The sequence below is a fragment of the Enterobacter cloacae complex sp. P1B genome, assembly GCF_014982345.1.
Lineage (GTDB): Bacteria > Pseudomonadota > Gammaproteobacteria > Enterobacterales > Enterobacteriaceae > Enterobacter > Enterobacter bugandensis.
Genome location: NZ_JADCLF010000013.1, coordinates 176700 through 232908, shown reverse-complemented (window position 1 = coordinate 232908; position 56209 = coordinate 176700). Strand labels below are relative to the sequence as shown.

Sequence of the window (56209 nt, the reverse complement as noted above, 5' to 3'; positions counted from 1 at the left end):
GGCTGGCGACCGCGGCACCGAGCTTTTCCACCAGCCCGGCATAGATCCCCTTCTGGGCATAGATACGGCAGGCCGCCGTACAGTCCTGCCCGGCATTGTAGAAACCAAACGTCCGCACGCCTTCTACAACCGCATCCAGGTCGGCGTCATCGAACACGATAACCGGCGCTTTACCGCCCAGCTCCATGTGGGTGCGCTTAATGGAGGACGCCGTGTGGCCGATGATATGCTCCCCGGTGGCAATCGAACCGGTCAGCGACACCATGCGCACTTTTTCATGTCCGGTGAGCGGGTTGCCCACCGTTTTCCCGCGGCCAAACAGCACGTTGAGAACGCCAGCCGGGAAGATATCTTTCGCCAGCTCCGCCAGCTTTAACGCCGTTAGCGGCGTGATTTCAGACGGCTTGATGACCACACAGTTACCGGCCGCCAGCGCAGGTGCCAGCTTCCATGCCGCCATCATCAGCGGGTAGTTCCACGGCGCGATAGAGGCAACCACGCCCACCGGGTCGCGGCGGATCATCGACGTGTGGCCGTCAAGATACTCACCCGCGGCCAGCCCGTTCAGGCAGCGGGCCGCCCCGGCGAAGAAACGGAAAACGTCGACCACTGCCGGAATTTCATCGCCCAGCGCACAGTGCAGCGGCTTTCCGCAGTTGAGGGATTCGAGCCGGGCAAACTCTTCGCCATGCGCTTCAATCGCATCCGCGAGCTTCAGCAGGCACTCGGCGCGCGTTTTCGGCGTCGTTTGTCCCCACGCCTCAAAAGCACGGTCGGCGGCCTGAACCGCTGCGTCGACCTGTGCCGCTGACGCTTCAGCAATCTCCAGCAGCACCTCTCCGGTGGCCGGGTTATAGACCGGCTGTTTTTCTCCCTCTCCGGCAACCAGTTCACCCTTTATCAGCAGATGTGTTTGCATAGCATTGTCCTGTTCAAATCAATGTTATTTCCCGCCGCCGGCGATGTTCTCGCCGTCGCGGGTTAGCCACCAGGCTCCCAGAATGGGGATGGTTGTTACCAGCATCACCAGCAGTGCAACGACGTTGGTGACCGGCACGTCGCGCGGACGGCCTAGCTGATTGAGCAACCACAGCGGTAACGTGCGTTCGTGTCCCGCCGTAAAGGTTGTGACGATAATTTCGTCAAACGACAGGGCAAACGCCAGCATTCCCCCGGCCAGCAGCGCGGAGCCCAGGTTGGGCAGCACCACATAGCGGAAGGTTTGCCATCCGTCGGCCCCGAGATCCATCGACGCTTCCACCAGACTCCAGGAGGTGCGTCTGAACCGGGCAATCACGTTATTGAAGACCACCACCACGCAAAACGTGGCGTGCCCAACCACAATGGTGAAAAATCCCGGCTCAAGGTTGATTGTTTTGAACGCTGTCAGCAGCGCCAGGCCGGTGATGATCCCCGGCAACGCAATCGGCAGCAGCAGCAATAGCGAGATCGCGTTCTTGCCAAAAAACTCGCTTCGCCAGAGCGCCGCTGCAGCAAGCGTGCCAAGCACCAGGGCTATCGCGGTGGATAGCGCGGCAACCTGAAGTGACAACGTCACCGATTCGATGATATCGCCGCGCCCCGCCGCCGCCGTAAACCACTTCAGCGTCAGCCCCTGAGGCGGAAAGCTGTAGGCAGCATCTTCGGTATTAAAGGCATAGACTGCGATAATCAGCAGCGGGAAGTGCAGGAAGATGACACCTCCCCACGCTGCCACTTTCAGGAACAGCGGTGCGCGTTCAGAGTGCATCGAATGCTCCCAGACGCTTCACGAACGCCAGATAAAGTGAAATCAGCACGATGGGAACCAGCGTGAACGCGGCGGCCATGGGCATATTGCCGATCGCCCCCTGCTGGGAGTAGACCATGTTACCGATGAAAAACCCCGGCGGCCCAACCAGCTGCGGTACGATGAAATCCCCCAGCGTCAGGGAAAAGGTGAAGATTGAGCCCGCGGCAATGCCCGGGATAGCCAGCGGCAGAACGACATAGCGGAAGGTCTGGCGCGGGCGCGCGCCGAGATCGGCTGAGGCCTGCAGCAGCGAAGCCGGCAGACGTTCCAGCGCCGCCTGAACGGGCAGGATCATAAACGGCAGCCAGATATAGACGAAGACCAGAAACCGCCCCAGACCGGAGGTGGATAAGGTGTTGCCGCCTACCGCTGGTAGCGTAAGGATCGAGGTCAGGAGCGGCTCCAGCCCAAGGTGGTTGAGGAACCATTGTGCCACGCCGTCCTTCGCCAGCAGCAGCGTCCAGGCGTAGGCTTTGACGATGTAGCTCGCCCACATTGGCAGCATCACGGCGATATAGAAAAACGCTTTCCACTTGCCGCGGGTGTATCGCGCCATGTACCAGGCCATCGGGAACGCCAGAATTGCGCTGGCAATCGTCACCGCAATCGCCATCGTTAACGTGCGCAGGATGATGTCGTAGTTTGCCGGGTTGAAGAGCGCCAGTACGTTCGCCAGGGTCAGATCCGGCGTGACCGCCATGGTGAAATCGTCAAAGGTGTAAAACCCCTGCCACAAAAGGGTCAGCAGCGATCCTAAATAGACGATGCCAAACCACATCAGCGGTGCAAGCAGAAGCAGGAACAGTCCGAGCGACGGTTTACGCCAGAACAGTGACGTAATGCGGCTTATGCGGCCGCGCGGGGCGGGAGGGTGCGCGACACTCATAGCCATTTCACCTCTCCTCCTGCAGGCGAATCATCGCCTCGCGCGACCACGACGCCGTGACGGCCTGCCCCGGCGCAATGCCGCTTAGCGGCGAGAAATCGCTGAGATTGGCCTGGCTCACCAGCAGTTTGGCACCGTCGGCGAGCCTGAGCTCAAGGCGCGTGGCAGCCCCCTGATACTGAACGGCCTGGACGACGCCCTGCACCTGAACCTCACCGCCCTCATTCAGGCGGATATGTTCCGGACGCAGGGAATAGCTGCCCTCCATGCCGCAGACTTTATGCGCAAGGCCTGCATCGAAGACGTTCGAGGTGCCGACAAAACCGGCGACAAACGGCGTGCGCGGGCGCATGTAGAGATCGCGCGGGGTATCGACCTGCTCGATGCGCCCATTATTGAACACCGCCACCCGGTCCGACATGGAGAGGGCTTCACCCTGATCGTGGGTGACGAAAATAAAGGTGATGCCGAGTTCCTGCTGAAGTTTCTTCAGCTCGAACTGCATCTGCTCCCGCAGCTTGAGATCGAGCGCGCCTAACGGCTCGTCGAGCAGCAGGACGCGCGGTTCATTCACCAGCGCCCGCGCGATGGCCACACGCTGGCGCTGGCCTCCGGAAAGCTCCGAAGGCTTGCGGGCGACGGCAAAGCTTAAGCCCACTTTTTCCAGCGCGTCGCGAGCCTGCGCGTGGCGTTTTTTCTTGTCGACGCCTTTCACCATCAGCCCGTAGGCGACGTTATCGAGGATCGACATATGCGGGAACAGCGCGTAATCCTGGAATACGGTGTTCACGTCCCGCTCCCATGGCGGCAGCGCGCTCGCCTCTTTGCCAAAGATAGATATCGTGCCGCCTGACAGCTGCTCAAAGCCGGCAATCAGACGCAGGCAGGTGGTTTTGCCGGAGCCCGAAGGCCCCAGCATGGAGAAGAATTCTCCGTCACGAACGGCAATGGTGACCCCATCCACCGCCCGCACGTCGCCGTACAGACGGGAAACGTCATTAAACTCTACCGCGTACGTCATGTTCTGCTCCCGGATGATTAACGACCACCCATGATGGCGATGTAATCCTGCGTCCAGCGGCTGTAAGGCACATATTTTCCGCCTTCTGCGATGGGGGTTTTCCAGAACATGATTTTGTCAAAATAGTTATAGCCGTTGGTTTCACAGCCCTTGTCACCCAGCAGCGTGCTGGCCTTACACCCTTCAGGCACGACGGGCAGCGAGCCAAACCATGCCGCCAGATCGCCCTGCACTTTCGGCGTGAGCGACCAGTTCATCCACTTGTAGGCGCACATCGGGTGTTTTGCCTGCGCATGCAGCATGGTGGTATCCGCCCAGCCGGTCACCCCCTCTTTCGGGAAGACGGTGGCAACGGGCTGGTTCTCGCCCTTCAGGGCATTAGCCTGATACGGCCAGGCGCTGGAGGCCACGACGCCTTCATTTTTGAAGTCGCTCATCTGGACGGTGGTGTCATGCCAGTAGCGGTGGATCAGGACATGCTGGTCGCGAAGTACTTTGAGCACGGCGGCATACTGTTCTTCAGTGAGCTGATACGGGTCGCTAATACCCAGTTGCGGCTGAGTGGCTTTGACGAACAGCGCCGCATCGGCGATATAAATCGGACCGTCGTACGCCTGCACGCGTCCCTGATTGGTTTTGCCGTCCGGCAGATCCTGCTTCGTAAAGACCACGCTCCAGCTGTCCGGCGGCGTCGGGAAGGTTTTGGTGTTGTACATCAACAGATTGGGCCCCCACTGATACGGCGTGCCGTAGACCTTGCCGCCCACGTTAAACCACTCGCCCTTCACGATGCGCGGGTCAAGGGTTTTCCAGTTGGGGATCAGTTCCGGGTTAATCGGCTGAACGCGTTTTCCCATAATCAGGCGGAGCGAGGCATCACCTGACGCGGTGACAAGGTCGTAACCTCCCTTCGCCATCAGGCTGACCATTTCATCGGACGTGGCCGCCGTTTTAACGTTGACCGCGCAGCCGGTCTCTTTTTCAAACTGGGTAACCCAGTCATAATTTTTATCCGTCTGTCCGCGTTCGATGTACCCCGGCCAGGCGATAATATCCAGTCGGCCTTCCCCGTCGCCAATGGCCTTTGGTGGTTCTGCGGCTTGCGCGGTCATGATAGTCATGCCGAGCGCGCACAGGCTGCTGCGGGCAAATTTTTTGCTCATAAGAGTTACTCCTGTCGCAATGAAATTTAGCGGCAGCCGTGCCGTAAAAATATCTCCCTTATTAAACGTAGACCGCGCAAATGCGCCGCACAGTTCGGCTTAAGGAATTTTCATCAAGGTGTGACCGAGGACGCATTCCCCGTTAACTGGATTATAGACAAGGAGTTAGCCGCGAAAGCCGGTATGCAGATTTCATATGATACGGCACCGCAAAATATTTGCCGTGCCGTCGTCAGGATAAGAAATGATTATTTAAATAAAGGGGAAAAGTTATTCCATCATTGTGCTAATTAATTTACCTAACTGAATGACCGCCTGCTCTTCCCGCTCGCCCCACGCCCAGGACGTATTAAACCGGAAGAACGGCGTCCACGCGTCAGAGGTGGAAAACATCTTTCCGGGCGCAATGCTGATATGGTGCGTTAAGGCCTTTTCGCTCAGCAGCCCCGCGTCCAGCTGCGCAGGTAGTTCCAGCCATAAAAAATAGCCGCTGTCGTTGTGGTGGATTTTGACACCGGCGGGCATATGGCGCAGAAGCGACTGCCACGCCTGTTGTTTTCGCTCGGCGAGGGTTCGTCGCAGGCGACGCAGATGGGCGTCGTAGCGTTTTGTCGCCAGGTAGTCCACCAGCGCCAGCTGCATGGGGGAACTGGTTGAAAGCGTGCTCATCAGCTGCAGCTGCTGAATGCGGCGCGCGTGTTTTCCTGCCGCCACCCAGCCGATGCGAAACCCCGCCACCAGGCATTTTGAAAAGGAAGAGCAGTGAAGCGTCATATCTACCCGGTCCCAGGCTTTGGCCGGAAGCGGTTTTTCGCGACCAAAATAGAGCTCGCTGTAGACATCGTCCTCGATCAAAGTGACGTTGTGTTCCGTCAGGAGCGCGACCAGACGCGCTTTTTTTTCCGCACTCAGCGTAAAGCCAAGCGGGTTTTGGCCGTTGGTCATGAGCCAGCAGGCTTTTACGGGGTAGTCGTTCAGCGCCTGCTCCAGCGCATTCAGATCGATTCCCTCCCGGACGTCTGTGGCGACCGACAGCGCTTTTAGCTTCAGACGCTCCAGCGCCTGCAGCGCGCCGTAAAAACACGGGTTTTCAACAATCACCCAGTCTCCTGGCTCCGTCACCGCCTGCAAACTCAGGTTGAGGGCCTCAAGGGCGCCTGCGGTAATGACGATCTCGTCCGGCGAGATGTTCATCCCCTGCTGCGCATAACGGCGCGCAATGGCGTGACGGAGTTCAGCGTTACCGGGCGGCAGGTTCTCAATCACACTCATTGCGGTAGCGGTTTTACTGACGTTTGCCAGCGAGCGGTTGAGCTGCTGAAGCGGGAAAAGCCGGGGGTCGGGAAACGCGGAGGCGAAAGGAACAACGGACGGATCGCGGCTGGCCTGCAAGACCTCGAAGATATAGGTGTTGATATCTACCGCTTCATCACGCATTACCTGGGCAGGCGGCGCAGGCTGTTGTGCGGTCGGGCGCGAGGCAACGTAATAGCCCGACTGCGGCCTGGCGACAATGCGCCCCTGACTTTCCAGCATCTGATACGCGTGGCCAACGGTCATAAAGCTCATGCCGCTGCTTGCCACCTGCTCTCGGAGGGAAGGCAGCTTATCGCCCGGCAGCCAAACGCCAAGCTCAATCTGCGAGATAATTTGTTGCGCCAGACGCTGGTATTTTTTCATCAGATTCTCCTTATTGCCGACAGTGTATATCAGCAGGAGAAAAAGAGAAGATTTTGCTAACTGTTATAGTTTAAGTAAAAATTACTTACGGTACTCGGTAACGTGGCTTTGCGCCTGACGCGCAGCGGCCAGGTGATCGAGCGTAATCATTGACGATTTGCAAAAGATGCATTTCGCACCGAGCGGGTTTTTTTCAGATACATCAAAGACTGAGGTACGGTACTGCGAGCCATGACAGCATGGGCAGCGGAAATGGATATAAGAAGTCATAGGATTCTCCTGTGAACGTAAAAACGTAAATTACTCATGAGCCGATCAGGCAATAATGGTTTTAAACAAAACTAATCGGAATGTAGATAAAGACCCAAGAGAGGCTGCGGAGAGGCACAACGTGATGAGAACTGCTTTATGAAACTACGTCAGATATTTTTTTGGACTCAAAACCAGAAGACCATTAACGCACGGCGATGACGACAAAGCAAGCGGTTTAATGCGGAAAATTCATAAAAAGAATGTTTTTATTCCTCGTTGGCGAGGTATATCTGATAGCTAAAGCATGCGTTTTATGCCAACTGTTATGGTTAAAAATCACTTTTCTGCGTCTGAAAGTCCGAACGTTGCCCCTATAGCATAACAGTACACCGTTTGACATTGAGGCTGTGCATGTTTGGTTTAGATGCTTTTCACCTTGCGCGGATACAGTTTGCCTTTACCGTATCCTTTCACATTATTTTCCCGGCCATCACCATCGGCCTGGCCAGCTATCTTGCCGTGCTCGAAGGGCTGTGGCTGAAAACAAAAAATCCGGTCTGGCGCTCGCTGTACCATTTCTGGTCGAAGATTTTCGCCGTCAATTTTGGCATGGGCGTGGTCTCCGGGCTGGTGATGGCCTACCAGTTTGGCACCAACTGGAGCGGCTTTTCGCAGTTTGCAGGCAGCATTACCGGCCCGCTGCTGACCTATGAAGTGCTTACCGCCTTCTTCCTCGAAGCCGGGTTCCTCGGCGTGATGCTGTTCGGCTGGAATAAAGTGGGGCCAGGGCTGCACTTCTTCTCTACCTGCATGGTGGCGCTGGGCACCATTATCTCAACCTTCTGGATCCTCTCCTCGAACAGCTGGATGCAGACCCCGCAAGGCTACGAGATCGTCAACGGACAGGTGGTACCGGTGGACTGGTTCGCCGTGGTATTTAACCCCTCCTTCCCCTACCGCCTGCTGCATATGTCGATTGCGGCATTCCTGAGTAGCGCCCTGTTTGTCGGTGCATCCGCGGCATGGCATCTGCTGCACGGGAATAATACCCCTGCCATTCGGGCGATGTTTTCGATGGCGCTGTGGATGACGCTGATTGTTGCACCCATCCAGGCCCTGGTTGGCGATATGCACGGGTTGAACACCTTAAAGCATCAGCCCGCCAAGATTGCCGCTATTGAAGGCCATTGGGAAAACCCGCCGGGCGAGCCTACCCCACTGCTGCTGTTTGGCTGGCCTGACATGGAGCAGGAACGCACCCGCTTTGGAGTGGCGATTCCGGCGCTGGGTAGCCTCATCCTGACGCACAGCCTGAATAAACAGGTCCCTGCGCTAAAAGAGTTTCCAAAAGAAGACCGTCCTAATTCCACCATCGTCTTCTGGTCGTTCCGCATTATGGCGGGCTTAGGGATGCTGATGCTGCTGCTTGGAGTAGTGGCGCTTTGGCTGCGTTATAAAAAGCGGGTTTATTCTTCGCGTCCGTTCCTGTGGTTTGCGCTGCTGATGGGACCATCCGGGCTGATTGCCATTCTGGCCGGATGGGTCACCACCGAAGTCGGCCGCCAGCCGTGGGTGGTCTACGGACTCCAGCGAACAAAGGATGCGGTTTCAGCCCATGGTGACCTTCATATGAGCGTGAGCCTGCTGGCCTTCTTCGTCGTCTATACCTCGGTATTCGGCGTGGGCTACAGCTATATGGTGCGCCTCATCCGAAAAGGCCCGCAGCCGCATGAATCGTTCGCCACCGAGTCCGATGGACGCCCGGCGCGCCCGCTTTCTGCCGTCACAGCTGAACATAAGGAGCAGCCATAATGGGTATCGATCTTTCCATTATCTGGTTTGTCATCATCGTCTTTGCCACGCTGATGTATATCGTCATGGACGGGTTTGATCTGGGAATCGGTATTCTGTTCCCGGCAACACAAAACGCCGACGATCGCGACGTGATGGTCAACAGCGTCGCACCGGTCTGGGACGGCAATGAGACCTGGTTGGTGCTGGGTGGTGCCGCCCTGTTCGGTGCATTCCCACTGGCCTATGCGGTGATTATTGATGCTCTGACCATTCCGCTGACGTTAATGCTGATCGGACTTATATTCCGCGGCGTGGCGTTTGAATTTCGCTTTAAAGCCACCCCGGCCCACCGTCCTTTCTGGGATAAGGCGTTTATTGGCGGTTCCGTTCTGGCGACCTTTACCCAGGGCGTGACGGTAGGCGCCGTCATTAACGGCTTTAGCGTCACTGGCAGAACGTATACCGGTGGACCGTTTGACTGGTTTACCGCGTTTAACCTGTTCTGCGGCGCGGGTCTGGTGGTGGCCTACGCGCTGTTAGGCTCAACCTGGCTGGTGATGAAAAGCGAAAATGCGCTGCAGCAGCGGATGCGTGAGGTGTCGAAAACGCTGTTAATCGTGCTGCTGGCGTTTATCGCAGCGATCAGCCTCTGGACGCCGCTGGCGCACCCGGCCATCGCGGCGCGCTGGTTTACGCTGCCGAATCTGTTTTATCTGCTGCCAGTCCCTGCCCTGGTCGTCATGTTTAGCTTCTACCAGTGGCGCTGCCTGAGTAATCCTGACAGCCATGCTCGGCCGTTTATTCTGACGCTGGGGCTAATATTTCTCGGCTTTAGCGGGCTTGGGATCAGCATCTGGCCGCATATCATACCGCCGTCGATCACCCTGTGGCAGGCCGCCGCGCCGACGCAAAGCCAGGGCTTTATGCTGGTGGGCGCGCTGTTGATCATTCCCGTTATTCTGGTCTACACCTTCTGGAGCTACTACGTATTTCGCGGCAAAGTTCAGCCTGGGGAGGGTTATCACTGATGCAACAACCTGTCTGGAAAAGATTGCTGTGGCTGGCCATTATCTGGGGCGGCAGCGTACTTGCGCTGACAGCAGTCAGCATGCTCTTTCGCATGCTGATGACGGCTGCCGGGTTTAAATCGCATTAAACTTCATTCCGGGCAGCCCTGCGCTGCCCGGCACCACCCCGCACTTTCAGATAAACCCCATTAACGCACCGCAGAGTATCGTTACACTGGTAAAAGATTCACAGAATTTATTATTTGAGAAGAAAAATGAAAAAGCTCATCGCGTTAAGTGTTATCAGCCTTGTCCTCAGCGGCTGCGTTAATCCGGGCAAAGCATCCGTTCAGCCGAATCAGCTGAAGAGCCACCGTTTTGTTCTGGAAAACGTGGACGGCAAATCCGTGAAGGGCATGACAACGCAGCCTGAGATCGCTTTTAACGCGCTTCCCGACATTAGCCTCATTGATAACATTAGCGTTTCGGGCCAGATGTGTAACCGCTTCAACGGGCAGGGGAAGCTGTCCGAAGGTGAGCTGAAAGTGAAAACGCTGGCGATGACCCGCAAACTTTGTACCGAACCACAGCTTAACGAGCTGGATCAGGCCATCGGCGACATGCTGCGCAAAGGGGCGCAGGTCGACCTGACTGAAGACCAGCTGACGCTGGCGACGGCCGATAAGACGCTGATGTTTAAGCGAGCAGAATAATCAGTAGCTACCGCAGCTTCCAACGGCAAGCGACTGTTCACTGCAGCGTTTGCCGTTTGGCAAGGCGCACATCCCAATAGCCGAACCATCAAGCTGGCGGGCAACAGACAGCGAGCCGCCAATCATGGCGCAGTTGGCCTGGCCTGAACTGGACATTGCCGCTTTCATTCCCGGCGCCACGTGGGCCGCCGTGGCCTGCTGCACAGGTTCACTGCTACATGCCGACAACAACAACGCGGCACACCCTACCCAAAATGCTGAACGCATGCTCTCTTCCCCGTAATTAGTGCGAAACCTAAGCATAATAGGCATCACATCCCGTGTCGTCGAGAGCGGAAGTGCGTATTTATGCGCCGCTGAAACAATTTCTCGCAATTTTTTCGCCCTAAGTTTGATCTAACCATTGATGGTGGGAATACCGAGGACACAAAAGCGAAAATCGTAAAACCCCCTGTTTGCTAGACTACACAGATAATATTCAGGGTTTGTCGCCTTATGACAGCCCCCTATTTTTTGCGCAATGTAAGGGTGTCGTCCTATGCAAACTATTGACGGTAATGGTGCAGTTGCCTCAGTCGCGTTTCGCACCAGTGAAGTTATCGCCATCTATCCGATCACGCCAAGTTCAACTATGGCCGAGCAGGCGGATGCCTGGGCGGGAAACGGGTTAAAAAACGTCTGGGGCGATGTCCCGAGAGTGGTTGAAATGCAGTCTGAAGCGGGTGCGATTGCTACGGTCCACGGTGCGCTGCAGACTGGCGCGCTTTCCACCTCGTTCACCTCCTCTCAGGGATTGCTGTTGATGATCCCAACGCTGTACAAACTCGCGGGTCAACTGACCCCCTTCGTCCTGCACGTCGCGGCGCGTACGGTGGCCACCCACGCACTCTCAATTTTTGGCGATCACTCGGACGTGATGGCCGTGCGCCAGACCGGGTGCGCGATGCTGTGCGCCAGCAGCGTTCAGGAAGCGCAGGACTTTGCCTTAATTTCGCATATCGCCACGCTTAAAAGTCGCGTGCCGTTTATTCACTTCTTTGATGGTTTCCGTACCTCTCACGAAATCAACAAAATCGTCCCGCTGGCGGACGAGACTATCCTTGAGCTTCTGCCGCAGGCGGAAATCGACGCGCATCGCGCCCGCGCCCTTAACCCGGAACATCCGGTAATTCGCGGGACATCGGCAAACCCGGATACTTATTTCCAGTCACGAGAGGCCACAAACCCGTGGTACAACGCGGTTTATGACCACGTCGAGCAGGCAATGAATGACTTTGCCGCCGCAACCGGACGCGAGTACAAGCCGTTCGAATACTACGGCCATCCGCAGGCCGAGCGCGTGATTGTGCTGATGGGATCTGCTATCGGCACCTGTGAAGAAGTCGTTGACGAGCTGCTGACCCGCGGCGAAAAGGTCGGCGTGCTTAAAGTGCGTCTTTACCGCCCGTTCTCGGCTAAACATCTGCTCTCTGCCCTGCCGGAAAGCGCGCGTACCGTGGCGGTGCTCGATCGAACCAAAGAGCCTGGCGCACACGCGGAACCGCTTTATCTTGACGTGATGACCGCCCTCGCTGAAGCCTTTAATAACGGCGAACGTGAAACGCTACCGCGCGTTATCGGCGGTCGCTATGGCCTGTCTTCCAAAGAGTTTGGCCCGGACTGCGTGCTGGCCGTGTTTAACGAGCTAAGGGAAGCGAAACCCAAGCCACGTTTCACGGTCGGCATTTATGATGACGTAACGAATCTTTCCCTGCCTTTACCGGAAAATACCCTGCCTGCAACAGCCAAACTTGAAGCGCTATTCTACGGCCTGGGCAGCGACGGCAGCGTCTCGGCCACCAAAAACAACATCAAGATCATTGGCAATTCAACCCCGTGGTACGCGCAGGGTTACTTCGTCTACGACTCCAAAAAAGCTGGCGGTCTGACCGTTTCTCACCTGCGCGTCAGCGAGCAGCCCATCCGCTCGGCCTACCTTATTTCTCAGGCCGACTTTGTTGGCTGCCATCAGCTGCAGTTTATCGACAAGTACCAGATGGCTGAGCGCCTGAAGCCCGGCGGTATTTTCCTCCTCAATACGCCATACAATGCGGATGAGGTCTGGGCACGCCTGCCGCAGGAAGTACAGACGGTGCTGAATCAGAAAAAAGCCCGATTCTATGTGGTTAACGCGGCGAAAATTGCCCGCGAATGTGGCCTGGCCGCGCGTATTAATACCGTCATGCAAATGGCCTTCTTCCATCTGACCAATATACTGCCGGGCGACAGCGCGCTGGTGGAACTTCAGGGCGCCATCGCCAAAAGCTACAGCAGCAAGGGGCAGGAGCTGGTAGAGCGAAACTGGCAGGCGCTGGCGCTGGCGCGCGAGTCCCTGTTCGAGGTGCCGCTGCAGCCGGTCAATGACGCCAGCCCGAATCGCCCTCCGGTGGTCTCGGATGCCGCACCTGATTTCGTGAAGACCGTCACGGCCGCCATGCTGGCCGGGCTGGGTGACGCCCTGCCCGTCTCTGCGCTGCCGCCGGACGGAACCTGGCCGATGGGCACCACCCGCTGGGAAAAACGCAACATCGCCGAAGCGATCCCCATCTGGAAAGAAGAACTCTGTACCCAGTGTAACCACTGCGTCGCGGCCTGCCCGCACTCGGCCATTCGCGCCAAAGTGGTGTCACCGGAAGCAATGGAAGATGCCCCGGCCAGCCTGCACTCTCTGGATGTAAAATCCCGCGACATGCGCGGCCAGAAATACGTTCTGCAGGTCGCACCGGAAGACTGCACCGGGTGTAACCTGTGCGTTGAGGTCTGCCCGGCAAAAGATCGCCAGAACCCGGACATCAAAGCCATCAATATGATGTCGCGCCTTGAACACGTTGAAGAAGAAAAAGTGAATTATGACTTCTTCCTGAACCTGCCGGAAATCGATCGCAGCAAGCTGGAACGCATTGATATTCGTACCTCGCAGCTGATCACGCCGCTGTTCGAGTACTCGGGTGCCTGCTCCGGCTGCGGTGAAACGCCGTACATCAAACTGCTTACCCAGTTGTACGGCGACCGGATGCTGATTGCTAACGCCACCGGCTGCTCGTCTATCTATGGCGGTAACCTGCCCTCCACGCCGTACACCACCGATGCCAATGGGCGCGGTCCGGCATGGGCAAACTCCCTGTTCGAGGATAATGCCGAGTTTGGCCTGGGCTTCCGACTCACCGTTGACCAGCACCGCGCGCGTGTGATGCGCCTGCTTGAACAATTTGCCGATAAGATCCCGGCTGAACTTAACGCGGCGCTACACGCAGAAGCCACGCAAGAGGTTCGTCGCGAGCAGGTAGCTGCACTTCGCAGCGCACTCAAGGGAATTGACGGCGCTGAACAGCTTCTGACCGACGCTGACGCCCTGGTCGAAAAATCGATCTGGCTGATTGGCGGTGACGGCTGGGCTTACGACATCGGCTTTGGCGGGCTGGATCATGTGTTAAGCCTGACCGAAAACGTCAACATTCTGGTTCTGGATACGCAGTGTTATTCCAATACCGGTGGGCAGGCATCGAAAGCCACGCCGCTGGGCGCCGTCACGAAATTTGGTGAACACGGTAAACGCAAGGCACGTAAGGATCTCGGCGTGAGCATGATGATGTACGGCCACGTTTACGTCGCGCAAATCTCGCTGGGGGCGCAGCTTAACCAGACGGTGAAAGCCATTCAGGAGGCTGAAGCGTATCCGGGGCCGTCGCTGATCATTGCCTACAGCCCGTGCGAAGAGCATGGCTACGACCTGGCCCTCAGCCACGATCAGATGCGTCAACTGACGGCCACCGGCTTCTGGCCGCTCTACCGGTTCGATCCGCGCCGTGCGGACGAGGGCAAATTACCGCTGGCGCTGGATTCACGTCCGCCGTCAGATGCCCTGGCAGAGACGCTGATGCAGGAACAGCGCTTCCGCCGTCTGAATGCGCAACAGCCTGAGGTGGCAGAACAGCTCTGGAAAGACGCCGCCGAAGATCTGCAAAAACGGTATGACTTCCTGGCACAAATGGCGGGTAAAGCCGAAAAATCAACCAGCGACTAACTCCACTGCCCGGCTTGTCCGGGCATTTTTTTTCCATAAAAAAAGCCCGATGTCTTCACATCGGGCTAATCCAGATAATTAATGAATCTCTCTTTAGTTTCCCAAATGACATTCACGATAATTATGGATAAATAATCTTAAAGGCATATAACGCCGCAGAGATTACCTGATTCAACCGCTGATTAATAATTTTTATTTAATATGAATCATTTTCAATCATTCACCACAACAATGATCATTTCCGCGGATTTATTCATTTGAGATTTTACTCAATTAGTAACAATTATATTTTATTACTCTTTCGCAGGAGTGATTTAGCATGGGACAACTTTCGGTTTCAGAAAGTTCAACAGGTAATCAAATAAAAACAACTGCAAAGGAATATCACGATGCAAAGAAAAGTACTGGCTCTGATGATTCCAGCTCTGTTAATGGCTGGCGCCGCGCATGCGGCAGAAATTTATAATAAAGACGGCAACAAATTAGATCTGTACGGAAAAGTAGATGGTCTGCACTATTTCTCCGACGATGCCTCAAAAGACGGCGATCAAACCTACATGCGTCTGGGTTTCAAAGGTGAAACGCAGATTAACGACATGATGACCGGCTACGCGCAGTGGGAATATAACATTCAGTCGAATAACACCGAAGGGTCTGATAATCAGTCCTGGACGCGTCTGGCCTTCGCGGGTGTTAAAGTGGGTGACTACGGTTCCTTCGATTATGGTCGTAACTATGGCGTGCTGTACGACGTGGAAGGCTGGACCGATATGCTGCCTGAGTTCGGCGGCGACTCTTACACCTATGCGGATAACTTTATGACCGGCCGCGCCAACGGCGTGGCAACCTACCGCAACACTGACTTCTATGGTCTGGTGCAGGGTCTGAACTTCGCGTTGCAGTATCAGGGCAACAATGAAGATGCCAGCAACAATCAGGAAGGCACCAACAACGGCCGCGACATGCGTTATGAGAATGGCGACGGCTTCGGTATTTCAACCACCTATGATTTCGGCATGGGGTTCAGTGCCGGTGCCGCCTACGCCTCATCTGACCGTACAAATGACCAGGTAAGCGCAGGTACTGGCGCTGCGTCTCAATATGCGGGTGGTGATAAAGCAGATGCCTGGACTGCAGGCCTCAAATATGACGCAAATAATATCTACCTGGCGGCGATGTATTCTGAAACCCGTAATATGACGCCGTACGGTTCAGGTGATAGCAAATCAGGCGGCGGTATTGCCAACAAAACTCAGAACTTCGAAGTGACCGCACAGTACCAGTTCGATTTCGGTCTGCGTCCGGCCATTTCTTACCTGCAGTCTAAAGGGAAAGACCTTGGCAACGGTCAGGGCGATCAGGACCTGGTTAAATATGCGGACGTAGGCGCGACCTACTATTTCAACAAGAACATGTCCACCTACGTTGATTATAAAATCAACCTGCTGGATGAAGATGACAGCTTCTACAAAAACAACGGTATCAGCACCGACGATGTCGTTGCATTAGGCCTGGTTTACCAGTTCTGATGGTCAGAGCCCGCAGCGTTATGCGGGCTCACCTTTTTTGTCGGTCGTCTCACAAGAATACTTTATTGTGCTGCCGTTGAGGAAAAGTTGAAAAGAAGCGGGTTAAACTGCGCAGATATCCCCTGTTTAATAAGGATAGCAGCGTTGTTTAGTCGTATATCCCTTACCATACTGACTCTTTTAGCGTGCTTATGGATGGCGTTAATCTTTGATTTTCGTGATATTGTTGGGCATCTCGGCGCGCTGTTAAACCATCTGGATCGCCATTAACTCTTACTTCCTGGAAACAAAAAGCCACCAGCAGTGCCGGTGGCGGTCATACGCATTTCGAGCGTTATTTTTTCACGGGTTGAGGTTTTTTATCCCCTGATTCCGGGGCCTCACGCGGATCGTCTTTTTCTACACAGAGCATAATTTCTCCTGTTTTAGAAACCCACTTCCCACTATAGCCAGGCTGATAAAAAAAAGGCCAGGCGGTAATTAATCTTGATTGGTCTCTTTTTTGCGAAACGAGAGATAGCCAAAAACACCGCTTTCGCCGTCGCTCGGATGGTTTACGCCATCCATCACCGTCACTTCTGGGAAATCAAACGGCGACACATTTTTAAAACAGGCCACATTGACGCCGTATTCATTTGGGTTAGAGCGACGCTGATGGAATGTGTAAATCCCGCAGACCGAGCAGAAGAAATGCCGCGCCGTCCCCGTGTTGAACCGGTACTCCGTCAGCTTATCCTCACCTCTGGTCACGGTGATACCCGACAGCGGTGCAGAGACCACAACCGCGCCCCGCATACGGCAAAAAGAGCAGCTGCAGCGCCGCGCGGTATTCAAGCCGTCAGTCAGTTCGACGGTAAAAGCCACCGCACCACAGTGGCACTGTGCATGACGAATGTCAGCCATTGGCTATACCCCTTTTCTTACCAGTTCGGCAGCTTTGAGAAAAACCTCATCTTCTACACCATCGCCTTTCTGCCTGCCCAGCCTGACAAGTTCGTTGACAATGCTGTCACGATCGATCGTTTTTTGCGATGAAACCAGCCCTATAACGGCGGCCCCAATCGCCAGCCCCACTAATCCTGTTTGTTCGTCTTTTTTCTTCATACTCATGCTCCTGATACAACAAACAAGCGTAGCAGGATTTTTCAGACCGTTTTCAGGCGTTTTACTATTTCGCCTGGATCGCTGTTATTCCGACACGCTGGCCGTATGAGAGCTCTAAGGTATTACCGTCAGGATCGGCAAAAAATACATAATAGCCGACGGGGTCACCCAGATCTTCCGGCGCTTTCCTCAACACCCCTTCTTTAGCGGCCATCGCAGTTTTTCTGTCAATTTCTTCGCGCGTGGCGCAGGCAATCCCAAGGTGGCCAAAATGCCCCAGCGGCGTATCGGTCACGGTGTCCGCCTGCACCAGAACCAGCGCAAAAGGACGCGTATGGTCAGTTAGCCACGCCACTTTACGGGCAGTTGGAAGATCGGGCTCACGCGAATGGATGACGTCCATCCCGGCATATCGGCGATAGAAAGCAAGGCTCTCCTCCAGATCCCTGACCATAAACGCAACATGAGTGAATCCTACATCAATGTCTTTCATTTTAAGATGTTACTCCTGTATCAACATGTCGCAGACATCTTAAAAGCTCAAGTTAACTTGAGGTCAACGGTGAATTTGTGCGGTCCTGATGATGTTCAAAAAAGAATAAAGGGACAGAAATGATAAAGCGCCGCCGTGGCTGAAATATTCACGACGATGCTCAGCAAAAACCAGGTTTTGAAGGGTTGCTTCTGCGTTTTATGGCGAAAGAGCTGTTGGCCCAATATGGCGCCTGGCCACCCTCCCACAGTACCAAACGTCAGTAAAGTGACTTCCGGTATCCTGCGCATCGCTTTTCGTGCCGCCGTTTTGTCGACACCATAAATCGCTATCGTCAGCATATTAATCAGCAGAAACCACATGGCAAAAGGATACAAGGAAAAAAAGCTGCCGATCGCAGCGAAGATCAGCAGAACAAAACAAAAGCGATTCAATGTCATAGGGTCAGTCACGGAATATGTAAGCGTATGTCGGGAAAGCATTATACGCTATCTTACGCATGTATCCGGTCAGGTTCTATCAGCCCGCTTTTGCATGCGGGCCTCAAAATGAATGACCTCTTCGACGCACCGAATTGCATTTTGTGAAGCTTCGCATACGCGCCATCATGAGCAAGCAGTACCTTATGGCTTCCGCGTTCAACGATAACGCCAGTTTGTTTTGGTCCCCCCCGCCCGGATGGCGAACATAAAGCCGACTACGCTTTATTAGCTATTGCGCAGAGTGTAAAACGTGCTGGCATTCGCCGCCGGAATCCGTACCATACGCGGCATACTTTTGCCTGCTGGCTATTATCTGCCGGCGCTAACCCGTCTTTCGCCGCTACTGGCTCCGAAGGTAGTAATAAATGCAAGAAAATCAACAAAATACAAAGAAAGAGCAATACAACCTGAATAAGCTACGCTGATTTTGTCAACTCATTGATATCATTTGCTTTATCAATTAATTCAAGTAGTTATTGCATAGCGATTTCACCCTAAAGCTACCCAAGACTACATTTTCAATGCCCTTTTTTTGCCCCTATTCCACAGTTTTGCCCCTAAATTTGCCCCTAATTTTACCCAGTGCGCACCTCTTTTTCTCCCTACCCTATACTTCAATCTGACTGACTGGAGGTTTCTATGTGTGGACGTTTTGCACAAGCCCAAACCCGTGAAGAGTATCTGGCTTACCTGGCCGATGAAGCCGATCGTGACATTGCCTATGACCCGGAACCTATTGGCCGGTACAACGTCGCGCCTGGAACCAAGGTTCTGCTGTTGAGCGAACGCGACGAACAACTGCACCTCGATCCGGTGCTCTGGGGTTACGCGCCCGGGTGGTGGGATAAGTCGCCACTGATTAACGCGCGCGTCGAAACCGCGGCCACCAGCCGAATGTTCAAACCTCTTTGGCAGCATGGCCGGGCGATCTGTTTTGCTGATGGCTGGTTCGAATGGAAAAAGGAAGGAGACAAGAAACAGCCCTACTTCATTCACCGCGCCGACGGCCAACCCATTTTCATGGCAGCGATCGGCAGCACGCCGTTCGAGCGTGGCGACGAAGCTGAGGGTTTTCTAATAGTGACGTCTGCTGCTGATAAAGGTCTAGTCGACATTCACGACCGTCGGCCATTGGTGCTGTCACCAGAAGCGGCTCGGGAATGGTTGCGACAGGATGTTGGCGGGAAAGAAGCGGAAGAGATTGCTGCCGACGGTGCGGTACCAGCCGACAAATTTATCTGGCACGCCGTGACGCGCGCCGTGGGCAATGTAAAAAACCAGGGTCCGGAGCTAACTGAGGCATCACAATAGTAAGGACAAAAGAGACCTGTCACGTCCGAAATGAGCGAAAAGCGGACATCTTAATTGTTTTTTTTTGCTACTACCTCTATATAGACATGTTATATGGCTACATTTATACAGAAGTAAGGATTAGTCTTTTCCCGGACCATAATTAAATTTTGTACCTTTGCCAATGGCATAAAACTGTCCACCAGCTACGTAATGGACAGTACGTAATTCATCAGGCGCATCATCAAAAATCCAGTGCCCATTTCTGAAAACGCGGTCATCACTCCATGCTCCGACAATTTCCCCCAAGAACAAGTTGTGCTGCTTTTCATTTTCTTCATTGGGTATGACCTTACATACTAACCAGCCAGCGCAACCTTCAACTAAAGGCAGATCAAACTCTTTCTGATAAAATAGTGGGATTTTACTATTTTTATCTGGTGTGTCGGAATAACTGTGGCCTCCAGCATATAAAACCATTTCCATCTGATTTACTACTGGGATCTGGACAGCGTAATATCCGCTTTTTTCTACAAGCCCGCGAGTAAATGCCTGTGGACCTATAAAAGCCATCACTTTGTTATTGCCTACTAATCCCACCCAGGCCGCTGCCATGACATTTTCAATGCCATCATTTTTAGCCGATATCATCGTGGTTGGCCCGACCTGTAATAAACGATAGGCTTTGTTTAACTCTACTGGTTGAATTGACATAATTTACTCTTTTGAGTTCTGATAAAAAGTAAGACAGGTTACTTATTTGATTGTTCGATTATATGGCTGGAATAGTTGCAAATTAATTGCTATTATCAAAATACATTATTGCAAATTTCACAATAATCATGAACAAACTTGATGCACTAAAATTTTTCATCATCGCCTCTGAGACCTTGAACTTCCGCGAAGCAGCCATCAAACTGTCGGTTTCACCATCAGTAGTAACCCGAACAGTCGCTGAGTTGGAGAAACAACTTGGTGAACCTTTATTCAAACGCAATACTCGTTCGATCTTTCTCACCAGTTTCGGCGAACTATTTTTACCCCAAGCGAAGCGACTGCTGGAAGATTCTGAAAAATTATTTCAGATGGCGAAAGATGATAATGAAATGAAAGGTATTGTTCGCATCACATTACTTCGATTTCCAAATCATGAACAAATCTTGTATGAACTCTTGACTGCACTACGCCCCTATCCTGATTTATTTATTGACTGGCGTTTAGATATGATGAAACTTGATACTATTGAGCATCGTATCGATATAGGTATACGCGTAGGGCGAGAACCAAATCCAAACTTTATCATTAAAAACATCGGACAAGTTGAACATATTTTGGTTGCATCCCCTGAACTTATTGAGCGTCTGGGAGCACCTACTGATTTAGAAGATCTTCGACAGCGTTATCCATTTAGTGGTTTAATTAATCCTGAGACAGGAAAATCATTTGAGTTTATGAGTGACGCAGTGAATACTTTTGTCCCTCGTCATATTGAGTTTTATACTACAGACCCATACGCCGAAATTCAGGCTGCATTGGCCGGAAAAACGGTTGTACAATCCAGCGATTTTATCTGTAGGGAGTACTTAGCAAGCGGCCAACTTGTTCCCCCACTGCCAGAGCTCCGACAGGAGAAATGGCAACTTTATTTATATCGACCTTACCAGCTGATTACTCCCAAAAGGGTGACGGTCGTTTTCTCGCTATTAGAAAAAATATTACGCAAATATTTCACATCAAAATAATATTCTCCTCAACGTCCGCTCCTGGCACGAAGCGGACCGTCGTGTAGGGATTAAGTTCTGCCTTCAGCGAGAAGCGGACAAAGAAATCAGAAAAATTTATCGGATTCTAAGCAGATCTGAAAATCTCGTTGTATATCGAGGCGACAACATTTCTCGCTTCATCTGCCACTGTTGTTGAATGCCCTGACCGGCAAAGTAGAGCGTACCTTTCCCGTCTTTCGCGTTCAGGTGATCGAGCACTTCCATTAACTTTTCGCTACCAGCCCGCGGCGCGTTCTCATCAAAAAGGTTCAACTGCGCCACGCCCTGGCTGAAAAAGTCACCCAGCATAATGCCGGCTTTCTGGTACCGGTGACCATCCTTCCAGATTTTGTCCAGGCACTTTACCGCGGCGTTGATAATGTCGCGTGAGTCCTGAGTAGGGATGAGAAGCTTAATCGATGAACTGTTGCCATAATACGGCTCGTTAAGCGCAAAGGGAGAGGTTTTCACGAAGGCAGAGATAAAGCGGCAATACTGATGCTCGCCGCGTAGCTTTTCAGCGCCTCGGGCCGCATAACTGCAGATAGCCTGGCGCATCTGTTCATACTCTGTAACGCGTTCGCCGAATGACCGGCTGCAGACGATTTCCTGCTTAGCTGGTGCAAACTCCTCCAGATCCAGACATGGTTCGCCGCGCAGCTCCCGGACAGTTCGCTCCAGGACAACATTGAAGTGCTTTCGAATAATCCACGTACTCTGCTCTGAGAGGTCGAGAGCCGTTTTGATGCCCATGGCGTTCAGCTTCTTACTGATGCGCCTGCCGACGCCCCAGACATCCTCCACAGGCACAATAGCCAACAACCGACGCTGGCGATCGATATTGGACAAATCAACAACTCCGCCCGTCTGCCTCTGCCATTTTTTGGCGGCATGGTTTGCGAGCTTCGCCAGTGTCTTTGTCTGGGCAATGCCAACACCGACCGTCAGGTGCGTACGCTTCAGAACTGTAGCGCGGATCTCTTTCCCGAAGTCTGTCAGGTCACGACAATTTCGAACACCAGTCAGGTCACAAAAAGCTTCATCGATACTGTAAATTTCGACGCGGGGGCTCATTTCCTCCAACGTTGTCATCACCCGGTTGGACATGTCAGCATAGAGCTCGTAATTACTGCTGAAGCAAACAACACCAGCGCGCCGGAATAGATCCTTTTGCTTAAAGAAAGGCTCTCCCATGGTAATTCCGGCGGCTTTGGCCTCGGCGCTGCGCGCGATTACGCAGCCGTCATTATTCGAGAGAACAACCACTGGCCGCCCTTTCAAATCGGGCCGAAACACCGTCTCGCATGACGCGTAGAAAGAATTCACATCACAGAGCGCAAACATATTCAGCTCGCAGATTTAACGATGAAAGTCACGACACCGAAAACATCAAGCGTGTCCTCGCTACCGACAATAATCGGCGAGTAAGCGCTGTTCATAGGATTGAGCTGCACGGTCGGGCGTAGCTGCAGGCGTTTAACAGTAAATTCCCCTTCCACCGCGGCGATGACAATGTCACCGTGCTCAGCTGTGCGCGAGCTGTCCACCACCAGCAGATCACCATCGCTGATCCCGGCTTCGATCATTGAATCACCTGCGGCTTTGACGAAATAGGTGGAGCTCGGATGAGCGACAAGTAACTCATTGAGATCGATACGCTGTTCAACGTAATCAGCAGCAGGGCTTGGGAAACCACACTGTACTAAGTCACTGAAAAGCGGAAGAGCGATAATTTCTCGCAGTTCTGTTGGCCTGATGAATTCCATTGCACACACCCCAAATACTGTTTTTATATACAGTAGTTTTATTTGTAAGTGTCCGCAAGATACAGGCCCTACCGTCACTGCTTAAAGCTTCGCCGTTTCGTTTCTAAGTTTCTCTCTCGTTTCGAATTATGACTTTTGTAAATTATTCGCTTCAAACTCCAATTGAGTAGTTTTAATCCAAAGCCCCTACATCCAGTTCTTTGATTAGCCTTTTGATGCAACTAACTTCATCCATTAGAGCAAGGATGGCTTCATGGTGAAGGGCGGCGGCCACACCGAAGGTATCGACTGATTTTACATCCTCTATTACCGGCCTCAGCAAGCACAGCAATCGACATCCCGGCGTTGTAAATCACCCCGTTTATCCTCACGCCTGTTTTGAGGGTGTAGATTGCCGAAGCACCGGAGGCATCGACGACGGCTGTGAGCTTGTCTTCCAGGGAAGCGGTGACGTTATCGATCTGCGCCTGCACCTGTGTCGACATTTCGGCCATTGCCCTGTCCACCTCAGCAATAGTCGTTTTCACAACCAGGATATCGGCGCGTACCTCTCCGTATTGCGCCCATTGATGTTCAACTGTTCCGTGGTTGGCCAGCGCGTTCTGCATTGCAGCTTCAAGATTGGTATCAATATCGCTGGTCAGGCGGTCGCCGTCGGCCGAGGTAAGGAAATCGTCTGCGATTTCACCCAGATAATCATCAGCATTATCGTTAGACATTCCCCTGATCCAGTCGGTATAGCCGGACTCGTTACCCGTTCTGTCAACAAGCTGCGCGCGATACCAGAATTCCTGCCCGGCTTTCAGCCCGAGCTGGGTATATTCAGCAGATGGATAAGGTACGTCCGATAGCAGCAACGGATCGGAAAAGTCGCTGTTGGCCGTGTACTGGATTTCTGTTTTGAGGGTATCGCCGGTGTTTGCCGGGAAGCCCCAGTTAAGACGAATGCCCCAATTAATGCCCGTGGCCGTGAATCCTACTGGCTTAGGTGGGTTTCCTACTTTGCCGATCAGCGTCTTCTCTTCCGAATATCCCCACCCGGAAGAAATTTCCGCTGCGTTGATAGCTCGCACGCGTACCAGGTACCGTCCGGCGTAGATGCCGGAAACGTCAAAGGAAGTGGTGGAGCTGCGAGGCACGTTAACCCAGTTCCCGTCGTTGCGGCGCCACTGCGCCTCATAGGCGATGGCATTTTGTGCCTGGTCCCAGCTCACTCGCATGGTTTCGACGCTGATATTCTGCTGAACCACCGAAAACGAGCTGATCGCGATGTTGGCTGGCGGCGACTGGTTACCTGGAGGAATGACACTCACCGGCCGCTGATCTATAACGGCACCTGTATCGATACGGGCATATTTATCCGGATCGTGATTTGCTCCAGTGATGGTATATGTCCCGTCATTGTTATCAGTGACACTAATTACCCTGTACTGCTGCGCATAGAGTTCATCAGATTCAATAACCCATACAGCCTCAGCCTGCGGAAGTTCACTAAAGGCAGTTGTCACGGTAACGATTTCACCGGACAGGGACTGTATCGTTCGGGATTGGGTGATACCCGACGGCAGGTTTACCATTATCCTGTCACCGGCCTTAGCACTTGGCACCCGGTCAAGTTTGAGTACACGACCATTAACCGCGGATAATCGACCGCCTAAATCTCGACCAGAGAGATTGCGATCAGAAACAGCAATTATGTAGCCCGGCTGAGGAATATTGCCGTCCAGACCAACGTCAAACGTTACAACCCTGTCTTTATTGTTGGTCAGGATCCCCCAGCGCCCTTTCCTGTTTGCCTCAGACTGCCGGGTGCACCCGATGGCGGTGATCTCAAGCTGGTTGAAACCATAGCGCGCCACCAGTGCCTGCTCGAAGACGGGCTCCATTGCGTCAGCATAGCCATTTGCCGGATCAGACCAGGAAACAAGAGCGTTTGTGTAGCGACTTTTGGTTGTGCTGCTGGAATATACGAATTTGCCGTCGACAACGTTAGCATGCGTGTAGGTAAAATCAACATCTCTGGGCATGTCTGCAAGGGCAACAATCTGGTCGTCTCCCCAGTAGGTCATGCCTCGAAAAATGGCGGCGAAGTCACGCAGGACGGTGTAAGCGTCATTCCGATCCTGAATGTATACGTTGCAGGTGTAACGAGGTTCAGTTCCGCTACCCCCCTTACCATCCGGTACCGGTTGATCACAATATTGAGCGACCTGATAAAGAGTCCATTTGTCGATATTGGCTGCCGTTAGCCGATGACCAAGGCCGAAGCGGTCAGTGACCACCAGATCGTAAAATATCCACGCAGGGTTGTCCGTCCATGCCCACTTAAATGCGCCCGTCCAGATGCCGCTGTACGTTCGTGTTTCGGGGTCATAGTTATCGGGCACACGAATAACACGCCCGCGGGGCTCGCAGGAAATTTGCGGAATTGAGCCATTGAACTGGCTCGAGTCAAATTCGATGTACCGGATTGTTGTTTCTGTCGAAGTAAAGCGTGCCGGCATAATCGCACCCATCGCCGGTGCGGTACCTATTCCGGATGCACCATGTGCAAAGGGAATGCAGCTGTCTGGTCGGGATCATCAACCCCTGCAGATCCATCGGGCTGGTAAGAACAAACTCGATACTTTCACCTGGAAGCTCGCTATTTTTACCGTCGATATAGAAAACCCGCTTTCTCACCTGCAAAGGATCTGCTGTGGGATTTCCATCCGGGAAATTGCGCGCATCCAGGTAATGCGCAAAAGTGTCATGAATCGTAACTTTGGCCTGCAGCATATCGTCATAGGCTAGACAGAGCGCAGTGATAGAGCTGTCAATGTTGGCAACGGTGAGCGTCGGCTGGGCGCTACTGCCATCGGTTGAAGCTTCCAGTCCCTCGAGTTTATATGGCCAGGCACCATACTCTTCGCCCTGCCACCAGATACTCTTCGCCTTTAACTTTGATTCGTCGCCACCAGCAGCCGCAATATCTTCTTCAGTATGCGGGAGGTGATAAGCGTGAAAGCGCAGAATGTCGTCCAGGCCAAACGCAGACCCGTCTACCTCAAGAAGACGTATTTTTTCACCAGGTTCGAGGCGTTGATAATCTTCAGTAATCATGGTGCGTATGCCTGTTTGAAGGTTGCTTTTATGGTCATCACTTTGCTGGAAAGCGGCTGGGCTTTAATGGAATCAGCTTCAATACGGTATAAGCCGGTTTCTCCAACAGGAGACGTCCAGATAAAGGATTTGGTGATGTGCTTGCGGCAAAACCTCAGCGCATCGAGCATCTCAGCTTTTTTCCCCGTTAAGGTCATCGGCCATGACTGTTTTTCAGGGTTGATGCCTTCACCGGCGATCTGTTCAAAGCCGTCCCCGAAAGATGCAGAGCGTGCTGCGTAAGTGAACTCCCCTTCCATGCCCGCCTGAATCTGGGTTCGCCAGGTAAATGTATCGATCGTCACTTTTCCTCCGGGCATAAAAAACCCGCCGTAGCGGGTTATGTTTTTTTACATCGGTTAATGATTAAAGATTTATCAATTAGTATTAAAGTTACGAGTTAGTTTAAAAGTAATTGACTGATTATTCGCCTCAAGGATATCTAGAACAGCACCTTTATAGCGTATGGTCTTTGATTCAGAAAGGTCATATTCAACTTCGTTTGAGAAGGCAGCTCTTGCCAACCCACCCTGAAATTCACGATAACCAATATTTATTTTATTTCCAACCTTACCGTTATATATCAAAGTTTGCTGAAAAACCGACTGCTGTTCTGTTTGGAATTTCACTTTAGAATATGGTTTACCTGTATCGCATTTGGTCGCGCCATAGATTGTCACGATACAGATTTCACCATTTTTTTTGAGTTGTATACTTTGAGTCGGATCATTGACCATAAATCGATTCGGTACTATGGCACCTGATGATCTTTCAACATTAGAGAAAAACTCAGATTTGGAATCCTCGCCAATTTTTACGTAATCACCTGCTGGGATGGTATATACCCCTATGGAGCCGATCTCAACCGCCTGATTGAAGTGAATAGCATCAATACTAGCGTCGATACCTTGTCTAACCATATCTTCACCAACATAAGTTGTTGTAGTCGTATTGAGCGGTGGAATGCTTATCTCTTTAGTTTGTGGAACATAGTTTCTAGCTGGCGTAGTACATCCAGATACCAGTAACGCCATAAGTGTCAACCCTAGTAATTTTCTCATTGCAATATCCTTTAGTTACAATCAGAAATATCCTAACATTAACTTTTATTTGGTCAATGACTATCAATTTCAAAAGGTCAGCAACGGAAACCTGATTTTCAGAAGGTTTGTATTAACGCTTTTTTGTCGCATTCCAGATTAGACCACCTGGCTGAAGCTGTTTGGCAATCCCAGCACGAACAGACTGATCGATGGTCTGCTTGTAAGCCCGAGAAATAGCGTCACTGTCACCTGAAGCCTGCTGCTGAGTGTTCTGGTTATGAACGATCACGGACGTTTGAACGGTTACGCCGCCAGTTGCCGAAGATTGCAGCCCATACATCGGGGCGCAGCCAACATAACCGCCGTTTGCATACCCCTGAGCTCCACGCATAAGCGCATAGAGATTGCCGACACCTAATGCACTTGTCGCTTCCTTCGTAAACACAAACTCACCGCCGTGTACCACGCCTTTCGGTTGGTACTTACCCCCATCTCCCGTGTAGCCGCCTCCATCAAAACCGGGGACCAAACCACCACCTGAAAAACCAAAGAACGCACCGATACCGGTTCCACCAAACGCTGACTTCATTCCATTAACCAGAGCCAGTTGCGTCAGCATCTGGGTGATGCCCTTGAGGAAAGTAGAAAGGAAATCTGAGAAGTTAGATTTACCTGTGGTGAAGAAATCAGTCAGGGTGCTGGCCATCCCGGTGAACGCGTTACTAGTAACCGTCTGCACCTGGGAGTACACATTGGTCGCGCTGTCTTCGAAATCAGCCCAGCCCTGTTTCGCACCGGTCAGCCAGTCACCGCGTAGCTGATCCTCTGCATCATAGTAATCATTCGCCGCTTTAAGCTGCTTTTGATAACCCTCATCATCAAGCGAACCTCCAGCATTCTTCCAGCCAGCGGCAAGCTGACTTTTCGCGAGTTCCCGTTGTGCCTGACGGTTACTCATCCCGGCACCGATCACTAATGCAGCCTGCTTCTCTGCCATCTGCGTGACGTATTTTTGAGAGGTATCCATTCGCTTGTTCAGCTGTTCCTGTGCGGTAATCTGATCACCTAACAGGGCTTTCTGCCGTGCCAACTGAAGCACCTGGTCTTTACTCGCCAGCAGGGATTGCTCCTGCTTTGTCAGTGAACGTGAACGCGAGGCCTCCTCCAGCACCTGAAATTTCGCTTCCGTAGTCCAGAGGTTTTTGCGCTGTTGGCTAATAGTATCGTTCAGCCCTTTATGCTGCTGCAGCGCGCGTAACTGTGCCTGAAGCGCCAGTAGCTCGGCCTGGGCAGCATCCGTACTGCGATCGCCAGCCGATAAAGTGCCCTGCTTTCCGGTTTTCGTCTTTTTGCCAAAAGCAGCAACCTCTTCCCGATCCTTCTGAGTGGTTGCAGTACTTATCTTTCTGGTCGTATCGAGGTATTTACCTGCACTGATATCAGCGGCATCCCAGTCTTTTTTCAACTGAGAGACGCTGTCGCCATAAGCGCTGGCCATTTGTTCGTTATAGTCCTGCCATCCCTGCAAAGTATCCGTTTTCGCCCAATCAGGAATGAGATTAATCGCAGCCGCGATAGAGGAAGAAATGATCTGGTTCAGCTTCTGGAAAACGATCGCTACGCTGTAATAAATTGCGTTGAATTCCTTCAGTGTGTTTGATGCCAGTTCAGCTACCCACTGACCGATACTCTGCATGGCCTCAGATGCCCAGCCCTTGATATCCAGCCACAGGCGACCAAACGGCGTCAATGAGTCGTAAGCCTGTTCTCCACGTTGTGCCATCGTATCGCCAAACAGGTCCATGGCCTGTGTAACTGCAGCAGTCTGGTCCTTCTGCTTCACCAGCTCATCAATGTGCTTAAGCTGCGAAACAGTCAGGAAGTTGTATTGTTCGTTTAGGCTCTGAAGGGCTTTGACCGGATCCTTTTCAATATCCTGATATGCCTTGGTGATGTCCTGCGCCGAAACAATACCGGTTTGAACTGCAAGTGCCGTAGAGCCCGCCGCTTTTTCAAGCTGCTGCTGTGTGAGCGATCCCATGCTAATCAGTTCAGTCATCAGACTCTGAACGGTTTCTACAGTAGCGCCAGTAGAGGCAGCAATCGACTGGGAGGAAGCCATTACCTGGAGCGCTGACGTGCCTGCAATGTTGCCAGTCCTGATAATGGCCTTGTTAATTTCTTCGTAGGCTGTGAAGTAGTCCGCTCCCGCTTTTGCAGCAATCAGAACAGCACCGGCCAGGCCACCAATGGCCACTCGGGCAGGAGTCACCATCGACAACATCGCTTTCAGAGCATTGCCTACACCGCCAAACGAATCGCGCAGTTGGCCGCCCTGCTGAATGGCTACCATATAAACCGGCATACCGGACGCCAATGAAGTTACGATGTCGGTCATTTGCATTGGTAGATAACGCATCGCGTTGCGGTATTGCCCCGCGCTGATCGCTCCTGACTTCCACGCTTCCTCCTGCTCTTTCAGTCGGGCGATCATCGGTGCAGCACGATCGGACACGCCAAGTTGGGCTGCTTTTAGCTCTAACAATTCTGCGCGCGTTTTTCCGATTGCTGTGACCTGCTCTTCCAGCGAATCGATAAAGGTTTTGCCCGCCGCAGCTGCACGCTGCGCTGCCTGTGCCTGTTCAATGCGAGCCCGCCCCTCTGCGGTCTCAGACTCCATGACCTGCGCCAGTTTAGCTCGGGTCGTCTCAAGCACGCTGTTGTAGCGAGTAAAGTCCTCGTCTCCCACCAGCCCTTTACCGCGAAACTTCGCTAGGCTCTCCTGGATCGTGTCCAGTTCATCCAGTGCCTTGTTGACCGGGCTAATTTTATTCAGCAGGTTCTGCAGCTCCTGGCGCTGTTGCTTCAGGCTTTCGCTGTTTTTCTTTTGGTTATCGATACCGGTGCGGAACGTACTGTTCAGGTCATCCGCTTTACCTGCCGCGGCGGACGCGGTCTCCTGAAAGCGATCCAGTGCCTGATTACCGCGCTCCAGCTCACTGGTATTTACGCGCAGGGAAATCGTGGCGATATCGTTACTCATTCCGCCCTCTCTTTATGCATAATTTTTAGCGCAGCACTTTCCATCATCCTGTCGTCGCTCAAGGAAAGCGGTCTGCGCCAGGTCGTCATAAATGATCAGGTCACTATTAACAGTGGTAGACATGGGTTAATCCCTTATTTCGGAAGTTTGAGGAAGGCCTGCTGGCCATGCTTGCGGATGTAGTCCGCTTTGTCGCTGGCGCTCATTTCGGAACGTTTCAGGCTGCCACCGCCGTTTGGTTTGTGTCCGCCCGCGCCGGTGCCTTCTGCGCGTGGGAAAAGATGCGGAGCCGTCTCCTTAAGAGACTCCGCCCACTCAAGCGGGCTTAGTGGAGTTTTGCCGTCTTTACCGAATAGAACATCGCCATTTGCATCAACTGCTACGGCCTCGCCTTCGTCGTTGAGCTGGAATGTGCCTTTGGCACGCAGAATCAGATCGTCGGATGCTTCCGGCAGCGCGCCAGCTTTTGAGGCTGCTGCACGGATTGCATCGCCCAGAACTCGATCCCGGAATTTGTTGGAGAACGCTTCGGCTTTGCCAGGGCGTGAAGAAAGTAATGGTTGTTAGTAGTCAGTACCTGATAACTGCTTAAGGCGTTCCAGGGATATCCATTCGCCTTTGTCAGTAAACATATCAGCCAGGTTGATTTCACCGGCTCGAAACAGACGGCCGCGCTCGGCCCCTAACACCTGGTCCTGTCTTTGAGCGGGCTGACGCGCGAGCCATTCCAGATACGTGGTTTTAGCTGGTACCTGTCCATCCATGCTGGCACGAGTGCCCTCGTCCATCTCATCAATATCAATGCCGAGTTCGCGCCAGGACTTGAGAATCAGGGTTTCAGTAGAACGACAGCAGAAGTGAATCTTCCCAGGTCCCTGTAGGTAAGGCACCTTATGCCCGACCGGTTTGTTATCCAGTGTGTAGCGCAGCAGGTCACGAATAATGCAGTCGTGGCTGGTTTTATTGTCCAGCGTAGACAGCCACTGTTTACCTTTCACGATATCGCTGTTGGCACTGGTGAAGCTGTTGCGTGCTGTGGCAGCCAGATGATTCACGGCTGTTTTAGCGATGCTGGCGGCATTTGCCCTGCTCATCTGCAGCGCGCCGTCGCGATAACCTTTATTGGCGTGGCCGCGAACACTGCGCGCGATTGTTTCTACCGTGTCGCCGGCAAGATAACCCTTGCGGACGGCGTTCACGATCCGCGCCAGCCTGTCCGATTCCAGATTCTCCGCCCACTCACTCAGCAGCCTCCCCTGAAAGGGCTGCGCCATCGCCGCGGCATACACCATATCGGCGGTGATGCCCTGCAGCGGATAGTGAGACAGGACCTGTGATGGCAGAAGGGAATCGAACAGGCTCAGCTGATAACTGGCTTCGTTCTTTGCCAGCGCCACCAGCTCACTCTCGAGCCCTGCCTGCATGGTGGCTACGGCCTGATGGTTAAGATCGCGCACGCTGCCCAGTAAACTCTGCAGGCGATTAACTGTGAAGCTCTCCGGCGGCAATCTATCCAGCGCATCCAGTAGACGCGCTGAAAGGTCCGCGTCCGTCTCGTTAAGCAACTTCACCATCCTGTTTGCCACGCCAGTGGCGTAGCGGCTTAACCAGACGGAATGTGCGATCGATTCATCGCGCAGGCTTTCGTTAATGGTGGGCATATCAGCCTCCCGTCAACGTTGGTGCCTGATTGCGAAGCACATCAATAACCTCGTCCGGACTGTCGGCCGGGTCAATGAGATCGAGCTTCTGCAGTGCTCGAATCATATCGCTATCGCGCAGCGCACCCGACTGCCAGGCATTGACGATTGCCGTCACCATGCCCGACTCAGCAACCTTCGCGATGAATTCCTGATTGATGGTATAGCTCGTCGATTCTCCCTTGATGCCGAGGTATTTCGCACACCAGCCAAGAGCAAGTGTGTATGCCTCAGAAACGTTTGAAACACAGATACCGAGCACTGATGTTGAGGATGTTTGCTCACCGCTCGCCTGGGTTGCCGTCTTCGCCGTGGCGTTCTGCTCAATCAGTCGGGCGCCCAGTTGCACCATGTAATCGCGTTTGCTGTCCATGGCTTCTTTAGCCAGCATGTTCGGCTGCGCCTGGGCATAGCCAAACGAGCCTTCCTTAGGAAGTAAAAGCGGTGATCGGGAACCAATTTTCACGCCCTTCTTCTCGAGATGGTCGCGCCAGTTGGTATCGAGCCCGGTCATATACGGCTGCACCTGGCCACAAAACCATACGCTGTCTTCATAGTCAGCGCTGTTTCGGTAATGTCCGTGGTTTATCTCCACCAGCGCGGCCAGGGGGGAATCATCGATAGTGGGATCGTTGTTCTGAGCACCGACAAAGGTGAACGGGATTTCGTCCCAGTAGTCCTTTCCCTTAGGCTTAGGGTGGTACTCACTGTCAACGGTGTAAGTTCCGCTCGCGGCGCCACCAGCCCGGCGCCAAACGCGGCATATGAACCTCCCTTCTTCCAGCGCCAGCTCGCGGTACTGGATTTCATCCTTGTAAGCGTAACCATCCGGTTCTTCTAAACATTCGCGCAGAACCACCAGCACAAGCTGATCGCGCCCGTTAATACGCTTTGTTCTCCAGTTGATGATGTTTTCTGCCGGATAGCGGAGGATGATCGCTTCATCGGAGGCTTCAGCGTAATCGACATAAAGCCCCTCACGCGCAACTTCCAGCACGTTCTCAGCCACCAGCTGTGACTGCTGATAGATGCTGGTTCCGGCCCCGTCAGCATTGTCCAACAGGTACTTCAGCTTCTCCGGACCGTTAAACGTGGGGTCCTTGCGATACGCCATCCCAAGCATGCCGATCTTCGTATTGCCGGCAATGGCATAGAACACCGCACGACTCAGATAGTCTTCGTTGCGTTTGCGGTTACGCGTGGATTTATCGGTTGGGTCGAGATACGGCAGATATTTATTACCCGCCGCTTTTACTGCCTCAGCCCCTTTGCAAAAGTCCCTGTATTTCCGCCAGGCAGCAGAAGCCGCCCGGTGTTCTGGTCGAACCCAGGTGATGTCGTCGTTTGCCATATCAGAAAGTGGTGTCCATGGTGATTGAGTATGCCGGTTTCACGATCGGGTAATCCTTCACGATGAAGTACCCACCAGCATCATTGGGGTGATCGTTATCTGCTGATTTGTCCGGTTCGCCATTTGCCGCCCAGATTTGCTGCTCAAGGCTCTCGGTATAAACCGGGCAGTTCTGGACGTTCACCAGATAGCGGCGCTCACCGTTGGCGTTACAGAACATAGCATTCATCGAGTTGATGCGGTCTTTAACCGGCGGGTTGGCATCATCTACAATGACGCTGAATCCGGCATCGTTGAGCTGAGCAATATCGGTCTTGCTGGCGTTCTGGGATTTGCGTGAGTCCCCTGATGCATCCGGATAGATGTAAATCTCCCGGTTTTTAACGTAGCGACCATCCTCGTAGCGCCAGAACTCTTCCTGAATGCGCTTAATCATCGCCGGCGTGTCATAGACCTTGACCAGCTCACGAACCGCACGCGGCAGGCCATTACGCTTAACGTGAACAATCGCGGCCATTTTTCCCACGTTGAAGTCCATACCAATGAACAGCGGATCCCCATCCTGAATCTCGTCAGAACAGTTATTTAGCTTACGGTTGAAGGTGTGGTAAATGGTCCCGCTGTTAAGGTTGGTGAACTTCCCGCGCAGATAGGCCTGAATCAGTTCGTCAGGGTAAGAGCTCAGCAGCGATGGTATGTAATCAGGCGGTAGATTCTTCGCATTGTCGAACGTGCTGGCCTGAATCAGCCCATACAGGGCCGCCAGTTGGGGCTTTTCACGTACCGCCTTCACGAACTGCTGGTAGACGAACTTGAACCCTTCTGGCGTCGTCGTTACATCGATGCCATTACGCAGCCCATCAACCTTGTAACGCATACGAGCGATGATTTTTCGCCACGCCTGCTGCGCTTTGGCAGCCGCCATGACGTCCAGCTCATCCACCATCGCATTACCGATTTTGAAACCGACTATCGAGCCGGGCTTCTCCATCGAGCGGCAGATGGTTGTCCCGCGGTAGCGCCGCCCCTCGTAGAAGTGAACCTCTTTGTTCCCCTCGTTGATTTTCACGCTCAGCCCCCAGTCAAAGGCCACCTCTTCAATCGTCGGGTAGAAGATGTCACGGATCTGCGGATATGTTGGCGCGAAATAGCCCTGGTTGATTTTAGGGTGCTCCCACATCCCCTTACAGATGCCGCCACAACCTACCCACGTCTTACCGGAGCCGAACCCGGCAACGTAGGCTTTGAATTTGTGCTGCATCGCGAGGAACCGCGCCTGAGGAATGTTAAGTGTCGGGCTGATCCCCATCGTCTGCCCTCGCATCCACTACGTTGATATTGATCTGCACTGGGGTTGGTTCATCCTCCTCACCTTCACCTGCCAGCTCTTTACGGAGTTTCTCGACCTCAAGCTGCCGGCGTTCGATTTCTATCTGCTGCAGGCGCTGGGCGAACTCGCTATCAGCAAGGCCAAGCCGTTTCATCACTGCTTCGAACATGCGCTCACGGCTGATTGCGGTTATCTCGACGCCATTTTTGCCGACCTTCACACCGGAGTAAGCGAGCCGTGAGACTGTCGGGAGTTTGCGTGTGTCAGGGAAATAAGGCTGGCCGATGCCATCGCCATTACAGCGCGGGCATGCAGGGTTTGGTTCTCGGGTATGGTCGTAGCCATAGCCTCCAACATCGACTGGCTCACGCTTATCGTGTTCTGTAGCTTCCAGTCGCTTTTCTTCGAACTCCACCATATCGCGCCACTGGTAGTGATGACCGAAGCCCCAGCAGTAACGACACGCGCCGCGACGATACTGTGAAAGCTGGTTTGCATCGAAGGTGGCGAGCTGCCACATCTGCGCGAGGACTTCATCGGCACTGCCAAGCGTGCGCACAATGCAGGCTTTCTGCTGCCGCGCAATAGCCTGCGCAACGTTAGGATTCGCTATGAGCTGACGACCGTAGTTTGGGTCACTATAGCCAGCACGTGCAGCGGCAGCGGTGGCATTGTTGTCCTTCAGGTACTCCGCGACAAATAAGCGCTGCTGAGCGGTAAGTCCATCATCATCCACCAGCTCTTCTGCGCTTTGTTCTTTGTGCGCAGTGCGCATTTTTTTCTGCGCAGGTTTTTGCGCAGTTTGCGCAGAAGGTTTTTTGATATATCGGCGGGCAGTCGCGTAGTTCAGTCCCTGCGCTTCACACCATTCCTTCGGTGATACGCCAGTTGCGGCATGTTCGGACAGGAACCGTTGCTGAAGCTCGCCCCAGTCCGGTTTTGCCATAAAATCCTCTGGAAAGTTTTGCTATACAAGGGGATAGTAAGCTTTTAAATTGATGGCCCGTTGGCCATAGAACATTTCATGCTTGTAGTGAGTGCCATTTTCTTTTCTGGGAGTCAAATATTAATGAAATCCATGAGCTTAGGTGAAAGGCGTAACAGTTTTGCCTACTACATTGGGATGTACATAATCGTTATGAATGAAATTGATACTATGTTAATCACAGACCACAGAAACATTTTTGGCAAAGGAGAGTTAGCTAGTAAATCCTATATGAAAAAAAGCATGGCCGAGCGCATTCAGTCAGTTTTGCGTTTTGTCAAAGATAAGGACCCTAACCGGCAATATCTAGCGAAAATTCTAGAAGAAGTTCAGGCCATTTTATGGATTAGAAACGCACTAGCTCATGGGTTTATTTGTGGTGGAGGTGAGGCGCCGAGTTATTTAACTCTGGTTGCGTTTGGTCATGAAGAAGATTTCTCTCCCGAATCTTTGAGAAAGCAAGTGGAAAATGCAATGAGGCTATCCAGACTAGTAAATGATGCCCTTGCGAAAATCCTATTTTATGATCTAGATGCCAAAAGAAGAGTAGAAAACAACTCTTAATGACGCATAACCTAACCCACTGATAAGGAACTAATAACTGAAACATATTAGAAAATTATAATTGGAATTAAGTTAGGCACTACAGTAATGGTTTTGATAATGCCTGACATTATCGTCACTCCAAGAAGTTTGGATAAGGTGATAACGTCAGTTGCATGATAGCTTTGGAGAAGGAAATGAAAATAGTAGATATCGAAAAATGGGCACCGCATATTGGTATTTTTATGTTGGAATTTGGAGCTGTTGAGTCATTTACGCGAAGTCTTCTTGAAGAATTAACTCCACCTACAATTTATAAGCACATCAAGGAACTACCATTAGGTAAAAAGATAAAACTTAGCATTGATCTACTTAATAGCTCCAACGAACATTTAGACCTCCAGCAAGAGCTTGTACAAGCTTTCAAGCACATAGAACGGCTAACTAAAGCGAGAAACCTCATCGCTCACAATACAGTTAAGCTTGTTTTTTGGACTGATGCTGGGCCAGGTGAAGCGCCGTTTGATGAGGTCTTACACAGCGATGCTAGTGATAAAACGATTTCATTAGATGAAGTCAAAGCCTATAACATTCAATTGAGCGAACTTGTTGAAACTTTATATCGCATTGCCGCAGCTAAGCGCGGCAGAATAGTTGCACAAAATTTAGAACATTTCAAAATATCGGGGCTAGGCTCCTCAGAGCTTGGCGGTTGAAAAAAGCAGAGTCACTTACCATAGATAATCCTTATTTCAAGCACTGAGCTCTAATATAATGCTGCAGATATCCAACCTGCTTTGTCACTGTGACAATTCGCTCCCTGAGGGTGAAATAATCCCGTTCAGCGGAGTCAGTAAGTCGGGGGCCGGAAGCATCGCCCATGCCGCCGGTGCTGGTCGCTCTGTTCGCGGAACATCTGGCGTTGAGCTGCAGCCGACGCTTGCCAGAAGCAACATCGCGCTCAAGCTGATCAATAGTAGCTTTGGCATCTGCCAGTTCTCCGGTGTATTTGGCATCCAGCGCAGCGACATCTCGCTGCCGGGACTGCATGTCTTTGATGGTGGCGTTCGCCAGGCTGAGCTTCTCGGTGGCTTTATCGCGCTGGTCTTTGTAGGTGATGGCGTTGTCGCGGTAGTGGTTAATCGCCCATGTCATGGAAACCAGCAGGCACATAACGACAGCGCAGATCATTGCTGTTAATCGGCTCATTTCTGGGCCCACTCACAAACTTCCCGCTCAATCTGTCGGCGGGTTACCAGTCCCTTCCACTGCTTTCCACCGGCATACGTCCAGCGCTGCAGTTCTTTGCATGCACCCGGAACGTCGCCGGAATTTAATTTTTTCAGCAGCGTCGATCTGCTAAATGCTCCCGTTCCCACGTTATAGGTGAAGGAGTAAAGCGCGGCCCGAGTGGTATCGGGAACATGGACCTTAATCATCGGGTCGATAGCTACAGCAACCTTGCGCAGGTCGGATTGCAGCAAAGCGTCACATTCTTTATCGGTGTAGCGGTGACCACGGCGAATGTCAGCGCCGGTGTGCCCATCGCAAACAGTCCAGACACCGACGACATCCTGATAAGCGTAATAGCGTCTTCCTTCAAGTCCATCCGCATTGCCCAGCATCACAGCTGCAATAGTGATTGCGCTGGCTCCGCCAACAACGGCGCCCACCAGCTTATTTCGGAGTGTCGGGTTCATCTCGGCTCCTGCTGCGGCGGTTGTCTTCGCGGATTTTGAAATAGAGATTCGTCAGATACGTCAGTACAGCGATGATGATGCCCACCAGCACGCCGATAGCGTTCCACTGCTCGGGACTATAGGCATTCAGCATGCCGTTTAGGATGCTACCGGCTGAAGCGCCGTAAGCAGCACCGGTGGTTAGTTTGTCCATGCGATACATACTCTCACCTCGCGTAGTTAGCGGGTGCTGTGTGTTTGAAAAGGGTCAGTCCGTCGGGACGATTTAACAAGAAGGCGTGTCGATGATGGTTCTTGGAGCCTGAAATTAAAAAGCCAGCGACAGGCTGGCAATGTGAGAGTAAGGCAATGAACAGGATATTATTTAGAACCAAGCGACCTAGAAGCTAGCTAAACAGATGGCATTTGTGTAAAACGATGACATCAATCAGCAGGTGTTCATCGTGAAATACATTCGGTTAATTTTAAGGCTCATAACAGTATCACTTTATGTGTTTCTGGTTGTTTTTGGCTCTGGATTTGTAGGTTCGAGTACAGCCAATGCAATTAATCTTGAAACACTTAACCTAAATTACTCATTAATCGCAAAGGACTCGGCGGTATACGCACTCTGCGCAACTGGTGCGACATTGGTTGTTCCACCAGTCCTATATTTAATCCAGCATTATGTCTGGCCAGTTTTGAAATTTGTCGGTTTGAAGATTCGCTTCTTCTTCCATGGATACTAAAAGGCTCGCAGCTGGCGAAGCATCGCTTATTTTTTCCGTTACAGCGCTAGCTCTTCAATAATTCATAAATCGCCAGACGCAAAAAGCCCCACGGGGTTAACCGCAGGGCTTTAAACGAAGGCAATAACCCATCGTTAGAGCAAAATTACCACAGATTCGGGAAAAGTAAATAGCTCACGATAAAATAACACCCTACTTTGTTATCTGCTTCAACTGTGCATCTGCCCATGCTTCTTCGATATCAAACTTGGTGATTAGCTGATCGTAAAATGGCTTAACAGACTTCTTCCAGGTATCGAGGCTGATTGCATCCGTTATCTGGCACATCGCGGCGTAAGCCTCAGTGGAGGGGATACGCTCATACCCCCGCCCGCTGCAGCGCTTACAGTCAGCCAGAACCGGCACACCCTGCTGTTCAGTAAGAACCTGATTAACGGCTTTCCCGCGTCCATGACAGTCTCTACAGGCGCTACTTACAACCTTCTTACCCTTGCACTGAGGGCAGAGAACGCGCGCTACCTCCATGACCTGCCTACGCACCTCATACTTAGAAGGTCGAATATTCTCGACACCCATGTGCAAAGACATCTTCACGAACTTCTTCTCTTTTGTCGGCGTGTGAGACTTCATGCTGAAAACCTCAGCGTCTATAAACCCTTCCCCATTGCAGCCATCGCACTGCTTCACACTGGCGGCGCTGCGGGAATAATCCTCAAACGCGAAGGTGGCCAACTGGTGCATCACTAATGGCTTAACCCTGGCATCCAGTTTGCGCAGGGCAGCCACCCGATCGCACTTGGTCAGCGCATACTGAGCCAGCAACTCAATTGCCCTCTCCCGGTCATTGTTGCTGATACCCATCTTCCCGAGAAAAGCGCTGTATCCCAGAGCTGCCCGTTCCTGCGTCATGCCCATAGCGGCCATGATATCCGTTCCGGTTAATGAGTTTGACGCCGTTGCAAGCGGAGAATCGCTAATCATTGTCGATTTGGCGAAGTGATATTTGAGGGTGTTTTCAAGATTCATGCGGTCTCCAGCTCGGTAATGGTGAGTTCTAATTTCCCGCCCCTAATGACAGGCATTTTCACAACGCGATAATCGATTACCTGGCTGTCATCCAGCCAGAATCCCGCCTTGGTCAAAGCGTCAAATGCAGCTTTCTGCAGGTTATCCAGATCGCGGCGCCGGCGGTCGGGCATGTGACAATCGATACGGATTTTGAGTGGTGCGGCCGTGCGGATATTAAGCCGGGCGCTTCGAATGACGCTGGCGACTGCATAGCGGTACGCGACACCATCAGCGCTAATGTGCGTGCGCCCGCGGTTGTGCCGGTAATACCGGTTATTGCTCGGCGGCCAGGGCAAAGTGATTTGATATGTCTTCACGCTCACCCCCACATCCGGTTTCGCCAGCGGCTGTCCGGGCGCGCTGGTGTATTTGAGGTCGGCAAGAATGCACTGACAGTCCATGTCACGTAATCCGGGTTAAGGCTACGCTCAACACGGACGCCGCGCGCTTTGTAACGCTTAATCAGTTCGTCGGCCTGTTCGGTGCTGCAATCGGTGTGGTGGAACCAAGAATGTTTCATCCCCATCACCCCGCAAAGCCAAGCAGTTGAGCGGCGACGTTTTCGGCCTCATCACGACTGCGGAATGAACGGGACAGGACCCAGCGCCAGAGGACATCGAGCGCAGCTTTATAGAGCTGCTGAAATTCGAGTTCGTCCATGTTAGCGAATGAGATGCTACGAGGATGCTTTTTGAGTGTTCCGTCTGGCAGCTGAATGGCATCAAAGTGCCCTGCCTCAACGATAACCCAGGAGCGGTAAGCATCGAAGGATTTGCACAGGCTAATGCCATTCGTGACGCGCCGGTAAGCCACCTGCTCAAGATACTGCTCAGCAGCATCGATCAGCGCCCCCTCATTCCCGCCATAAGAAGCCAGGAACTTTGCGTAGCCGGTAATCAACTTCCGCTCGTTACTCGAGATAGCCCCGCCGGTTGGTTCCCAGTATTCAAAACCGAGATTGAGAAGCGCGAAAAAGCGTCGGTGAAATGCCGGGTTTCGTGCCCGCCTGAACTCGGCAACAAGAACATCGCCGAGTCGGGTTTTGGATTGCAGGATATCGCTGGTCTCGGGCGTAGCCGGGATCAGTATTCCTGAGTGGTGTTTGATAAGTTGTAATTCTAGCGCCATGGTTCTCTCCGTGGCGCATCAGGTATAGGGTGTTCAGGCCTATGAAAGAATAATATCAGACGGTGGTGTAACTCGGTACCCCAGTCGTTTTGCAAATTGCATAAACCCGTTGAGAGTGAAGATTTCTTCGTCTTCGAGTAACGGTCGTAATGAAACTATTCCATTTACTCGATAAACCAGATATCTCCCTTCCGCCGGGAAGCTATAGATAACTGCTTTATCGGCCCTTCTGACCACGTCGTACCATTGATCATCTGCATTAAAGGCATCTGTACTACACACTATTTCCCCCAGAGCGACTTATCGACGCGATAAACAGTAATCGGGAACAGCCAGGGGAACGCAAACAGCGATACTCTTTGAAACTGCTCCAGTGAAATTCACGCGATTAATAAAACCACTCGTCCGCGCTTTCCCAGGTCTCCTGCAGGATATGTTCGACCTCTTTCTTGTCACCTCCGAAAACAGTCAAACCATCATTACTGGCACGTTTAATCGTTAGCTGGCAATCATCGAATTGCTTGCTAAGTCTTTTGAGCAGTTCTGACTCGAGAGCAGGTAAAGCTCCATCAGGAAGTTTCTTCATACGATCAATGGTTAACTCAATTTTCATTATTCCCTCCGCAACGAACAACTGTATGTATATACAGTATATTTATAAACTTATGTTACGGATTTTGCAACGTTTTAAGAGCATACGATGGATATCATTGAGGTTGTGTGGCCCATACACGAACCAAAGGCCACATCTATTTTAATGGCATATAGGGGGTTAGGTTTGAGGGCGAAGGCAATAATATGTTTGTTTTTTTGCATGACACACAAGCACCACATCCTGACCAGAGAGCCATTAGTTCACCTTAAGGCAGAGGATGAGATGTCAGTTTTGTTCCAACAGCAGATATTGGCTGAATAGAATCAGTCGTGACAGCCGTCTAAAAGGCACCCGGAGGTTATCTGCCATTGGAAACGCGCTTGTAGGTATATTTTTCATTGGATTCGCAGCACGACTCGCAAACACATCTTCCTTAGCGGGCAACAAAACCGCCGTGAGGCGGTTTTTTTCGTTCTTTCGATGAATGGCGCGTCGGCTTTTGCTAATAGCAGACCTTCATCCTAGCCATCATGACCGCTTCGTGCCATATGTGCACGTAGCTAACAACAATCTGAGTTACTAATCGGCGGACAAGGTCATCATGTATTTTCAGGACAAAGATGCCGGCAGAACCAGTCAACAACCACATTGATGACCTCGGGTTGATACCAGTGATAATCACCATGTTCGGCGCCTTCGATAAGTACGTAGTCCGCTTTATTTCCTTCGTCCAAAAGGCCTTCGTAAAGCGTTGCGCTCTGCTTTGGTGATACTAATGTATCTTTAGTGCCATGCATTATCAGGAATGGAGGTTTGCGCCCTCTAATATGTCCTATGGGGCTTGCATTTATCGCTTTCTCAGGTGTAGAAGCGATGGATGCGCCTGGAAAGTTCCTGAAAGCAACACCATTAATTAGCAGTGATTCCGTGACCGCAGGAGACTGATGCACTTTTTGACGGTGATCAGGAAAACCATCACCTATGTTACGCAGGTCTGATATTCCGTAAAGCGTGGCCACAGCCTGCACATCAGCGGACTGGCTGAGAAAATCGCCGTGTTCGAATGATTTATCGCCATTTGTGGTACCCAGCATCTGAGCCAGCCATCCTCCAGCAGAATCGCCAAATACACCAATTCGTGAGGGGTCAATACCATAATCGGGGGCATGTTGACGAAGGTATCTTACTGCTGCTTTAGCATCTACTATTGGTGCAGGGAAGGTATCCGGGATTGTCCTATATTCTGCCGCAGCAACAACAAAGCCAGCCTCCGCCAGGGCCATACGCATTTCCATAAATTTGTTGTGCTCAGCCGTCATAAATCCTCCTCCAGGAAAATAGATGATGGCTGGTTTCAAAAAACTGGTACGAGGCACCAGAAAAGACATGTGTAAATGCCTGACCGAGCGAGTGCTTTTAACTGTCTCATAAACAACATCGCTGATGTTATCTATCGGGTTACGCGTCATAGCGACCTGAATAATTTCTGCTCCATGAACATAACCGGGAAGATTGTAATGATCAGAAGATACTGCGCCAGTTTGTTTAGAAATCATAAAAAGCTTCCATTGAAAACAGATCTCCGAAGAATCGAATCCTCTATAACTATATCATCCCGTACGAGTCTAGTGAGATCGGTTCTTTCCCTGTATAACTAATATAAATATTCATTCTCAAGACTTATCCATGCAAGTACAGTATTTGTGACAAATCCTGGGAAGTGATGTTTTTTCATTCAGAAACAGTTACGTCATTGGATTGCTGTTATTTTTGTTATATTTTAACCTGTCTTCACGAAATCGATCCGCATTTTCGACGATCCAGGTCCATAGCGGAATCATACGAACAAGCAGTTCCATACCAGTATCAGACAGCTCGTATTCGACTCGTGGTGGAACTTCATTGAAATCATGGCGGATAACAAGGCCGTCCCGCTCAAGTTGTCGTAATGTGCGCGTCAGCATGCGCTGAGTCACTCCGTGCATACGCCTACCAATCTCAGCATGGCGTAGTCTTCCATACACGCCAAGAGTGTTGATAACACCCAATGACCAGCGACTTCCTGCATGGGTCAGCACTTCCCGCCGCAAGCCATCATCATCGTCTCTCAGCCCCTTACAAACAGCCTGCGAATACTGAAGAATCTCGTCCCGATCCATTTCACTGACTCCCGGTATCATACATGTACCTTCTTTTTTAGCCTGTTGTGAATTGCTAGAGTGGCGCAACAATTCATGTAAGGCCAGATTATGAACAAAATTGATCTTAACACTACGTCTGAAAATATCCTCGTGCTCGGTGCCGGTGAGCTGGGCCTCCCCGTTCTGCGAAATCTTGCCCTTCGGGCAAAAGATTTGAAGGGAACAAAAATCAGCGTGCTGTTGCGCGAAAGTACCTTAACTTCAGATGAACATGGAAAAAAATTAGTTCTCAAGGAAATCAGAAACCTCGGTATTAATATTGTCACAGGTGATCTCGTCATGAGTTCTGTCGACGATTTGGCCAGCCTCTTTGCGCAATTTGACACAGTCGTTGGCTGCACGGGGTACGCGGCTGGAATAAATACACCGATGAAACTGGCGCAGGCGGCTCTGCAGGCGCGGATTCCACGATATTTTCCATGGCAGTTTGGTGCCGATTTTGATGCCATCGGACGCGGCAGTCCACAAGACATCTTCGACGCGCAGATTGACGTGCGTGATTTACTACGCAGCCAGCATGAAACCGAGTGGGTCATCATTTCGACCGGCATCTTCATGAGCTATTTGTTCGAACCAGACTTCGGTGTGGTCGATCTACAGAACGATACTGTTCACGCACTCGGCAGTATTGACAACACCATGACGCTGACAACACCGGATGATATCGGGATGCTAACGGCAGCGATTGTATTTAACACTCCTCGCATTCGGAACGAAATTGTATATATCGCCGGTGATACACTGACCTACGCAGATGTGGCAGATAAGCTGCAATCAGCGCTTGGCCGTCCTTTCAGCTGCACGGAATGGAGCGAACAACATCTGATGGATAAACTGGCGCTCAACCCGCAAGACATGATGTCTAAGTATCGTGCCGTTTTTGCACAGGGGCGGGGAGTTGCTTGGGATAAAAAGCAGACATTCAATGAACGCCATAACATTCCAGTTACCGATGTGGCAGCCTGGATTAATGCAAACCTGATCCCAGGCAACTCATGATAGACGTATTTAGGCTGCTGTAATAAATACCAGAGTCTTTCTCCTGCCTACCCGAATAGGTGATGAGAAAGACTCTGTTCCCCCTGTTGGCACTGATAGTAAAGCGGTTAAGCTGTGTGAGCTGAAAACCGGCTCTCCGGTAAACCGGGGAATACGGCTGATTTCGCTCTTAGCAGCGCTCCATCATGCCTTGACGGCACAGAAAGACCCACGCTGGCACTAGTACAATACAGCGTTGTGAATTCTTCTCCCGCGAGTGTCGGGCAAGTGCTCTGAATTCCTGGGGAGGGCAGGATACGATCCGTCGTTCCGTCCGGACGATAACGTACAACACGGCTTCCTCCCCATTCGGCATTCCAGATATAGCCCATTGCGTCCACGCAGGAGCCGTCAGGCGCCCCCTTTCCCTCTGTTGCAGTGAACACACGCTGGTTATTCATAGTGGGATAATCACAGCACAATATACGGCCCTGCATCGAGTCACAGTAATACATCGTGCTGCCGTCCGGACTGAAGCAGATGCTGTTCGGGATGGACACCTCAGGCAGGGGTAGCGTTTCAATGCTGAGTGTCGCTGCATTTAGCCTGTGAAATTTTCCGATGACTTTCGCGGGGTACCCGTCATCCATGGTCCCGAAGACGAAATTACCCTCACGGTCGCACCGACCATCCCCTGTCCGTGTTCCCGGCCCTCCCGGTGACCCCACTACCGGTGTAAAGATACCCGTATTCAGATCGCAGAAGGCGAATCTGGACGCCAGCCCCATCAGTAAAACGTCAGAATTTTCAGTAAGTGCAAACGATCCGAGGCGCTCAGGCAGCGACCAGCGCATCACAACACCGGTGTCTTCTTCAAGGGCAAGCAGCTCGCTGCCTTCAATGTCAGTCCAATAAATCCTGCGAGTCCTCTCGCACCAGATTGGGCACTCTCCAAGCAAATTTCTGGTATCAGCAGCCACTGAAAACATGTTATTTCTCCCGCATATAAAAGTTTCGCATCGCCTGAACAATAGCTTACGGCCATCTGCACTATGGCAGAGCGCCGTAAGGAGCATTCCCCACCCTGTCAGGGCAAAAAACGCGCTGAAAGTTTGTCACCAAAAAGCATGATGGCGAGTCCTGCCAGCATGACCAGCATGCCCCCCAGTTTGAGCAGCGAAACCGGTCGCCTAACAGCACCCAGCAGACCGAAATGGTCAATCATTTGCGACGAGAGTAACTGCCCAACGATTGCCAGCCCTAGCAGAGCTGAAAAACCGATTTTCGGTGCCAGCACCACGTAGCTGAATAACGCACAGGCACCGATCAGACCGCCCGCCAGACTCCACGCAGGCTGCGAAGGAATAGCAGCGAGAGAGGTAAATAACCCTCCACGAAGCAGCGAGTAAATCCCGAGACTCAACGCCCCGGCCGTAAATGAGAAGAATGCGGCGGTGACCGGGTCCCCCCCGAGTCCTTTTGCGAGCTGACTGTTCAGGGTCGTCTGCAGAGTAATACCAAGACCCGCTGCAAAAGCTATTACGTAATAAATCGCGCTCATGCTGTTTTTCCCTGTCAGTTTGCCTGTACCAGCGGCAGAAATTTCTCCGCAAAGATGTCCGGCTCATACCCGGCGGCAGCAAAAAGGTGTTCGCGTGATTCATCGATGGCTGCACGAAGACGCTCGCTGTCCACGCCCAGAACTTTACCGTTCTTCTTGACGATGCGCCCACCAATCATAACGGTATCGATGTTGCTGCGTTCAGTTGCATGCACCACCGTCCCGAAAGCATTCCCGTTCGGGTAGAGATTGAGATCAGCAGCATTAATCAGGATCAGGTCGGCCTGTTTTCCTGGCGTCAGGCTACCCACTTTATCCTGTAGCCCGGCACAGGTCGCACCATCGATGGTCGCCGACTTCAGCAGCTGCGCTGCCGGGAGCGTTATTAATGAATGCCCTGAATCACAGCAGTGCTGCTTATGCATACCCATTACCCGCTGCAGATAGAACGCCACGCGCATTTCCATAAACATATCTGTGCTGTAAGACGTTTCGTTATCCACGCTCAGGCCGGGATTGATGCCATGGCGCTGTGCGGCCTCAATGGCAAATATCCCGCTTTCAATGCCATAGTGCGAATCTGAGCGCGGGCAGACGTTCACCCGGACACCGGCTTCTCGCAGGATTTCCCAGCCTTCATCAGGCAGTGCCGTGCAGTGGTTGAATATATTGTCCGGGCCAAGCAGACCCTGCTGATGCAGTGATTTAAGCTCTGAAGCCATTTCAGCACCAAAGAATTCGGTCACGATCGGCAACCCCAGCCTGCGCGCTTCAGCCCATAATTCTGGCTCCAGCTGAGCCATAACCCCCAAAGTTACAAGACCCTCTGGGTTATCCCTGAAATACTTTTCCTGCAGACGCTGCCAGTTACCTGGCCAGTGTGCACGATCCCATTCACCCGCAACCGGTGCACCGGAAGCATGAATGGCGCGAATGCCGCTATCAAGCAGAGCCTCGACTGCAGCGTCGGAATGCGCTGCGGTACGGCTGTTATGCGAGTTATCGATCATCGTAGTGATACCCGCGTCAATCGCGCCCAGCGCCGTCAGCAGGTTGCCGACATAGATATCTTCAGGACGGTAATATTTAGCGAACGAAAAGTGCGTGGCGTTGCTGTAGTCGTCCAGACAGGTGGCGTTGGGGTTGATGCGGCGTAGCTGACCTTCCCAGGCGTGACGATGAGAATCAACCATCCCAGGCATGGCAATCATATTTTTGGCATCAATAACACGAGCACCTGGTGCGTCAAGGTTCTGACCAACGGCGGTAATGATTGAGCCGTTGATGAGAATGTCACCGCGCTCAATATTACCGACGCTATCGTCCATACTCAGTATGGTTGCGCCGCGAATCAGCGTTACCGGCGGGTTTTCCGTCTGTTTCTTAACAATATTTCTGTTGTAATTGGTCATTGTAATCGTCTCTTTCAGATTAAGAAGGAAAACGATACGCCTCCCGATTAAGATGAAAAAGATGACTAACGTGTTTTCATAATTCAGAATTAACGAATAATAATGGTTAACAACGTTACACGATATTCAGGAGAGCAGTCAGGTGGATCGCATTCAGGCTATGCAGGTTTTTTTAAGGGTGGCTGAAGCCGGAAGCTTTGTCAGGGCAGCGGAAACACTGTCCCTGCCTTCCTCTACTGTTACCAGCACCATCAAAAACCTGGAGAAATATCTGCAGGTGCGTCTGCTCAACCGGACCACAAGGAGGGTCAGCCTTACGTCTGAAGGTCTGCAATACCTGGCGCAATGCAGGGAAATCCTTGCCTTAATTGAACATACTGAAGCCAGTCTGGCTGATTCGAACAAGCGCCCCCGGGGCCGCTTACGCGTTGATATGCCCGGCGGTATAGCCCATTTCATCGTTATGCCAAATCTGAAAGAATTCTACAGCCGGTATCCTGATATTTACCTGATGATCGGTGTCAGTGACCGGCAAGTTGATCTGGTTCAGGAGGGTGTGGATTGCGTGATCAGAACCGGAGAGTTGCTTAGCTCAACACTTGTTGCCCGTCCGCTTGGGCAGTTCCGCTGGATCACCTGTGCCTCTCCCGAATATCTCAGAAAGTATGGTATTCCACAGTCACCTCAGGATTTATCTCATCACAGGGCTATTCATTATTTTTCAGGGCAAAACCGACGTACAGACGAATTGCGTTTTGTACAGGGAACAGAAACGCTGTCTGTATCCGTCAGCGGGCAGGCAGCCGTCAATGAGACGGGACTCTATATAAAAATGTGCCTCGAAGGGTTCGGACTGGCGCAGCTTGCTGAAAACGTTGTAGCAGAACACCTGCAAAAAGGAACGCTGGTTGAAGTCCTAGCCGACTGGCAGCCGTCGTCTGTTCCTGTCACTTTGCTTTATCCCCATCAGCGTTTTCTTTCACCCGCCGTACGCGCATTTGCAGACTGGGTAGATGAAATCTTTAGTTGATATGTTTGTTACAGCCACCCGGAGCACATTAAAAGTCAGCAGTATTCAGGATACCTGGCAGGACGGCAGGCTTTGCTTCGCGGATGCGTCCATTCCGGAACGGCGGTTTCACCGGTAAAGAGCTGTACCCAAAAATTCAATTCTCCGTTTTAAAAGTAACGCCTCCGGCTAAGAACGCCAGCCGCATCCGGGGCCTCTTTTAACTGAAATGTCTGAGTAAAATATCTTCAAGGATGTGAAAAACGGTCCTGATGCGTTGCGGTACAAGGGTCTGATAGGGCCGGTAAAGATAAAGCTGCCAGGTTTCCAGTTTTAGTTCCGGTAAAACATTCACCAGCCTGCCGTCTTCGAGATATTCCCTGCAGGCCAGATTACTCGACTGGATCACTACTTTACCGGCTAATGCAGCCTGAATCTCAGACTGGGAGTCGGTAGTAATAAATTCAAGATGTCGTGGTACAAAAGTATCTACGCCATCGAGCATATATTCGAATACTTTGCCGGTTTCAGGATTCAACAGGCCACTGAAAGGATAGCGCTGACGCAGATCGTCGAAATTTTCCGGCGCACCCAGCCTCTCAATGAGCCCGGGTGATGCCATCAGCGCGTGATGAACAAGCGTAATGGGCCTGATAATAAAGTTCGGATTTGGCTCCCGCTCAATACGGATCCCCATGTCAATGCGGTTCTGAACAGTATCCAGCTTCATCATGTCCAGCCGCCAGTCTATAAACAGCTCAGGATAAGGACGAAGCGCATTCAGAAGCTCATAGAGTACCTGTTCGTGCCCGGGAAAGCGAAACAGGGTGATCCTCACAATCCCCTTCATCTCGTTGTCATCTCTGGCCGTCTGAAACAGGGCCTCTGAATCCTCAAGCAAACGAATGGCCCCCGGCAGGAAGAGCTCACCAAAGCTGGTCAGCACAATAGATCGGGTATTCCGCTTAAAAAGTGGCTCGCCGAGCTGATTTTCCAGTTCAGCAATAGTACGCGTCACCACTGAAGGAGAAATGGCCAGTCTGACCGCTGCTTCACGAAAATTCATCGTTTCTGCAGCGGCAACAAAAAATTTCAGCGCATCTAGTTTATTCATGATTGTTGTTTTTTTAGCAATTCTGACTTTCAAAATTAACAATTTTTAAGCAACAAATCCAGCCATATACTTAACCGCTCTAAAACATCACTGCGTTAAGAAAAGTCAGGATTCACTATGAAAATGAGAAGGTTGGGGAGCCAGGGGCTTGTCGTATCGGAAATGGGACTGGGGTGCATGGGCATGGATCATGGCTATGGCTATTCAGTTGACATCCGTGAACGAACAAAACTGATTGATAAGGCTGTGGAGCTGGGTTGCAACCTGTTCGACACTGCCCCTATTTACGGATTTGAAAATGAAGAACTTCTGGGTATTGCGCTCAAAAAACACCGGGACAGCGTCGTCATCGCGACCAAGTTCGGCGTAACCGGGATGGAAACTATTGATGGTCAACTGGTGCCAGTGTTAGACAGCAGTCCGGCGTCTGTCAGAAAGCAACTGGAAGGTTCACTCAGTCGCCTTCAAACCGACCATATCGACCTGTTTTATCAGCATCGCGTTGATCCAAAAGTTGAGCCGGAAGTCGTGGCGGGATTAATGAAAGAGCTGATCGCCGAAGGCAAAATAAAGTACTGGGGCCTATCCAATGCGCCAGCGTCTTACATACGGCGTGCCCATGCAGTCTGCCCGGTTACCGCAGTTGAAGATCAGTATTCGATGATGTGGCGTAAGCCTGAGCAGGATCTGTTTAAAGTCTGCGATGAACTTGATATTGGCTTTATGGCATACAGCCCGCTGGGTAATGGATTCCTGAGTGGTCAGGTGACAGTTAATACCACCTACGGGGAAGGCGATTACCGGGGCATGATGGGGCGCTTTAAACCTGAGGTTATGGAAAATAACCAGTCACTTCTTAATCTAATCGCTGACATTGCCGAAAGAAACAACGCAACTTCGGCACAGGTTGTGCTCGCATGGGAACTGGCTCAGAAGCCTTATATCGTGCCGATCCCGGGAACTACGAAATTACACCGGCTGGAAGAGAATTTTCAGGCTGCAAATGTTCAGCTCAGTGATGCCGAATTAAATGACATCAATGAAGCTTTATCCAAGATTCAAATTGACGAAACATTCTTTTAAAAATAAGAGATCGAAATGAAAACAACTGTATTTGTTACCCATCCCAACATTCATCTGTCCCGTGTTAACTCGGCGCTGGCAAATAGTGCAGCTTCACTGCCCGATATTAATGTACGTTATCTGTATGACATGTATCCGGATGGTAAAATCGACGTGGCCGCTGAACAGGCTGCGCTGGAAAATACCGATCGTATTGTGCTGCAGTTCCCGATGCAGTGGTACAGCACGCCGCCACTTCTCAAGCAGTGGCTTGATGATGTACTGACCTACGGCTGGTCACATGGTGGCGAAACACAGGCGCTGCATGGCAAGCAACTCATGCTGGCAGTTTCGCTCGGTGGTGCTGAGTCTGCGTATCAGCCTGATGGAGCAGCCGGTCATACGGTTAGCGAATATCTGCTGTCCTTTGAAACAATCTCCGGGTATCTGGGTATGCATTATCTCAAGCCTTTCATTACCGGCGGAAGTGCGACGATCACCGACGGGGAAATTGCGGCACAGGCTGAACGCTACAAAACGGTATTAGTCTGATTAGCATCATGCATTCTTTCGATTATTAAAACGCTCTGATGTGCTGGTTGTCGCTGAGGATTATAATTGTGGCAACCTGCACAACTATGGCTGCTGATGGCTGTTGTTACTGCCCTCAGCAAACACAAGATACCTGCCCCTACGCTTTGCCTTTCCGAGATAAAGGGGTGAAGATATCTGCTCCCCGTTGATTGACACAGAACGCTATTTGCAATGTTCGCTCCTCGCTCAAAGCGGACCAGTTCATCTCTATGCCCTCCCATCAGCCTTCATTCGCTCATATTTGGCTTTCAGGAGCTCCGCCGGCGTAGGTCCATTCGGCGATACTGGCGAGGCAAACGTCCGACAAACAAGCGTTGCAGTACTGCTGCTGTCAACTTAATCTTTCGTTTTATTGGCCTCAACATGTACGTTAACATTAAGGCGTTTTGCTTCCATGGTGATCATCTTTTGGGCAAGAACCATATCGCCACCATGTACTTGATCTATCAAATATTGAATAATAGTCATCATCAAAAAATCTTTATTAGCCGGATAAAAGTCGCTCAAGTCAATCCCGTGATCCTGCAACTGCTGATGCGCAGCTCTCTCCGTCTCAGCAACAATCTCGGCTACCCTAGCCTGCATCTTGTCTATCTGCTCAAAGACAATACGGTTTACGATTTCGATTTGTTCTGGCTTTAAGTCCTTTTCCATCATTACCTCTCATAAAGTCTGTCGCTTAGAAAATTTACATAATGAAAAACATAATATAAGAATAGGAAGAAAACCTTCAAATCGTTATGCGATCAGTGTCTTACGTGCTCACGCCTGAAACCCCTTTCCTCTTGCCAGGTTAATTCTGTCAACACATTCCCTTAATGCTTTGACTTGCTCCGGAGAGAGCTCAGATTCATCAATTGTGGCCAGAAGTGCATTGAGGGAGCGCTCAATATCGTTTTTAGTCAATCGTAAACAGATAACCTTAACCCAACGTGGCGAGAACTTGCTGAGGCCGATTGCTCTTGTGACACGTAGTTTCATGAGATGCCTCTTAACCGCCAGTGGTGGCGATTTGAAACTCGGTTATAACACACGTGGAGAAGACTTATGTGACTATTTCGCCTTAGAAATTTCTAAGGGTCATTTAGCCAAGGTAATCAGGCTTTCAGTAAACATCTAAGTTGGTTTTCCAGCATGTCACACAAGCGCCTCGTCATTACGCGAAGCGGCATATCACGTGAAGGTAGTTTTTACGGACATACAAAGGCTGGAATGTCAGCTTTGTGCCAGAAGCAGATTTTAATACAGCTCTAAAGTCCATTATGGGAGCTATTTACATCTATCAGGCTTTAGCAAGCGGCTTCATTCTAAAACTAATACCCATACGATTAATGGCATTCATGGTGGCAATAACAATGGTAAGTTCAACCAAATCTTTTTCACCGAATACAGAAAGCGCTGCGGAATATGCTTCATCGGAAGCATGTGTTTCACTAACACGGGTAACTTCTTCCGCCCATGAGAGGGCAGCTTGCTCTATATCCGAGAATAAATAGGTAGCTTCTCGCCAGACAGGCACCAATACAATCTTTTCGACGGACATGCCACTCTTGATAAGATCGCGAGTATGTATATCTATGCAGTGTGCACAACCATTGATCTGGGAAACTCTCAAAAAAATTAAATGGATCAGTTCGGCAGGTAAACTTGTCCCAGTAGTGGCGTAATGATGGAGCGCTGCTATAGCCTTGCCACCTTTATCGGAAACTTGAAACCAGTTTGGACGCTTCATCTTATATCCCCTTTTTTGAGTTATTTAAGTAAACCTTTGTTAATAAAAAGATGCCTCACAGAATCGCTACGACTGAGTGACAGAATTTAAATTAGTACGTCTGCTCAGACGTTGTAATCTTAGCGATTTATGTCGTAGATAAAAGAGACAAAAAATGGGTAAAACGGTAGGACAATCATGGGGTACCTCGTGCAGTAAAACTGGATAACGTTTATTAAAAGCAATCCCTGAGTGCTGATAAAATCCACGGTAAAGTCCGCTTCTCGCTCATAGCGAATCATTTCTTTCCTATGCCCTTCCATCAGCCTTCATTCGCTCGTATTTAGCTTTGAGAAGCTCTGCAGGTGTCTGCCCCTTCGACGATACTGGCGCCGCCAACGCTCGACGAACAGGCGGAATCGGCTTTCCGGCCAGCACCCGCTTTTCCCACACATCCAGAATGTCGCTGGCTTCGCGCTCTAGTTCTTTGTGGCTCAACTGACCATCGGTACCACGACGACGCAGCTCGAGGCAAATGTGGTAGTAAACCGGCTTAGGCCACGGATATTGCTCGCTGCTCGGGTACCGGAACACCAGCTTACGCCACTTCCAGTACTCAGCCATGACGTCAGCGGTGGTGATCCCCAGCACGCAGCGCCCTTCCCTGCACCACTTGATGAACTGGCCTGGCGAAGGCAGGAACGGGCGATCCTGGCGACGCACCATGCGCATGCCGGCTTCGACCTGCTCCATGGTTGTGATCCCGTTTTCTTTAAAGGCCAGCACCCATTGCCGGCGGATCTCGTTCACGTCTTCCTGGCTGCGATTAACCAGGCTTGCCGGAAACGCGGCCGCCAGCTGTACGAATAACCCGTTGATAATCTGCGCCACCTGCTGCGTTTGTTCGCGTTCGGTGTACTGCTCAGGCATGTTGTGTGCCACACGGCGTGCCTGTTCCCGGTCAAAATCGCGAATACTCTCGGCAAGGTTTTTCATTCCAGCACCCCGTCAATCCAGTCGGTGTTATGCAGGTCAATGCCTCCCTGGGATAGCTTTGCCGTTCCGGTTGCGCGCAGCCGCTTGGTGGTGAGCTGATCCCACTGCTTTCGTAGACTTGAGGGGCTCAGGATGTTGTCTTTCCAGAACTCATCCCGGTTGGCCCACTGGAACAGGTCACAGATTTCGTAGTGAGTACGATTGTCCTGGACACGCATCAGCCTGATGGTGTTTGCCCATTCAGCCCAGTTGGGTTCAGATAGCGATGCGTTGACGGTGAGAAGCCTGTCGTAAATCCAGCGGGCGGCCTTGAGGTCGTCAGCGGATCCCCATGATTTACCTGCCGGGGTGTATATCCCGTCGGCAGCTTCAGGATGGCGAGAGAGAAACTTTTGAGTTTTCTGGTTTCGGGATTCGTCAGAATTCCGAGACGAGGATATTTTATTATTGTTCTTGTTATAGTCTTGGGTGTCTACCGTTTCCGGGAAGGTTTTTCCCGTTTTCGGTAACACTTTTCCCGATTTCGGGAAGGTTTTTCCCGTTTTCGGTTTGTCTAAAATCCAGGCTGAAAGGTCAGTATTTATACCGACCGTTTTCATCATGCCCTGCTTCTGACTGAAGATAATTTTGCGTTCTGCGAGTGATTTGAGCGCATCAGAAACGTGGGAATCACTCAGCCCAGTAAGCTCGGCGATCACCGTGTTCGTAACGCGGTCCTGTTTCTTGTTCCAGCCGTAGGTAAGCCAGATCACCGCCTCAAAACACTGCCATTCCCGGCCTGACATTCTCAGACGAGGCTTGAGCTGTTGGATCTCGTTAGCGACCTTGGTATACCCATTCGACAGGTCGGCCATACGACCTCCCGGTTGTTCGGTTCTGTGGGGGAAATTGATAATTTCAGCTGTGTTTGACATACTTAGCTCCGCAATTACACTCCGTTTTTGCACCTGAAAGCCGTTGGTGTTCGAGCACCGCGGCTTTCGCCTTTTTTGAAGTCTTCACATAGCCCCCAGCATAGTTGTGACCATCGCCAGCAGCGGCGCCGTAAGGTCCGGATCGACTCTGAACATTTCGAAAATCCCCTCACCTAACTCCTTCAGCTTTTCCTTCTTCGGTGCATCGAGCATCAGAGCTTGCTTCGCCTCACTCACCTCTTTCTCCAACCTGGCCATCCGGTAGGCAAACGAGTCGTTCTTTACGACACGGTCGCGATATCGAAGTGGTAATACAGACATGATCGCGGGCACCAGCTGTTCGACGTTCTTTCGGTACGATGCGGAGTCTTCTTTGTTATCCAGCCAACGGAACAGCTTCACGTTCCAGACATCGGCCTGGCCTGAAAAATCCACGCCATCGAGTTGAAGTTCTTCCGCCGCTTCTTGGATTTGAAGCGCAACTGCTACGCGCCCTTCTGCCGCTGACCACGCCCGGACTGCAGAACAAATATCGCGATGATCAATATCCTGCGTTGCAGATTCGCTTTGATGACACGGGAATATCAGTGTATTAGAGGAAGCTCTGCTACTCTGTTGAAATGAAACAGTTTGCATTGTTAGGGCTCCTGTTTAGGTAAACCGTCTGTTGGATTTGGATAGAGATCGGGGCGAAGTTCGTGAGGAGTCACGCCAGTAGCGTAGAAAATTTGAAGCACACGAGCTTGAGGCACCCGCCCGTTGTTTCTGTTCCTCCAGTGGCTAATATTCATGGGGCAAGTCGATAAAAGTTCAGCCAATTTCGCTGAGTTACCTGCGGAAGCGATAGCTTTGTTTAATGCGTCCATTTTTCTACTCCTAGAAAACACCCAACCAATTAAACATTATGTTTATATAAGTGTCAACTTTATGATTGTTGAGTTGATAAACATTTGGTTTAGAATTCTGTTATGAAAGAAAAAACTCATCAGACAGATCATCCACAAGTGCGCCGACTCAATGAGATAATTGAGCAAAAGGGCATTACTAAAGCAGACATAGCGCGCATCTGTGGTGTCAGTGCTCAGTCTGTAAACAATTGGTTCGTCCGCGGTACTATCGGCAAAAGTTCCGCAATCAAGCTTGCGGATGCTCTTGGGGTTAGTCTTGCTTGGCTTTTAGGACAAGAGGTCGATCAAAAAGATGGTCTTAAACCTGACGAACAGCGGCTTCTAGAGCTATACCGCCAATTGCCAGAAGAAGAACAACAAAACATGCTACGTGTCTTTGCGATTCGCCTAAAAGAACTCGATGAGCTATACGAGAAATACGTTAGAGGACGGATTCGTTCGAGCGAACGTAATGGCCCGTAAAATTAAGGGATTCAAAGCGTTTTGGTGGCGATATCATCTTATGATGTCATCAAAGCAAAAACGATTATGTAGTAAGTTTATATTAGTTTTTCTGATAGCTTAAAATGTATGAACCTCATCACATAAAATATAAC

60 protein-coding genes and 5 pseudogenes (1 of these 65 running past the window's edge) are annotated in these 56209 nt (G+C 51.5%); 16 read left to right on the top strand and 49 right to left on the bottom strand.

Features of this window, described 5'->3' with window-relative positions:
* The 7 genes from patD to INF77_RS13940 form a co-directional block, all read right to left on the bottom strand.
* On the bottom strand, positions 1 to 919 hold the 5' portion of the coding sequence (gene patD / locus INF77_RS13970) for an aminobutyraldehyde dehydrogenase (RefSeq protein WP_193532449.1). Its footprint begins 506 nt before the window's first position; only the first 919 of its 1425 coding nucleotides appear in the window; the start codon lies at positions 917 to 919; its stop codon lies beyond the left edge, outside the window.
* 24 nt (positions 920 to 943) lie between these two features.
* On the bottom strand, positions 944 to 1750 hold the full coding sequence (locus INF77_RS13965) for an ABC transporter permease (protein WP_041909768.1): 807 nt from the start codon (positions 1748 to 1750) through the stop codon (positions 944 to 946).
* Complete coding sequence (locus INF77_RS13960) at positions 1740 to 2684, bottom strand: ABC transporter permease (protein ID WP_028013305.1); 945 nt, start codon at positions 2682 to 2684, stop codon at positions 1740 to 1742. The genes INF77_RS13965 and INF77_RS13960 overlap by 11 nt, the downstream gene beginning before the upstream one ends.
* Before the next feature lies 1 nt (position 2685).
* Positions 2686 to 3699 carry an ABC transporter ATP-binding protein gene (locus INF77_RS13955; protein WP_048956123.1) on the bottom strand — a complete coding sequence of 338 codons (1014 nt, stop codon included), beginning with the start codon at positions 3697 to 3699 and terminating at the stop codon, positions 2686 to 2688.
* Positions 3700 to 3716: 17 nt separating this feature from the next.
* Positions 3717 to 4862: a putative ABC transporter substrate-binding protein YdcS gene (ydcS, locus tag INF77_RS13950; RefSeq protein ID WP_193532447.1), complete on the bottom strand. Its 1146-nt coding sequence runs from the start codon at positions 4860 to 4862 to the stop codon at positions 3717 to 3719.
* 270 nt (positions 4863 to 5132) lie between these two features.
* Entirely contained in the window at positions 5133 to 6542 is a 1410-nt protein-coding gene (locus INF77_RS13945; RefSeq protein WP_048959047.1) for a PLP-dependent aminotransferase family protein, read from the bottom strand.
* A gap of 81 nt (positions 6543 to 6623) precedes the next feature.
* Complete coding sequence (locus tag INF77_RS13940; RefSeq protein ID WP_028013309.1) at positions 6624 to 6812, bottom strand: hypothetical protein; 189 nt, start codon at positions 6810 to 6812, stop codon at positions 6624 to 6626.
* Positions 6813 to 7205: 393 nt separating this feature from the next.
* Here INF77_RS13940 and INF77_RS13935 point away from each other — a divergent pair, with 393 nt between their 5' ends.
* From INF77_RS13935 to hslJ, 4 genes are all read left to right on the top strand, one after another.
* Positions 7206 to 8606: a cytochrome ubiquinol oxidase subunit I gene (locus INF77_RS13935; RefSeq protein ID WP_193543075.1), complete on the top strand. Its 1401-nt coding sequence runs from the start codon at positions 7206 to 7208 to the stop codon at positions 8604 to 8606.
* The gene (cydB, locus tag INF77_RS13930) at positions 8606 to 9616 is read left to right on the top strand and encodes a cytochrome d ubiquinol oxidase subunit II (protein ID WP_045260632.1); all 1011 of its coding nucleotides are present in this window, start codon (positions 8606 to 8608) and stop codon (positions 9614 to 9616) included. The genes INF77_RS13935 and cydB overlap by 1 nt, the downstream gene beginning before the upstream one ends.
* Positions 9616 to 9744, top strand: coding sequence for a DUF2474 domain-containing protein (locus INF77_RS13925; protein WP_193533030.1), 129 nt, complete (start codon positions 9616 to 9618; stop codon positions 9742 to 9744). The genes cydB and INF77_RS13925 overlap by 1 nt, the downstream gene beginning before the upstream one ends.
* Positions 9745 to 9870: 126 nt before the next feature.
* On the top strand, positions 9871 to 10308 hold the full coding sequence (gene hslJ, locus INF77_RS13920; RefSeq protein ID WP_193533031.1) for a heat shock protein HslJ: 438 nt from the start codon (positions 9871 to 9873) through the stop codon (positions 10306 to 10308).
* Here hslJ and INF77_RS13915 read toward each other — a convergent pair whose 3' ends face one another.
* Complete coding sequence (locus tag INF77_RS13915; RefSeq protein WP_028013313.1) at positions 10309 to 10575, bottom strand: DUF333 domain-containing protein; 267 nt, start codon at positions 10573 to 10575, stop codon at positions 10309 to 10311.
* Between the two features lie 271 nt (positions 10576 to 10846).
* Between INF77_RS13915 and nifJ the strand changes: the two genes are divergently transcribed.
* Together nifJ and ompC are read left to right on the top strand one after the other, a co-directional pair.
* Positions 10847 to 14371 carry a pyruvate:ferredoxin (flavodoxin) oxidoreductase gene (gene nifJ / locus INF77_RS13910; RefSeq protein ID WP_193533032.1) on the top strand — a complete coding sequence of 1175 codons (3525 nt, stop codon included), beginning with the start codon at positions 10847 to 10849 and terminating at the stop codon, positions 14369 to 14371.
* Positions 14372 to 14760: 389 nt separating this feature from the next.
* Positions 14761 to 15900, top strand: a complete 1140-nt coding sequence (gene ompC, locus INF77_RS13905) for a porin OmpC (RefSeq protein WP_193532855.1) — start codon at positions 14761 to 14763, stop codon at positions 15898 to 15900.
* 334 nt (positions 15901 to 16234) lie between these two features.
* Here the strand turns inward: ompC and INF77_RS23280 are convergent, their stop codons facing one another.
* The 6 genes and pseudogenes from INF77_RS23280 to INF77_RS23275 form a co-directional block, all read right to left on the bottom strand.
* Complete coding sequence (locus INF77_RS23280; RefSeq protein WP_223239581.1) at positions 16235 to 16312, bottom strand: hypothetical protein; 78 nt, start codon at positions 16310 to 16312, stop codon at positions 16235 to 16237.
* A gap of 68 nt (positions 16313 to 16380) precedes the next feature.
* Positions 16381 to 16803 (bottom strand): GFA family protein, encoded by a 423-nt coding sequence (locus INF77_RS13900; RefSeq protein ID WP_041909734.1) that lies wholly within the window; start codon positions 16801 to 16803, stop codon positions 16381 to 16383.
* Positions 16804 to 16806: 3 nt separating this feature from the next.
* Positions 16807 to 17004, bottom strand: a complete 198-nt coding sequence (locus INF77_RS13895) for a hypothetical protein (protein ID WP_063437926.1) — start codon at positions 17002 to 17004, stop codon at positions 16807 to 16809.
* Positions 17005 to 17068: 64 nt separating this feature from the next.
* Positions 17069 to 17497 (bottom strand): VOC family protein, encoded by a 429-nt coding sequence (locus INF77_RS13890; protein ID WP_193532854.1) that lies wholly within the window; start codon positions 17495 to 17497, stop codon positions 17069 to 17071.
* A gap of 95 nt (positions 17498 to 17592) precedes the next feature.
* Complete coding sequence (locus tag INF77_RS13885; protein WP_126818143.1) at positions 17593 to 17937, bottom strand: DUF1294 domain-containing protein; 345 nt, start codon at positions 17935 to 17937, stop codon at positions 17593 to 17595.
* 128 nt (positions 17938 to 18065) lie between these two features.
* A pseudogene (locus INF77_RS23275) lies at positions 18066 to 18155 on the bottom strand (ABC transporter); the annotation flags it as partial.
* Between the two features lie 64 nt (positions 18156 to 18219).
* On the opposite strand from INF77_RS23275, the pseudogene INF77_RS13880 reads away from it, so the two are divergent.
* Positions 18220 to 18324 (top strand): annotated as a pseudogene (locus tag INF77_RS13880) (site-specific integrase); the annotation flags it as partial.
* Positions 18325 to 18618: 294 nt separating this feature from the next.
* A complete protein-coding gene (locus INF77_RS13875) occupies positions 18619 to 19290 on the top strand; it encodes an SOS response-associated peptidase (protein ID WP_193532853.1) in 672 nt (223 codons plus the stop codon).
* A 120-nt stretch (positions 19291 to 19410) separates the two neighbouring features.
* Here the strand turns inward: INF77_RS13875 and INF77_RS13870 are convergent, their stop codons facing one another.
* Complete coding sequence (locus INF77_RS13870; RefSeq protein ID WP_028012260.1) at positions 19411 to 19983, bottom strand: flavin reductase family protein; 573 nt, start codon at positions 19981 to 19983, stop codon at positions 19411 to 19413.
* A gap of 128 nt (positions 19984 to 20111) precedes the next feature.
* Here INF77_RS13870 and INF77_RS13865 point away from each other — a divergent pair, with 128 nt between their 5' ends.
* On the top strand, positions 20112 to 21011 hold the full coding sequence (locus tag INF77_RS13865) for a LysR family transcriptional regulator (protein ID WP_047367767.1): 900 nt from the start codon (positions 20112 to 20114) through the stop codon (positions 21009 to 21011).
* A gap of 96 nt (positions 21012 to 21107) precedes the next feature.
* Here INF77_RS13865 and INF77_RS13860 read toward each other — a convergent pair whose 3' ends face one another.
* From INF77_RS13860 to INF77_RS13805, 12 genes and pseudogenes are all read right to left on the bottom strand, one after another.
* Positions 21108 to 22376 (bottom strand): Y-family DNA polymerase, encoded by a 1269-nt coding sequence (locus INF77_RS13860; protein ID WP_193532852.1) that lies wholly within the window; start codon positions 22374 to 22376, stop codon positions 21108 to 21110.
* A 2-nt stretch (positions 22377 to 22378) separates the two neighbouring features.
* Complete coding sequence (locus INF77_RS13855) at positions 22379 to 22798, bottom strand: translesion error-prone DNA polymerase V autoproteolytic subunit (protein ID WP_028013554.1); 420 nt, start codon at positions 22796 to 22798, stop codon at positions 22379 to 22381.
* 308 nt (positions 22799 to 23106) lie between these two features.
* Positions 23107 to 25269: pseudogene (locus INF77_RS13850) on the bottom strand (host specificity protein J); the annotation flags it as partial.
* A pseudogene (locus INF77_RS13845) lies at positions 25262 to 25900 on the bottom strand (phage minor tail protein L); the annotation flags it as partial. The pseudogenes INF77_RS13845 and INF77_RS13850, both read right to left, overlap by 8 nt.
* Positions 25897 to 26244 (bottom strand): phage tail protein, encoded by a 348-nt coding sequence (locus INF77_RS13840; protein ID WP_193532856.1) that lies wholly within the window; start codon positions 26242 to 26244, stop codon positions 25897 to 25899. The gene INF77_RS13840 and the pseudogene INF77_RS13845, both read right to left, overlap by 4 nt.
* Before the next feature lie 72 nt (positions 26245 to 26316).
* Complete coding sequence (locus INF77_RS13835; protein ID WP_193543074.1) at positions 26317 to 27000, bottom strand: hypothetical protein; 684 nt, start codon at positions 26998 to 27000, stop codon at positions 26317 to 26319.
* A gap of 112 nt (positions 27001 to 27112) precedes the next feature.
* Positions 27113 to 30025 (bottom strand): phage tail tape measure protein, encoded by a 2913-nt coding sequence (locus INF77_RS13830; protein ID WP_193532850.1) that lies wholly within the window; start codon positions 30023 to 30025, stop codon positions 27113 to 27115.
* A 134-nt stretch (positions 30026 to 30159) separates the two neighbouring features.
* A pseudogene (locus tag INF77_RS13825) lies at positions 30160 to 30576 on the bottom strand (hypothetical protein); the annotation flags it as partial.
* A gap of 12 nt (positions 30577 to 30588) precedes the next feature.
* Complete coding sequence (locus INF77_RS13820) at positions 30589 to 31686, bottom strand: hypothetical protein (RefSeq protein ID WP_193532849.1); 1098 nt, start codon at positions 31684 to 31686, stop codon at positions 30589 to 30591.
* Position 31687: 1 nt separating this feature from the next.
* A complete protein-coding gene (locus tag INF77_RS13815) occupies positions 31688 to 33076 on the bottom strand; it encodes a DUF4055 domain-containing protein (protein ID WP_193532848.1) in 1389 nt (462 codons plus the stop codon).
* 1 nt (position 33077) lies between these two features.
* The gene (locus INF77_RS13810) at positions 33078 to 34385 is read right to left on the bottom strand and encodes a terminase large subunit domain-containing protein (RefSeq protein WP_024907196.1); all 1308 of its coding nucleotides are present in this window, start codon (positions 34383 to 34385) and stop codon (positions 33078 to 33080) included.
* Positions 34363 to 35352 carry a terminase small subunit gene (locus tag INF77_RS13805; protein WP_193532847.1) on the bottom strand — a complete coding sequence of 330 codons (990 nt, stop codon included), beginning with the start codon at positions 35350 to 35352 and terminating at the stop codon, positions 34363 to 34365. The genes INF77_RS13810 and INF77_RS13805 overlap by 23 nt, the downstream gene beginning before the upstream one ends.
* A gap of 78 nt (positions 35353 to 35430) precedes the next feature.
* Between INF77_RS13805 and INF77_RS13800 the strand changes: the two genes are divergently transcribed.
* Together INF77_RS13800 and INF77_RS13795 are read left to right on the top strand one after the other, a co-directional pair.
* Complete coding sequence (locus tag INF77_RS13800) at positions 35431 to 35955, top strand: hypothetical protein (protein WP_131797870.1); 525 nt, start codon at positions 35431 to 35433, stop codon at positions 35953 to 35955.
* 176 nt (positions 35956 to 36131) lie between these two features.
* The gene (locus tag INF77_RS13795) at positions 36132 to 36650 is read left to right on the top strand and encodes a hypothetical protein (RefSeq protein ID WP_131797871.1); all 519 of its coding nucleotides are present in this window, start codon (positions 36132 to 36134) and stop codon (positions 36648 to 36650) included.
* Positions 36651 to 36681: 31 nt separating this feature from the next.
* Here the strand turns inward: INF77_RS13795 and INF77_RS23480 are convergent, their stop codons facing one another.
* The 11 genes from INF77_RS23480 to INF77_RS13745 form a co-directional block, all read right to left on the bottom strand.
* Positions 36682 to 37143 (bottom strand): lysis protein, encoded by a 462-nt coding sequence (locus INF77_RS23480; RefSeq protein ID WP_063429011.1) that lies wholly within the window; start codon positions 37141 to 37143, stop codon positions 36682 to 36684.
* The gene (locus tag INF77_RS13785; RefSeq protein WP_063429013.1) at positions 37140 to 37634 is read right to left on the bottom strand and encodes a lysozyme; all 495 of its coding nucleotides are present in this window, start codon (positions 37632 to 37634) and stop codon (positions 37140 to 37142) included. The genes INF77_RS23480 and INF77_RS13785 overlap by 4 nt, the downstream gene beginning before the upstream one ends.
* Positions 37612 to 37836, bottom strand: a complete 225-nt coding sequence (locus tag INF77_RS13780) for a class II holin family protein (RefSeq protein ID WP_014884012.1) — start codon at positions 37834 to 37836, stop codon at positions 37612 to 37614. Before INF77_RS13780 ends, INF77_RS13785 begins: the two co-directional genes overlap by 23 nt.
* A gap of 718 nt (positions 37837 to 38554) precedes the next feature.
* A complete protein-coding gene (locus tag INF77_RS13775; RefSeq protein ID WP_063429014.1) occupies positions 38555 to 39388 on the bottom strand; it encodes an antitermination protein in 834 nt (277 codons plus the stop codon).
* Positions 39385 to 39747: a crossover junction endodeoxyribonuclease RusA gene (gene rusA / locus INF77_RS13770; protein WP_063429082.1), complete on the bottom strand. Its 363-nt coding sequence runs from the start codon at positions 39745 to 39747 to the stop codon at positions 39385 to 39387. Before rusA ends, INF77_RS13775 begins: the two co-directional genes overlap by 4 nt.
* 2 nt (positions 39748 to 39749) lie before the next feature.
* Entirely contained in the window at positions 39750 to 39956 is a 207-nt protein-coding gene (locus tag INF77_RS13765) for a hypothetical protein (protein ID WP_074164615.1), read from the bottom strand.
* Positions 39956 to 40558: a DUF1367 family protein gene (locus INF77_RS13760; protein WP_063429017.1), complete on the bottom strand. Its 603-nt coding sequence runs from the start codon at positions 40556 to 40558 to the stop codon at positions 39956 to 39958. The genes INF77_RS13765 and INF77_RS13760 overlap by 1 nt, the downstream gene beginning before the upstream one ends.
* Before the next feature lie 39 nt (positions 40559 to 40597).
* On the bottom strand, positions 40598 to 40840 hold the full coding sequence (locus tag INF77_RS23260; protein WP_242658864.1) for a hypothetical protein: 243 nt from the start codon (positions 40838 to 40840) through the stop codon (positions 40598 to 40600).
* Between the two features lie 106 nt (positions 40841 to 40946).
* A complete protein-coding gene (locus INF77_RS13755; protein ID WP_063429019.1) occupies positions 40947 to 41171 on the bottom strand; it encodes a DinI family protein in 225 nt (74 codons plus the stop codon).
* Positions 41172 to 41752: 581 nt separating this feature from the next.
* On the bottom strand, positions 41753 to 42709 hold the full coding sequence (locus INF77_RS13750) for an alpha/beta hydrolase (RefSeq protein ID WP_163280264.1): 957 nt from the start codon (positions 42707 to 42709) through the stop codon (positions 41753 to 41755).
* A 189-nt stretch (positions 42710 to 42898) separates the two neighbouring features.
* Positions 42899 to 43333 carry a helix-turn-helix domain-containing protein gene (locus INF77_RS13745; RefSeq protein ID WP_204275541.1) on the bottom strand — a complete coding sequence of 145 codons (435 nt, stop codon included), beginning with the start codon at positions 43331 to 43333 and terminating at the stop codon, positions 42899 to 42901.
* Positions 43334 to 43402: 69 nt separating this feature from the next.
* On the opposite strand from INF77_RS13745, the gene INF77_RS13740 reads away from it, so the two are divergent.
* On the top strand, positions 43403 to 44353 hold the full coding sequence (locus tag INF77_RS13740) for an aromatic alcohol reductase (protein ID WP_193533002.1): 951 nt from the start codon (positions 43403 to 43405) through the stop codon (positions 44351 to 44353).
* A 107-nt stretch (positions 44354 to 44460) separates the two neighbouring features.
* Here the strand turns inward: INF77_RS13740 and INF77_RS13735 are convergent, their stop codons facing one another.
* The 3 genes from INF77_RS13735 to INF77_RS13725 all read right to left on the bottom strand — a co-directional run bounded on the left by INF77_RS13735 (position 44461) and on the right by INF77_RS13725 (position 47305).
* Positions 44461 to 45321, bottom strand: a complete 861-nt coding sequence (locus tag INF77_RS13735) for an SMP-30/gluconolactonase/LRE family protein (RefSeq protein WP_193533001.1) — start codon at positions 45319 to 45321, stop codon at positions 44461 to 44463.
* 98 nt (positions 45322 to 45419) lie between these two features.
* A complete protein-coding gene (locus tag INF77_RS13730) occupies positions 45420 to 45893 on the bottom strand; it encodes a DMT family transporter (protein WP_046622862.1) in 474 nt (157 codons plus the stop codon).
* A gap of 14 nt (positions 45894 to 45907) precedes the next feature.
* Positions 45908 to 47305: an amidohydrolase family protein gene (locus tag INF77_RS13725; RefSeq protein WP_193533000.1), complete on the bottom strand. Its 1398-nt coding sequence runs from the start codon at positions 47303 to 47305 to the stop codon at positions 45908 to 45910.
* A 142-nt stretch (positions 47306 to 47447) separates the two neighbouring features.
* Here INF77_RS13725 and INF77_RS13720 point away from each other — a divergent pair, with 142 nt between their 5' ends.
* Positions 47448 to 48335, top strand: coding sequence for a LysR family transcriptional regulator (locus INF77_RS13720; RefSeq protein WP_114455272.1), 888 nt, complete (start codon positions 47448 to 47450; stop codon positions 48333 to 48335).
* A 199-nt stretch (positions 48336 to 48534) separates the two neighbouring features.
* On the opposite strand, the gene INF77_RS13715 is transcribed toward INF77_RS13720, so the two are convergent.
* Positions 48535 to 49428 carry a LysR family transcriptional regulator gene (locus tag INF77_RS13715; protein ID WP_193532999.1) on the bottom strand — a complete coding sequence of 298 codons (894 nt, stop codon included), beginning with the start codon at positions 49426 to 49428 and terminating at the stop codon, positions 48535 to 48537.
* Positions 49429 to 49545: 117 nt separating this feature from the next.
* On the opposite strand from INF77_RS13715, the gene INF77_RS13710 reads away from it, so the two are divergent.
* Positions 49546 to 50511: an aldo/keto reductase gene (locus INF77_RS13710; RefSeq protein ID WP_193532998.1), complete on the top strand. Its 966-nt coding sequence runs from the start codon at positions 49546 to 49548 to the stop codon at positions 50509 to 50511.
* Between the two features lie 15 nt (positions 50512 to 50526).
* On the top strand, positions 50527 to 51042 hold the full coding sequence (locus INF77_RS13705) for an NAD(P)H-dependent oxidoreductase (RefSeq protein WP_193055889.1): 516 nt from the start codon (positions 50527 to 50529) through the stop codon (positions 51040 to 51042).
* 378 nt (positions 51043 to 51420) lie between these two features.
* On the opposite strand, the gene INF77_RS13700 is transcribed toward INF77_RS13705, so the two are convergent.
* The 7 genes from INF77_RS13700 to INF77_RS13670 all read right to left on the bottom strand — a co-directional run bounded on the left by INF77_RS13700 (position 51421) and on the right by INF77_RS13670 (position 55571).
* Positions 51421 to 51738: a nitroreductase gene (locus tag INF77_RS13700; RefSeq protein WP_193543096.1), complete on the bottom strand. Its 318-nt coding sequence runs from the start codon at positions 51736 to 51738 to the stop codon at positions 51421 to 51423.
* Between the two features lie 108 nt (positions 51739 to 51846).
* Positions 51847 to 52065 (bottom strand): hypothetical protein, encoded by a 219-nt coding sequence (locus INF77_RS13695; protein ID WP_075209031.1) that lies wholly within the window; start codon positions 52063 to 52065, stop codon positions 51847 to 51849.
* Positions 52066 to 52366: 301 nt separating this feature from the next.
* Positions 52367 to 52816, bottom strand: a complete 450-nt coding sequence (locus tag INF77_RS13690; RefSeq protein WP_063452983.1) for a carboxymuconolactone decarboxylase family protein — start codon at positions 52814 to 52816, stop codon at positions 52367 to 52369.
* Between the two features lie 288 nt (positions 52817 to 53104).
* On the bottom strand, positions 53105 to 53791 hold the full coding sequence (locus INF77_RS13685; RefSeq protein ID WP_193533037.1) for a replication protein P: 687 nt from the start codon (positions 53789 to 53791) through the stop codon (positions 53105 to 53107).
* Positions 53788 to 54705 carry a replication protein gene (locus INF77_RS13680; protein WP_193533036.1) on the bottom strand — a complete coding sequence of 306 codons (918 nt, stop codon included), beginning with the start codon at positions 54703 to 54705 and terminating at the stop codon, positions 53788 to 53790. The genes INF77_RS13685 and INF77_RS13680 overlap by 4 nt, the downstream gene beginning before the upstream one ends.
* Before the next feature lie 84 nt (positions 54706 to 54789).
* Positions 54790 to 55341 (bottom strand): toxin YdaT family protein, encoded by a 552-nt coding sequence (locus INF77_RS13675; protein WP_193533035.1) that lies wholly within the window; start codon positions 55339 to 55341, stop codon positions 54790 to 54792.
* Between the two features lie 2 nt (positions 55342 to 55343).
* Positions 55344 to 55571, bottom strand: a complete 228-nt coding sequence (locus tag INF77_RS13670; RefSeq protein WP_131634503.1) for a YdaS family helix-turn-helix protein — start codon at positions 55569 to 55571, stop codon at positions 55344 to 55346.
* Between the two features lie 102 nt (positions 55572 to 55673).
* Here INF77_RS13670 and INF77_RS13665 point away from each other — a divergent pair, with 102 nt between their 5' ends.
* Positions 55674 to 56075 (top strand): helix-turn-helix domain-containing protein, encoded by a 402-nt coding sequence (locus tag INF77_RS13665; RefSeq protein WP_131634502.1) that lies wholly within the window; start codon positions 55674 to 55676, stop codon positions 56073 to 56075.
* Positions 56076 to 56209 lie beyond the last annotated feature (134 nt).

Coding starts and splice junctions, on each gene's coding strand:
- INF77_RS13965 (WP_041909768.1), bottom strand. CDS start 1,750: ATGCACTCTGAACGCGCACCGCTGTTCCTGAAAGTGGCAGCGTGGGGA.
- INF77_RS13960 (WP_028013305.1), bottom strand. CDS start 2,684: ATGGCTATGAGTGTCGCGCACCCTCCCGCCCCGCGCGGCCGCATAAGC.
- INF77_RS13955 (WP_048956123.1), bottom strand. CDS start 3,699: ATGACGTACGCGGTAGAGTTTAATGACGTTTCCCGTCTGTACGGCGAC.
- ydcS (WP_193532447.1), bottom strand. CDS start 4,862: ATGAGCAAAAAATTTGCCCGCAGCAGCCTGTGCGCGCTCGGCATGACT.
- INF77_RS13945 (WP_048959047.1), bottom strand. CDS start 6,542: ATGAAAAAATACCAGCGTCTGGCGCAACAAATTATCTCGCAGATTGAG.
- INF77_RS13940 (WP_028013309.1), bottom strand. CDS start 6,812: ATGACTTCTTATATCCATTTCCGCTGCCCATGCTGTCATGGCTCGCAG.
- INF77_RS13935 (WP_193543075.1), top strand. CDS start 7,206: ATGTTTGGTTTAGATGCTTTTCACCTTGCGCGGATACAGTTTGCCTTT.
- cydB (WP_045260632.1), top strand. CDS start 8,606: ATGGGTATCGATCTTTCCATTATCTGGTTTGTCATCATCGTCTTTGCC.
- INF77_RS13925 (WP_193533030.1), top strand. CDS start 9,616: ATGCAACAACCTGTCTGGAAAAGATTGCTGTGGCTGGCCATTATCTGG.
- hslJ (WP_193533031.1), top strand. CDS start 9,871: ATGAAAAAGCTCATCGCGTTAAGTGTTATCAGCCTTGTCCTCAGCGGC.
- INF77_RS13915 (WP_028013313.1), bottom strand. CDS start 10,575: ATGCGTTCAGCATTTTGGGTAGGGTGTGCCGCGTTGTTGTTGTCGGCA.
- nifJ (WP_193533032.1), top strand. CDS start 10,847: ATGCAAACTATTGACGGTAATGGTGCAGTTGCCTCAGTCGCGTTTCGC.
- ompC (WP_193532855.1), top strand. CDS start 14,761: ATGCAAAGAAAAGTACTGGCTCTGATGATTCCAGCTCTGTTAATGGCT.
- INF77_RS23280 (WP_223239581.1), bottom strand. CDS start 16,312: ATGCTCTGTGTAGAAAAAGACGATCCGCGTGAGGCCCCGGAATCAGGG.
- INF77_RS13900 (WP_041909734.1), bottom strand. CDS start 16,803: ATGGCTGACATTCGTCATGCACAGTGCCACTGTGGTGCGGTGGCTTTT.
- INF77_RS13895 (WP_063437926.1), bottom strand. CDS start 17,004: ATGAAGAAAAAAGACGAACAAACAGGATTAGTGGGGCTGGCGATTGGG.
- INF77_RS13890 (WP_193532854.1), bottom strand. CDS start 17,497: ATGAAAGACATTGATGTAGGATTCACTCATGTTGCGTTTATGGTCAGG.
- INF77_RS13885 (WP_126818143.1), bottom strand. CDS start 17,937: ATGACATTGAATCGCTTTTGTTTTGTTCTGCTGATCTTCGCTGCGATC.
- INF77_RS13875 (WP_193532853.1), top strand. CDS start 18,619: ATGTGTGGACGTTTTGCACAAGCCCAAACCCGTGAAGAGTATCTGGCT.
- INF77_RS13870 (WP_028012260.1), bottom strand. CDS start 19,983: ATGTCAATTCAACCAGTAGAGTTAAACAAAGCCTATCGTTTATTACAG.
- INF77_RS13865 (WP_047367767.1), top strand. CDS start 20,112: ATGAACAAACTTGATGCACTAAAATTTTTCATCATCGCCTCTGAGACC.
- INF77_RS13860 (WP_193532852.1), bottom strand. CDS start 22,376: ATGTTTGCGCTCTGTGATGTGAATTCTTTCTACGCGTCATGCGAGACG.
- INF77_RS13855 (WP_028013554.1), bottom strand. CDS start 22,798: ATGGAATTCATCAGGCCAACAGAACTGCGAGAAATTATCGCTCTTCCG.
- INF77_RS13835 (WP_193543074.1), bottom strand. CDS start 27,000: ATGAGAAAATTACTAGGGTTGACACTTATGGCGTTACTGGTATCTGGA.
- INF77_RS13830 (WP_193532850.1), bottom strand. CDS start 30,025: ATGAGTAACGATATCGCCACGATTTCCCTGCGCGTAAATACCAGTGAG.
- INF77_RS13820 (WP_193532849.1), bottom strand. CDS start 31,686: ATGCCCACCATTAACGAAAGCCTGCGCGATGAATCGATCGCACATTCC.
- INF77_RS13815 (WP_193532848.1), bottom strand. CDS start 33,076: ATGGCAAACGACGACATCACCTGGGTTCGACCAGAACACCGGGCGGCT.
- INF77_RS13810 (WP_024907196.1), bottom strand. CDS start 34,385: ATGGGGATCAGCCCGACACTTAACATTCCTCAGGCGCGGTTCCTCGCG.
- INF77_RS13805 (WP_193532847.1), bottom strand. CDS start 35,352: ATGGCAAAACCGGACTGGGGCGAGCTTCAGCAACGGTTCCTGTCCGAA.
- INF77_RS13800 (WP_131797870.1), top strand. CDS start 35,431: ATGCTTGTAGTGAGTGCCATTTTCTTTTCTGGGAGTCAAATATTAATG.
- INF77_RS13795 (WP_131797871.1), top strand. CDS start 36,132: ATGAAAATAGTAGATATCGAAAAATGGGCACCGCATATTGGTATTTTT.
- INF77_RS23480 (WP_063429011.1), bottom strand. CDS start 37,143: ATGAGCCGATTAACAGCAATGATCTGCGCTGTCGTTATGTGCCTGCTG.
- INF77_RS13785 (WP_063429013.1), bottom strand. CDS start 37,634: ATGAACCCGACACTCCGAAATAAGCTGGTGGGCGCCGTTGTTGGCGGA.
- INF77_RS13780 (WP_014884012.1), bottom strand. CDS start 37,836: ATGTATCGCATGGACAAACTAACCACCGGTGCTGCTTACGGCGCTTCA.
- INF77_RS13775 (WP_063429014.1), bottom strand. CDS start 39,388: ATGAATCTTGAAAACACCCTCAAATATCACTTCGCCAAATCGACAATG.
- INF77_RS13765 (WP_074164615.1), bottom strand. CDS start 39,956: ATGGGGATGAAACATTCTTGGTTCCACCACACCGATTGCAGCACCGAA.
- INF77_RS13760 (WP_063429017.1), bottom strand. CDS start 40,558: ATGGCGCTAGAATTACAACTTATCAAACACCACTCAGGAATACTGATC.
- INF77_RS13755 (WP_063429019.1), bottom strand. CDS start 41,171: ATGAAAATTGAGTTAACCATTGATCGTATGAAGAAACTTCCTGATGGA.
- INF77_RS13750 (WP_163280264.1), bottom strand. CDS start 42,709: ATGATTTCTAAACAAACTGGCGCAGTATCTTCTGATCATTACAATCTT.
- INF77_RS13745 (WP_204275541.1), bottom strand. CDS start 43,333: ATGATACCGGGAGTCAGTGAAATGGATCGGGACGAGATTCTTCAGTAT.
- INF77_RS13740 (WP_193533002.1), top strand. CDS start 43,403: ATGAACAAAATTGATCTTAACACTACGTCTGAAAATATCCTCGTGCTC.
- INF77_RS13735 (WP_193533001.1), bottom strand. CDS start 45,321: ATGTTTTCAGTGGCTGCTGATACCAGAAATTTGCTTGGAGAGTGCCCA.
- INF77_RS13730 (WP_046622862.1), bottom strand. CDS start 45,893: ATGAGCGCGATTTATTACGTAATAGCTTTTGCAGCGGGTCTTGGTATT.
- INF77_RS13725 (WP_193533000.1), bottom strand. CDS start 47,305: ATGACCAATTACAACAGAAATATTGTTAAGAAACAGACGGAAAACCCG.
- INF77_RS13715 (WP_193532999.1), bottom strand. CDS start 49,428: ATGAATAAACTAGATGCGCTGAAATTTTTTGTTGCCGCTGCAGAAACG.
- INF77_RS13710 (WP_193532998.1), top strand. CDS start 49,546: ATGAAAATGAGAAGGTTGGGGAGCCAGGGGCTTGTCGTATCGGAAATG.
- INF77_RS13705 (WP_193055889.1), top strand. CDS start 50,527: ATGAAAACAACTGTATTTGTTACCCATCCCAACATTCATCTGTCCCGT.
- INF77_RS13700 (WP_193543096.1), bottom strand. CDS start 51,738: ATGGAAAAGGACTTAAAGCCAGAACAAATCGAAATCGTAAACCGTATT.
- INF77_RS13695 (WP_075209031.1), bottom strand. CDS start 52,065: ATGAAACTACGTGTCACAAGAGCAATCGGCCTCAGCAAGTTCTCGCCA.
- INF77_RS13690 (WP_063452983.1), bottom strand. CDS start 52,816: ATGAAGCGTCCAAACTGGTTTCAAGTTTCCGATAAAGGTGGCAAGGCT.
- INF77_RS13685 (WP_193533037.1), bottom strand. CDS start 53,791: ATGAAAAACCTTGCCGAGAGTATTCGCGATTTTGACCGGGAACAGGCA.
- INF77_RS13680 (WP_193533036.1), bottom strand. CDS start 54,705: ATGTCAAACACAGCTGAAATTATCAATTTCCCCCACAGAACCGAACAA.
- INF77_RS13675 (WP_193533035.1), bottom strand. CDS start 55,341: ATGCAAACTGTTTCATTTCAACAGAGTAGCAGAGCTTCCTCTAATACA.
- INF77_RS13670 (WP_131634503.1), bottom strand. CDS start 55,571: ATGGACGCATTAAACAAAGCTATCGCTTCCGCAGGTAACTCAGCGAAA.
- INF77_RS13665 (WP_131634502.1), top strand. CDS start 55,674: ATGAAAGAAAAAACTCATCAGACAGATCATCCACAAGTGCGCCGACTC.